This window comes from Amycolatopsis coloradensis, from assembly GCF_001953865.1.
GTDB lineage: Bacteria > Actinomycetota > Actinomycetes > Mycobacteriales > Pseudonocardiaceae > Amycolatopsis > Amycolatopsis coloradensis.
Window position 1 is genome coordinate 1 of record NZ_MQUQ01000022.1, and the last position, 57,671, is coordinate 57,671.

The 57,671-nt window shown below is 69.4% G+C and carries 48 protein-coding genes, 2 tRNA genes and 1 pseudogene (1 of these 51 running past the window's edge); 17 read left to right on the forward strand and 34 right to left on the reverse strand.

Annotated elements, in window-relative coordinates; translation table 11 throughout:
* The first annotated feature begins 240 nt into the window (after positions 1-240).
* Positions 241-1,065, forward strand: coding sequence for a class I SAM-dependent methyltransferase (locus tag BS329_RS35490; RefSeq protein ID WP_076167251.1), 825 nt, complete (start codon positions 241-243; stop codon positions 1,063-1,065).
* A 4-nt stretch (positions 1,066-1,069) separates the two neighbouring features.
* Here BS329_RS35490 and BS329_RS35495 read toward each other — a convergent pair whose 3' ends face one another.
* Positions 1,070-2,671 (reverse strand): ABC-F family ATP-binding cassette domain-containing protein, encoded by a 1,602-nt coding sequence (locus BS329_RS35495; RefSeq protein WP_076167187.1) that lies wholly within the window; start codon positions 2,669-2,671, stop codon positions 1,070-1,072.
* Between the two features lie 377 nt (positions 2,672-3,048).
* On the opposite strand from BS329_RS35495, the gene BS329_RS35500 reads away from it, so the two are divergent.
* Positions 3,049-3,843, forward strand: coding sequence for a DUF2382 domain-containing protein (locus BS329_RS35500; protein WP_076167189.1), 795 nt, complete (start codon positions 3,049-3,051; stop codon positions 3,841-3,843).
* A gap of 45 nt (positions 3,844-3,888) precedes the next feature.
* On the opposite strand, the gene BS329_RS44235 is transcribed toward BS329_RS35500, so the two are convergent.
* From BS329_RS44235 to BS329_RS35525, 5 genes and pseudogenes are all read right to left on the reverse strand, one after another.
* A complete protein-coding gene (locus BS329_RS44235; RefSeq protein ID WP_208619330.1) occupies positions 3,889-4,062 on the reverse strand; it encodes a hypothetical protein in 174 nt (57 codons plus the stop codon).
* A gap of 21 nt (positions 4,063-4,083) precedes the next feature.
* Complete coding sequence (locus BS329_RS35510; protein WP_076167190.1) at positions 4,084-4,521, reverse strand: response regulator; 438 nt, start codon at positions 4,519-4,521, stop codon at positions 4,084-4,086.
* Entirely contained in the window at positions 4,518-6,080 is a 1,563-nt protein-coding gene (locus BS329_RS35515) for a sensor histidine kinase (RefSeq protein ID WP_076167192.1), read from the reverse strand. Before BS329_RS35515 ends, BS329_RS35510 begins: the two co-directional genes overlap by 4 nt.
* A complete protein-coding gene (locus BS329_RS35520; RefSeq protein WP_084750599.1) occupies positions 6,077-7,303 on the reverse strand; it encodes a PP2C family protein-serine/threonine phosphatase in 1,227 nt (408 codons plus the stop codon). Before BS329_RS35520 ends, BS329_RS35515 begins: the two co-directional genes overlap by 4 nt.
* Positions 7,304-7,560: 257 nt before the next feature.
* Positions 7,561-7,875 (reverse strand): annotated as a pseudogene (locus BS329_RS35525) (TerC family protein); the annotation flags it as partial.
* Positions 7,876-8,182: 307 nt separating this feature from the next.
* Between BS329_RS35525 and BS329_RS35530 the strand changes: the two are divergent.
* Entirely contained in the window at positions 8,183-8,617 is a 435-nt protein-coding gene (locus BS329_RS35530) for an SRPBCC family protein (RefSeq protein ID WP_076167194.1), read from the forward strand.
* Here BS329_RS35530 and BS329_RS35535 read toward each other — a convergent pair.
* From BS329_RS35535 to BS329_RS35545, 3 genes are read right to left on the reverse strand one after another with little or no spacing between them, the layout of a single operon-like run.
* Positions 8,596-9,849, reverse strand: a complete 1,254-nt coding sequence (locus BS329_RS35535) for a glycosyltransferase (RefSeq protein ID WP_076167195.1) — start codon at positions 9,847-9,849, stop codon at positions 8,596-8,598. The genes BS329_RS35530 and BS329_RS35535 overlap by 22 nt on opposite strands.
* Positions 9,846-10,679 carry an SDR family NAD(P)-dependent oxidoreductase gene (locus BS329_RS35540; protein ID WP_076167254.1) on the reverse strand — a complete coding sequence of 278 codons (834 nt, stop codon included), beginning with the start codon at positions 10,677-10,679 and terminating at the stop codon, positions 9,846-9,848. Before BS329_RS35540 ends, BS329_RS35535 begins: the two co-directional genes overlap by 4 nt.
* On the reverse strand, positions 10,676-11,722 hold the full coding sequence (locus tag BS329_RS35545; RefSeq protein WP_076167197.1) for an alpha/beta hydrolase: 1,047 nt from the start codon (positions 11,720-11,722) through the stop codon (positions 10,676-10,678). The genes BS329_RS35540 and BS329_RS35545 overlap by 4 nt, the downstream gene beginning before the upstream one ends.
* Positions 11,723-12,170: 448 nt before the next feature.
* Between BS329_RS35545 and BS329_RS35550 the strand changes: the two genes are divergently transcribed.
* The 4 genes from BS329_RS35550 to BS329_RS35565 are packed head-to-tail and all read left to right on the forward strand — an operon-like array spanning position 12,171 to position 20,327.
* Positions 12,171-12,848 carry a hypothetical protein gene (locus BS329_RS35550; protein ID WP_076167198.1) on the forward strand — a complete coding sequence of 226 codons (678 nt, stop codon included), beginning with the start codon at positions 12,171-12,173 and terminating at the stop codon, positions 12,846-12,848.
* 56 nt (positions 12,849-12,904) lie between these two features.
* Positions 12,905-14,647, forward strand: coding sequence for a fatty acyl-AMP ligase (locus BS329_RS35555; protein WP_076167200.1), 1,743 nt, complete (start codon positions 12,905-12,907; stop codon positions 14,645-14,647).
* Positions 14,644-18,840 carry a type I polyketide synthase gene (locus BS329_RS35560; protein WP_076167202.1) on the forward strand — a complete coding sequence of 1,399 codons (4,197 nt, stop codon included), beginning with the start codon at positions 14,644-14,646 and terminating at the stop codon, positions 18,838-18,840. The genes BS329_RS35555 and BS329_RS35560 overlap by 4 nt, the downstream gene beginning before the upstream one ends.
* A complete protein-coding gene (locus BS329_RS35565; RefSeq protein ID WP_076167203.1) occupies positions 18,837-20,327 on the forward strand; it encodes an MFS transporter in 1,491 nt (496 codons plus the stop codon). The genes BS329_RS35560 and BS329_RS35565 overlap by 4 nt, the downstream gene beginning before the upstream one ends.
* On the opposite strand, the gene BS329_RS35570 is transcribed toward BS329_RS35565, so the two are convergent.
* Positions 20,302-20,721, reverse strand: a complete 420-nt coding sequence (locus BS329_RS35570; protein WP_076167205.1) for a VOC family protein — start codon at positions 20,719-20,721, stop codon at positions 20,302-20,304. The two genes, BS329_RS35565 and BS329_RS35570, sit on opposite strands and share 26 nt — an antisense overlap.
* An 87-nt stretch (positions 20,722-20,808) precedes the next feature.
* Here BS329_RS35570 and BS329_RS35575 point away from each other — a divergent pair, with 87 nt between their 5' ends.
* On the forward strand, positions 20,809-21,405 hold the full coding sequence (locus BS329_RS35575; protein ID WP_076167206.1) for a TetR/AcrR family transcriptional regulator: 597 nt from the start codon (positions 20,809-20,811) through the stop codon (positions 21,403-21,405).
* A 185-nt stretch (positions 21,406-21,590) separates the two neighbouring features.
* Here the strand turns inward: BS329_RS35575 and BS329_RS35580 are convergent.
* The 7 genes from BS329_RS35580 to BS329_RS35610 form a co-directional block, all read right to left on the reverse strand.
* Positions 21,591-21,662: transfer RNA gene (locus BS329_RS35580), tRNA-Val, on the reverse strand.
* A 35-nt stretch (positions 21,663-21,697) separates the two neighbouring features.
* Positions 21,698-21,772 (reverse strand) — tRNA-Val (locus BS329_RS35585).
* A 90-nt stretch (positions 21,773-21,862) separates the two neighbouring features.
* Positions 21,863-23,707 carry a serine/threonine-protein kinase gene (locus BS329_RS35590; RefSeq protein WP_076167208.1) on the reverse strand — a complete coding sequence of 615 codons (1,845 nt, stop codon included), beginning with the start codon at positions 23,705-23,707 and terminating at the stop codon, positions 21,863-21,865.
* A 9-nt stretch (positions 23,708-23,716) separates the two neighbouring features.
* Positions 23,717-25,600: a serine/threonine-protein kinase gene (locus BS329_RS35595; RefSeq protein WP_076167209.1), complete on the reverse strand. Its 1,884-nt coding sequence runs from the start codon at positions 25,598-25,600 to the stop codon at positions 23,717-23,719.
* A gap of 46 nt (positions 25,601-25,646) precedes the next feature.
* The gene (locus BS329_RS35600; RefSeq protein ID WP_076167211.1) at positions 25,647-27,881 is read right to left on the reverse strand and encodes a heavy metal translocating P-type ATPase; all 2,235 of its coding nucleotides are present in this window, start codon (positions 27,879-27,881) and stop codon (positions 25,647-25,649) included.
* A gap of 291 nt (positions 27,882-28,172) precedes the next feature.
* Positions 28,173-29,288, reverse strand: coding sequence for a DUF6801 domain-containing protein (locus BS329_RS35605; RefSeq protein ID WP_076167212.1), 1,116 nt, complete (start codon positions 29,286-29,288; stop codon positions 28,173-28,175).
* Between the two features lie 63 nt (positions 29,289-29,351).
* A complete protein-coding gene (locus BS329_RS35610) occupies positions 29,352-30,581 on the reverse strand; it encodes a DUF6801 domain-containing protein (RefSeq protein ID WP_076167214.1) in 1,230 nt (409 codons plus the stop codon).
* A gap of 497 nt (positions 30,582-31,078) precedes the next feature.
* Here BS329_RS35610 and BS329_RS35615 point away from each other — a divergent pair, with 497 nt between their 5' ends.
* The 3 genes from BS329_RS35615 to BS329_RS35625 all read left to right on the forward strand — a co-directional run bounded on the left by BS329_RS35615 (position 31,079) and on the right by BS329_RS35625 (position 33,543).
* On the forward strand, positions 31,079-31,648 hold the full coding sequence (locus BS329_RS35615) for a hypothetical protein (RefSeq protein WP_076167215.1): 570 nt from the start codon (positions 31,079-31,081) through the stop codon (positions 31,646-31,648).
* A gap of 124 nt (positions 31,649-31,772) precedes the next feature.
* Complete coding sequence (locus tag BS329_RS35620) at positions 31,773-32,984, forward strand: lipase family protein (RefSeq protein WP_076167216.1); 1,212 nt, start codon at positions 31,773-31,775, stop codon at positions 32,982-32,984.
* Positions 32,985-32,991: 7 nt separating this feature from the next.
* A complete protein-coding gene (locus tag BS329_RS35625) occupies positions 32,992-33,543 on the forward strand; it encodes a GtrA family protein (protein ID WP_244197420.1) in 552 nt (183 codons plus the stop codon).
* Here BS329_RS35625 and BS329_RS35630 read toward each other — a convergent pair.
* Positions 33,483-34,679: a PucR family transcriptional regulator gene (locus BS329_RS35630; RefSeq protein WP_076167217.1), complete on the reverse strand. Its 1,197-nt coding sequence runs from the start codon at positions 34,677-34,679 to the stop codon at positions 33,483-33,485. The two genes, BS329_RS35625 and BS329_RS35630, sit on opposite strands and share 61 nt — an antisense overlap.
* 307 nt (positions 34,680-34,986) lie before the next feature.
* Between BS329_RS35630 and BS329_RS35635 the strand changes: the two genes are divergently transcribed.
* From BS329_RS35635 to BS329_RS35650, 4 genes are all read left to right on the forward strand, one after another.
* Positions 34,987-36,207, forward strand: coding sequence for a PucR family transcriptional regulator (locus BS329_RS35635; protein ID WP_143253325.1), 1,221 nt, complete (start codon positions 34,987-34,989; stop codon positions 36,205-36,207).
* Positions 36,208-36,548: 341 nt separating this feature from the next.
* A complete protein-coding gene (locus tag BS329_RS35640; protein WP_076167218.1) occupies positions 36,549-37,547 on the forward strand; it encodes an alpha/beta fold hydrolase in 999 nt (332 codons plus the stop codon).
* Between the two features lie 339 nt (positions 37,548-37,886).
* The gene (locus BS329_RS35645; RefSeq protein WP_076167259.1) at positions 37,887-39,077 is read left to right on the forward strand and encodes a PucR-like N-terminal domain-containing protein; all 1,191 of its coding nucleotides are present in this window, start codon (positions 37,887-37,889) and stop codon (positions 39,075-39,077) included.
* Between the two features lie 32 nt (positions 39,078-39,109).
* Positions 39,110-40,354, forward strand: coding sequence for a PucR family transcriptional regulator (locus BS329_RS35650; protein WP_076167220.1), 1,245 nt, complete (start codon positions 39,110-39,112; stop codon positions 40,352-40,354).
* 434 nt (positions 40,355-40,788) lie between these two features.
* Here BS329_RS35650 and BS329_RS35655 read toward each other — a convergent pair whose 3' ends face one another.
* The 12 genes from BS329_RS35655 to BS329_RS35710 form a co-directional block, all read right to left on the reverse strand.
* A complete protein-coding gene (locus BS329_RS35655) occupies positions 40,789-41,439 on the reverse strand; it encodes a hypothetical protein (RefSeq protein WP_143253327.1) in 651 nt (216 codons plus the stop codon).
* An 11-nt stretch (positions 41,440-41,450) separates the two neighbouring features.
* Positions 41,451-41,954 (reverse strand): hypothetical protein, encoded by a 504-nt coding sequence (locus tag BS329_RS35660; protein ID WP_076167262.1) that lies wholly within the window; start codon positions 41,952-41,954, stop codon positions 41,451-41,453.
* Between the two features lie 5 nt (positions 41,955-41,959).
* The gene (locus BS329_RS35665) at positions 41,960-43,060 is read right to left on the reverse strand and encodes an MCE family protein (protein WP_076167222.1); all 1,101 of its coding nucleotides are present in this window, start codon (positions 43,058-43,060) and stop codon (positions 41,960-41,962) included.
* A complete protein-coding gene (locus BS329_RS35670; RefSeq protein ID WP_076167224.1) occupies positions 43,060-44,043 on the reverse strand; it encodes an MCE family protein in 984 nt (327 codons plus the stop codon). Before BS329_RS35670 ends, BS329_RS35665 begins: the two co-directional genes overlap by 1 nt.
* Positions 44,040-45,044: an MCE family protein gene (locus BS329_RS35675; protein WP_076167225.1), complete on the reverse strand. Its 1,005-nt coding sequence runs from the start codon at positions 45,042-45,044 to the stop codon at positions 44,040-44,042. Before BS329_RS35675 ends, BS329_RS35670 begins: the two co-directional genes overlap by 4 nt.
* On the reverse strand, positions 45,044-46,054 hold the full coding sequence (locus tag BS329_RS35680; RefSeq protein ID WP_244197421.1) for an MCE family protein: 1,011 nt from the start codon (positions 46,052-46,054) through the stop codon (positions 45,044-45,046). Before BS329_RS35680 ends, BS329_RS35675 begins: the two co-directional genes overlap by 1 nt.
* Positions 46,051-47,064, reverse strand: coding sequence for an MCE family protein (locus BS329_RS35685; protein ID WP_076167227.1), 1,014 nt, complete (start codon positions 47,062-47,064; stop codon positions 46,051-46,053). Before BS329_RS35685 ends, BS329_RS35680 begins: the two co-directional genes overlap by 4 nt.
* Positions 47,061-48,284 carry an MCE family protein gene (locus BS329_RS35690; RefSeq protein WP_076167228.1) on the reverse strand — a complete coding sequence of 408 codons (1,224 nt, stop codon included), beginning with the start codon at positions 48,282-48,284 and terminating at the stop codon, positions 47,061-47,063. The genes BS329_RS35685 and BS329_RS35690 overlap by 4 nt, the downstream gene beginning before the upstream one ends.
* Positions 48,281-49,120, reverse strand: a complete 840-nt coding sequence (locus BS329_RS35695; RefSeq protein WP_007033208.1) for an MlaE family ABC transporter permease — start codon at positions 49,118-49,120, stop codon at positions 48,281-48,283. Before BS329_RS35695 ends, BS329_RS35690 begins: the two co-directional genes overlap by 4 nt.
* Before the next feature lie 4 nt (positions 49,121-49,124).
* Positions 49,125-49,928, reverse strand: coding sequence for an MlaE family ABC transporter permease (locus BS329_RS35700; RefSeq protein ID WP_076167230.1), 804 nt, complete (start codon positions 49,926-49,928; stop codon positions 49,125-49,127).
* A 2-nt stretch (positions 49,929-49,930) separates the two neighbouring features.
* Positions 49,931-50,704, reverse strand: a complete 774-nt coding sequence (locus BS329_RS35705; protein WP_143253328.1) for a hypothetical protein — start codon at positions 50,702-50,704, stop codon at positions 49,931-49,933.
* 442 nt (positions 50,705-51,146) lie between these two features.
* A complete protein-coding gene (locus tag BS329_RS35710) occupies positions 51,147-52,763 on the reverse strand; it encodes a DUF6801 domain-containing protein (protein WP_076167233.1) in 1,617 nt (538 codons plus the stop codon).
* A gap of 336 nt (positions 52,764-53,099) precedes the next feature.
* Between BS329_RS35710 and BS329_RS35715 the strand changes: the two genes are divergently transcribed.
* Positions 53,100-54,044, forward strand: a complete 945-nt coding sequence (locus tag BS329_RS35715) for an ATP-binding cassette domain-containing protein (RefSeq protein WP_076167235.1) — start codon at positions 53,100-53,102, stop codon at positions 54,042-54,044.
* Entirely contained in the window at positions 54,041-54,892 is an 852-nt protein-coding gene (locus tag BS329_RS35720) for an ABC transporter permease (RefSeq protein ID WP_076167237.1), read from the forward strand. Before BS329_RS35715 ends, BS329_RS35720 begins: the two co-directional genes overlap by 4 nt.
* Positions 54,893-55,021: 129 nt before the next feature.
* On the opposite strand, the gene BS329_RS35725 is transcribed toward BS329_RS35720, so the two are convergent.
* The 4 genes in view from BS329_RS35725 to BS329_RS35740 are tightly spaced (at most 14 nt apart) and all read right to left on the reverse strand, a layout consistent with a single transcriptional unit that may run on beyond the window.
* Positions 55,022-56,155: a glycosyltransferase gene (locus BS329_RS35725; RefSeq protein WP_076167238.1), complete on the reverse strand. Its 1,134-nt coding sequence runs from the start codon at positions 56,153-56,155 to the stop codon at positions 55,022-55,024.
* Positions 56,152-56,937: an alpha/beta fold hydrolase gene (locus tag BS329_RS35730; RefSeq protein ID WP_076167240.1), complete on the reverse strand. Its 786-nt coding sequence runs from the start codon at positions 56,935-56,937 to the stop codon at positions 56,152-56,154. Before BS329_RS35730 ends, BS329_RS35725 begins: the two co-directional genes overlap by 4 nt.
* A gap of 4 nt (positions 56,938-56,941) precedes the next feature.
* Positions 56,942-57,241 (reverse strand): phosphopantetheine-binding protein, encoded by a 300-nt coding sequence (locus BS329_RS35735; RefSeq protein WP_076167241.1) that lies wholly within the window; start codon positions 57,239-57,241, stop codon positions 56,942-56,944.
* Between the two features lie 14 nt (positions 57,242-57,255).
* Positions 57,256-57,671 carry the 3' portion of a beta-ketoacyl synthase N-terminal-like domain-containing protein gene (locus BS329_RS35740; RefSeq protein WP_076167243.1) on the reverse strand. The gene runs 3,607 nt beyond the window's last position, so the window shows 416 of its 4,023 coding nt (coding positions 3,608-4,023); its start codon lies beyond the right edge, outside the window; it ends in the stop codon at positions 57,256-57,258.

Below are 57,671 nucleotides of genomic sequence, written 5' to 3' on the forward strand. Positions count from 1 at the left end.
CGCCGACCGGATTACCTACCCAACGTTGCTTGATACGGCACTAGACGGTTGATTCCGTGAAAATCATGTGAAGCTCAGTGAGCCGAATCGTCCTGTCAGCGTCAGCGGCTGCCTGATTTTTCAAGCGTGTGAGACGGATTCCCCTTCAGCTCAGCGTTCAAGTCGCCGCCGATCGAAGCGGGGTGACAAATCCCGCCCCTTCCTTTGACAACGGCAGTGCGCCGGGTCATCGTCCTGCGCATGAGCGCGTACACCCGGCAGGCGATGGCGCTGCTGTTCGACCGGACGGCGAACACCTACGACGCCCTCGGCGTCGACTTCTTCGGCGTGTTCGCCCGCGAACTGCTCGATCGTGCCGGGGTCGCCCCCGGCGAGCGGGTGCTGGACGTCGGCTGCGGACGTGGCGCGGTGCTGTTCCCCGCGGCCGCGCGGGTCGGCGCGGGCGGATCGGTGCTGGGAATCGACCTCTCCTCCGCGATGATCGAGCGCACCGCGAAGGACATCGAGGACCGCGGACTGGCCAATGTCTCGGTTTCCCTTATGGACGCCCAAGAACCGACGCTGCCCGACGCCGGCTTCGACGTGCTCCTCGCGTCCTTCGTGGTGTTCTTCCTGCCGGATCCGGTCGCCGGTCTGCGGTCGTGGCACCGCCTGGTCACCCCGGGCGGCCGGGCGGGTGTGACCACGTTCGGCGCGGACGATCCCCGGTGGGCGGCCGTGCGTGAGGTGTTCAAACCGTTCGTGCCGCCGGAGCTGGCCTGGACCCTCGCCGTCAGATCCGGTCTGTTCGCCACCGTCGAAGGCTTCGGCCAGGCCGTGGAGTCGGCGGGCTTCACCGGTGTCACGTCCGTGGAACGCGTCTATCCGGTGAAGTTCGCCGACCCCGGGCATTGGATCACCTGGTCGTGGTCGCACGGCCAGCGGCTGTTCTGGGAGCTGGTCCCGGAAGACCGCCTCGACGCCGTACGCCAGGCCGTGCTCGCGGAACTCGAGCCGCTGCGCGAGCCCGACGGGAGCGTGGTGCTGGCGCAGACCGTGCGCTACACCATCGCCCACCGCGGGTGACGGCTCACAACGCGAGCCTCGGCCAGGACGCCGTGTCCCGCGACAGCTGCCGGTCGTGCGTGGCGATCACCACCGCGGCCGGGGTGGTCCCGAGTGCGGCGGTCAGCTCGTCGACGAGCGTGGCGGACAGGTGGTTGGTCGGCTCGTCCAGCAGCACCACGTGTGGACGACGGGCCAGCATCAGTGCCAAGTCCAGCCGCCGCCGGGCGCCGACCGACAGTTCGGCCACCGGCCGTCGCCGGTCGTATCCGGCGAGCAGGCCGAGTTCACCCAGCCCCGGTCCCGAAGTCCCGGCCCTGGCGAGCTGTTCGTCGTAAAGCTCCGTCGCCGTACGCCTGCCCGGCAGGTCCGACTCCTGCCCCAGCCGCCCGATGCGTGCCGCTCGCGAGTGTGTGACGGTGCCCGTACTCGGCTCCAGATCACCGGCCAGCACGGCAAGGAGAGTCGACTTGCCCGCGCCGTTGGGCCCGGTGACCACCAGTCGGTCGCCACTTTCCAGTGCCAGCTCGACCGGACGCGCGAGCCGCCCGGTCACCGTGACCCCGGCGGCGCGGAGCAGGTTCGCCCCGCGACGCCCCGGTAGCTCGGGCATGGCGAACCGGGCGGGCGGCGGCGGGACGGCCACCACGTGCCCGGCCAGTTCCTCCTGCCGACGGTGGACCGCCCGGACCAGCCCCGGCGCGCGGGTCGCGCGGACGTGCCTGCCAGTGCCCTTGGGCGGCCGCCAGTTGTCCCGCAGCCGGTTCTGCGCCGACGAGAGGTCAACGGCGAGCCGCTGCCGCTCGGCGATCTGCTCGGCGTGCAGCGACTCCCAGCGAGCGCGTTCGGCTCGGCGAGCCTCGACGTAGGCGGCGTAGCCACCGCCGTAGACCCGCGGCCGGTCGTCGCTCGACGGATCGAGGTCGATCACCGTGGTGGCCACGTCCTTGAGCAACGCCCGGTCGTGACTGACCAGGACGACCACGCCCGGGTGAGCGCGCAGCCGTTCGGTCAGGTGATCGAGCCCGGCGGTGTCGAGATGGTTGGTCGGCTCGTCGAGCAGCAGGACGGCATGTCCGGCACCCAGCAGACAGGCCAGCCGGACCCGGTGACGCTGCCCGACCGACAGTGTCCCCAGTGGACGGTCACGGTCGTCGACGGCGTTCAACGCGGCCAGCGAGACCTCGACCCGCCTGTCGGCGTCCCACGCGTCGAGGGCCTCGGCCTCCGCGAGCGCGGCGGCGAAGACGTCGTCCGCGCCGGGACAACCATCGCTGAGCGCGACCGTTGCCGCCTCCAGACGAGCCAGCGCACCGCGTACGGCGGCCAGTTCGAGATCGATCAGCGCGCCGACGGTGTCGGTCGCCCCGAGCGGGATCCGCTGGTCGGCGACACCGGCCGAGCCCGCGCGATGCACCTCGCCGCGGTCTGCGGCCAGCTCACCGGCGAGTACCCGGAGCAAGGTGGTCTTGCCGCGGCCGTTCTCCCCGACGATGGCGACCCGATCACCGCAGGCGGCGGCGAGGTCGACCCCGGAGAGCACCGGCCGTCTCCCGAAGGACAGGTGGACGTCGGACAGGCGGACGTGCGCCGCGCGCAGTGGCGCGGGCGAAAGAGAGGATGACACGAACTGCCTCCAGCGAAAGTGATGAGCAGGAAGAACGAACTCCGGTACCGCGGCTCGCGGTACCGGTGGAGGCGTCGTTCCTCAGAGGAACAGCAGTTGCTGCATCACGATCACGAGGGTAGGGCAGGGCGCCGGCTCCACGCATCCGGTTTTCCGGCGAGCGGGAGATCCACACCTTCGCACCAACCCATGACCACCCCTCACCCCTAGTACCCCCCTTTCACCTGCGACGACACCCCGGACGTAGCCCGTCAACGCTGCTTCAAACCCTCACTTTCGGGGGTCACCCACAGGTACACCGCGACGGTTGCCATGATCACCGGCCCGGCCGACGGTGGGCTTCTCAGCAGCAACATCGTTCGGGAGGAGCAGAGCCGATGGCGAAGACCATGCAGCCGCAGGAACTCATCGACAGTGCCGTGGTCGATCCGACGGGCAACAAGCTCGGAAAGGTCGGCAACGTCTACCTCGCCGATGCGACGCACCAACCGGAATGGATCACCGTCAAGACGGGCCTGTTCGGCACCAAGGAGAGTTTCGTCCCGCTTTCGGGCGCGCACACGGACAACGACGGCGTGCACGTCCGCGTCGACAAGGAGGCCGTCTCCGACGCGCCCCGCATCGACGCCGACGGGCATCTGTCCATGGAGGAGAGCGCGCAGCTGTACAAGCACTACGGGCTGCCGATGCCGCGAACGTCGCCGGACGGCCGGATGGACGACGCGGCCGTGAGCAGGGGCGGCACCGGCCGCGGTAAGCCCGGCATGGACGCGGACGCCGGCCGGAAGGACCGGGACGCCGAGCGCAGCATGACGCGTTCCGAGGAGCGGCTGAAGGTCGGCACCGAACAGGTCGAGACCGGCCACGTCCGGTTGCGCAAGTACGTCGTCACCGAGGAGCAGCAGGTGACCGTCCCCGTCAGCCACGAAGAGGTGCGCATCGAACGGGAACCGATCACGAAGGGATCCGGCGGGAAGGCCGAGATCGCCGAGGACGAGACCGAGGTCGTGCTGCACGCCGAGAAACCGGTGGTGGGCAAGGAAACCGTCGAGGTGGAGCGGGCGAGGCTCAAGACGGAGACCGTCACCGAGGACCAGACGATCTCCGGCAAGGTCCGCAAGGAGCAGTTCGAGGTCACGGACGACGACGAGCGCAAGCACCGCAAGTCCTGATCCCGCGACAGGGGGCGGCCCGCGTGACGGGCCGCCCCTGAGTTGTCAGCGCGAACGTCGCTCGTGGGCGGCCGCGACGTCGAGTTCATCCGGATCGAGGCGGGTAAGCACACCGTCGTCGCCGACTGCGGTGTGCGGTTGACCGGCGTCGTCGAGCAGTTCGTCCGGCGAGCACAGCGGTACCTTGGTGGTGCTGTTCTTCGTGCCGGCCGGGATCACCGTGCTGCGCTTTCCCTGAGGTCAGCGGGGCAGTTTCACCACGGTCACGAAGAAGTTGTCGATCTGGCGTACCACTTCGATGAACCGATCGAAGTCGACAGGCTTGGTGACATAGGCGTTGGCGTGCAAGTCGTAGCTGCGGAGGATGTCCTCCTCGGCTTCGGACGTGGTGAGCACGACGACGGGAATGGTGCGCAGCTCCGGTGACGCCTTGACCTCGCTGAGCACCTGGCGGCCGTCCTTGCGGGGCAGGTTCAGGTCGAGCAGGATCAGCCCGGGACGCCGCGCGTCCTCGTACGGCGCCTCGCGGCGCAGGAACTGAAGCGCCTGTTCCCCGTCCGAGACGACCGACAGGGTGTTGCGGATCTTGTGGTGCTCGAACGCCTCCTGCGTCATGAGGACGTCGCCCGGGTCGTCCTCGACCAGCAGGATGTGGATCGGCTCCAAGGACTCGGTCATGCTTGTTCGTTTCCTTCGCTGGAGTTCTCGGCCGTCGCCGGTTCCGGCGCCGGTGGTGCGGGCAGGGTGAAGCAAAACCGGGTCCCGGCCGTGCCGGTGGTGTCCAGCCAGATCCGCCCGCCGTGGTGTTCGACGATCTTGCGGCACAGGGCCAGCCCGATCCCGGTGCCCGGGTAGTCGCCGCGGCCGTGCAGGCGCTGGAAGATCACGAAGATCCGCTCGGCGTACTCGGTGCTGATGCCGATCCCGTTGTCGGTGACGCGGAAACGCCACTCGTCGCCGTCACGCTCGGCGGCGATTTCGATCTCCGGCGGATCCTCCCCGCGGAACTTGAGGGCGTTGCCGACGAGGTTCTGGAAGACCGCCGTCAGCAAGGACTTCTCCCCCCGCACGGCGGGGAGTTCACCGCGGGTGATCCGGGCGCCGGACTCGGTGACGGCGTCGTCCAGATTGGCCAGTGCGGTGTCCAGCAGGTCCCCGGTCTCGAGTACCGCGTTCTCGTTCTCCTTGCGCCCGACCCGGGAGAACGCGAGCAGATCGTTGATCAGCGCCTGCATCCGTTTCGCGCCGTCGACGGCGAACCCGATGTACTGATCACCGCGCTCGTCCAGTTTCCCTTGGTAGCGCTTCTGGAGCAGCTGGCAGAAGCTGGCCACCTTGCGCAGTGGCTCCTGGAGATCGTGCGAGGCGACGTAGGCGAACTGCTCGAGATCCGAGTTCGACCGCTCCAGCTCGCGGGTCCGGACGGCGATCGTCTCCTGCGCGCGCTCCAGAAGGGTGACCTCGTCGAGGATCCGTGACCGCAGTGATTCCACATCGGACGCCAGCACCCGCATTTCCCGCGGGCCGGAGCCGCGGACCGGGCGGTGGATGTCGTTCTGCGCGACGTCGCTCACCTCGGCGGCCAGCTGCCGGATCGGTTTGATCAGTTTCCGGTGCAGCAGGAAGAACACCAGCGCCACCGCCGCGCAGAGCAGGACCGCGATCACGATGAGCATGGCCCGCAGGACATCGGCGGAGGACGACAGGTCCTCCCGCGCGTCCAGCCGTTCGGCTTCCAGCCGGCTTTGCAGCACACTCAAGGAACCGCGGACGTCGTCGAACAGCGGCTTGCTCGCGTCCATCTGCGCGCCGGTGATGGGAGCGCCTGCCAGTACCGGCTCGATGATCTTCTGCCGCCAGTTCGTGGCGGCGCCGAGCACGCGGTCCAGATCGTCACCGGCGGGAGTGCCGGGGGTGGCGCCAAGGTGTCGCAACTGGCCGACCGCCGCGTCCTGTGCCCGCAATCCGTCCCGGTAGGGCTCGAGGAATTCGGCACGCCCGGCCAGGATGTAGCCGCGGACACCGGTCTCCTGGTTCAGCAGCGCCGTCGAGAGCGAGGTGGCCTGCAGTACCTGCGGTCCGGTCACGTCCAGCAACCTGGCCCGGGAGTCGGTGAGGCTCGCCAGCGCCAGTGAGCCCGCCACGATCGCGACGCCGAGCAGCAGCGACGCGATCACGCCGGACAGCACCGACCAGCGGCTGATCGACCAGACGCCGGGTGCGGGATCGAATTTCATCGAGGCGTCTCCTCGGCGTCGAACGTGAGCAGGGCCAGCGCGACGTCGTCGTCCAGCGGTCCGCCGTGGAGGACGTCCATCTCGCTGATCAGGTTGTCCAGCGCCGCGGCGGAACCCCCCTCGATGGTCAGGCTGTTCAGCGCGGCCGCGGCCATCCGTTCGAGCCCGACCCGTTCCCCGCTGCCCTCGACGCGGCCTTCGAACAGGCCGTCGGTGTAGAGCAGCAGCGACCATCGCGGCCCCATCGGCACCGTCAGCTCCCGCCACCCGGCGCCGGGCGCGACGCCCAGCGGCGGGCCGAGCGCCTCCCTGGACAGCAGCCTGCCGCCGGACTCGTCGACCAGCAGCGGCTGCGGATGACCGGCGAGGGTCATCCGCAGGGACCGGCGGTCCGGGGCGACCGTGATCATGCAGACGGTGGCGAACAGCGGTCCCAGCGCCTCGTGCTGGAGCATCTTTTCCACCATCGCCAGCGTTTCCGCCATCGGCAGCCCGGCGAGCACGACCGAACGCCAGGCGATCCGCAGCGCGACACCGAGCGCCGCCTCGTCCGGGCCGTGCCCGCAGACGTCACCGATGACCAGCTGGAGGGTGCCGTCGGGAAGTTCGACGGCGTCGTAGAAGTCCCCGCCCAGCAGCGCGCCGTTCCGGCCGGGCCGGTACCGGACGGCGAGGCCGAGCCGGGGGTCGGTCACCAGCGGGGTCGGCAGCAGCCCGCGTTCGAGGCGCGCGTTCTCCCTGGCCAGTAACTGGTGCTGCAGCAGTTGCTGCTCGACACGTTCGGCGCGGCTGCGTTCCCAGGAGTACCGCAGTGTCCGCGCCAGTAACTGACCGTCCACCTGGTTCTTGACCAGATAGTCCTGAGCGCCCGCGCCCAGCGCGGACACCCCGAGCGCCTCGTCCTCGCGGCCGGTCAGCACGATCACGGCGGTGGACGGCGCGTGCTGCCGCAACCGCGTCAGGCCGGCCAGCCCGGTCGCGTCCGGCAGCTGGAGGTCGAGGAGCACACAGTCGGCGGTGATCGGCCGCGCGAGAACCTGTTCGAGCGTCGTGGCCCTGTCGAGAATGACCCGTTCGAGGCTTTCGGCCGCGTCCGCGAGCATCTCTTCGACCAGGAGCGCGTCGCCGTCGTCGTCCTCGACGAGCAGGACGTGCAACCGGTCCAGCTGCGGCGAAGGTCTACGAGGTGGGACCTGCTCGCCGTGACGCACGGCGTTGGACACGGACAGCCACCTTTCCTCACCGGTATTTCCGGCGTGCGGACAGAAGACGGCTGTCTTCTCAACCACCGGGAGCGTAGCGGCCGTACCGGAGCTGCCGCCGGTTCGGCCGCCCGACACGCCACCATGCGATCACGGTCACGGTCCGCGTGGCGGACGGCGCGGCCGCATCGCCGCGAAGACCAGGAGCAACGCGGCGAGGAAGAGTGCGGCGGCCGCCAGATCGATCAGGACGCCGACGACGAGTCCGGTGATCATGCTCACTCCTGGGTCACCCGCGCGGCTTCGCGACGGCGCGCGTACAGGCTGGTGAACGAAACCGTGACGAGGACGGCGATGATCACCCCCAGTGAGACGGGCGTCGGCACCTGCGGCACTCCCGGCCAGATCCCGTGTGCCCAGTGCAGCACCAGTTTCACCCCGATGAAGGCGAGAATGATCGCGAGGCCGTGGTTCAGGTGGACCAGTTTCGCCAGCGCCGAACGAAGCACGAAGTAGAGGGCACGCAGGCCAAGCAAGGCGAAGGCGTTGGTCGCGAACACGAGATAGGGCTCCTCGGTGATGTCCCTCGCAGCACCAGCGTGCCAACGATGCCGTACAGCAGCACGCGTTGCTGCACGGTGGACGGGACCGCGAAGGTGGCGCGGCCGCCCCCACCAACGTTGCGAGTGAGCTGTCGGGCATGTCGCGAAAGCCACTTTCGCGACGTCTGATGTCCCGAAAGTGGCTTTCGCGACACGAGCACGGGGCCCGGCTGACTTAGCCCACCAGTCAGACCGGCGGCGACTCCGCAACCAGCCGACTACTTGCGCCTTGACACCACCCCCCAACCCACTACAGTTCAACCCCTTGGTTGAATACCCTCGTCGTGGAAGAGAATCGATGACCGACCTGACGATCACCCGCCTTCTCGACGCGCCCCGCGAGCTCACCTTCCGGGTGTGGACCGATCCGGACCATCTCGCCCGCTGGTGGGGCCCGGCCGGGTTCAGCACCAAGTCCTGCACGGTCAACCTCGCCGAGGGCGGCCGCTGGCGGCTCTGCGTCAGCGACGGCGAGACCGACCTGTGGGCCTCGGGGGTCTACCACGAGATCGTCCCGCCGGAGCGGCTCGTCTTCAGCTTCGCCTGGGAAGAGCCGGAAGGCGCGCGGGGCCACGACACCCTCGTCACGATCGTCCTCTCCGACCGGGGCGGCAAAACCGAAATGGCCTTCCACCAAGCGATCTTCGAAACCGTGACGGAGCGCGACGAGCACGTCGACGGCTGGCAGTCCTGTTTCGACTGCCTCACCACCTACCTCGCGGAGACACGCTGACCGACGTCCCGCAGCACCTCGCGGGCCCGCGCCACCCCGTCCTCCTCGCGCAGCCGCGCGGCGACGTACTGCGCCCCGCGGCGGAACAGGAGGTTGCCGGACAGTTCCAGCAGTCGCGTGGTCAAGGCGTCCGCGGTGACGTCCCGTAACGGCAGTGGGCGCGGGCCCGCACCGAGACGGGACACCCGGTCTCCCCAGTAGGGCTGGTCGGAGAAGACCGGGCAGACCAGCGCCGGGACACCCGCCCGCAACGCCGCCGCGGTCGTGCCCGCGCCGCCGTGATGCACCACCGCCGCGGTGCGCGGGAACAGCCACGCGTGCGGGACGTCCTGGACCGTCAGCAGATCGTCGTCGGCGTACTCGGCGTCGGTACCGAGAAGACCTCGGAGCCCGACTCGGCGCAACGCCGTGCGGACGGCGGCGAAGGTCCGCTCCGCCTCCGACGGCCGCATGCTGCCGAAACCGACGTATACCGGCGGCGGCCCCGAAGCGAGGAAGTCGCGCAGGCGCGGGTCCGGCCTCCACGCGGCGGGAGTCTCGAGGAACCAGTATCCGGTGACGTGGACCCTGGTGGGCCAATCTTTCGGCCGGGGCACGACGGCGTCGGAAAAGCCGCACAGCACCGGCGTTTCCTTCCGCCGTGGTCCGCGCACCCCGGCCGCGGGCAGTCCGAGTGAGTGCTCGCGCCAGCGGTCCACTTCGGGACGCAGCACTTGCCAGGCGACGCTGTCGACGGCGTGGAAACTCAGCCGCCTGCCGCACGGGCCGAGCTTGGCAGACCACGGCAGCAACGGATGCGCGAACGCCCGGGTCGGCGCGCTCGGCTGGTAGTGCAGTTCGACATCGGGCACGCCGAGCGAGGCACCCAGGTGCGCGCCGAGGAAACCCAGCGTCGGGGCGAGCACGAGATCCGCCCCGCACGCTCCTTTGTGGACATCCGCCAGCAGGCGCTCCATCACGGGGGCCAACGCGCCCCGCAGCCCGCGCAGGAACGTCGCGGGATTACGCCCGCCTTCGGTCCATTCGCGTCCGCCGTCCGAACCGAGGACTTCACCGGGGTCGGCCGAAAGCGGCGCGAAGTCCAGGCCGTGGCCGGTCACCAGCGGCCGGAACCGCTCCGCCGCCAGCACCCGCACACGATCGCCGTCGGCGGCCAGACCACGGCCCAAGGCGACACACGGCTGGACGTCGCCGCGCGAACCGGGTGCGACGATCACGACGAGCCTGCTCATCGCTTCGCCGCGGTCAGCCGATAACGGAGCCGGAACGGCAGGTTCGCCAGCACCGCCGCGATCCGCGCGTCCCGGCCCAGAAGATACCGCGGTGCCGGACGACGGGCGGTCAGCGCGTGGACGACGACCCGCGCGGCCCGTTCCGGCGGGACACCGTCGCGCGCGGAACGCTCCGCACTGCGCTCCGCCTCGTCCAATTGCGCCGCGTACCTTTCCCTCGCGACCTCCGGCAACGCGGCGCGAACCTCCTCGGCGGCGGCGCGGGCGCGTGGCCAGATCGAAGTGGCGACCGCGCCGGGCTCGACCAGGACGACGCCGATCCCGGACGGCGCCAGCTCGGCGCGCAGGCTGTCGGTCAAGCCGACCAGGGCGAACTTCGACGTGTGATACGGCCCGACCATCGGCCCGGCGATACGCCCGCCCATCGACCCGACCGTCACCACGCGGGCGGCCGGCGCGGCGCGCAACGCGGGCAACATCGCCTGCGTGACGGCGAGCTGACCGGTGACGTTGACCTCCAGCTGCTGCCGGAAGTCCTCGAGCGGGACATGTTCCAGCGGTCCCGGGCGCGCCATCCCCGCGTTGTTCACCAAGCCCCGCAACGGTCCCGCCGCCGCGACCTTCTCCCCGCACGCCGCGACGGACGCCGCGTCCCGGAGGTCCATCCGCAACACGGAGACCGCTTCGCCGTACACGCGGGCGAGTTCGGTCTCGTCCGCGTCGGTGCGCACACTGGCCCAGACATGGGCGCCCCGCCGGACGAGTTCGGTCACGCAGGCCCGGCCGATCCCGCTCGATGCCCCGGTGACCACAAAGGACGGACGAGTCACGACGCCTCCCCCGTCTTCACCGGCGCCGACAGCGCGCGCAGCATCCGCGGCCACGTCTTGTGCAACTGGTCCTGCCAGTAGGCCCAGTGGTGCGTGCCCGGCCCGTAGAAGTCGGTCATGACCGGGACACCGAGGCGGTTCAGCCGGTCCGCCATCGCGGTGGTCTGGCCGGAGCACAGGAACTCGAGCAGCATCGCGCCGGGGAGCACGTCGATCGGGAGCTTGCCGTCGTATGGTCCCGGCAGGCCGTTGCCCGTCGACAGGTACAGCTCGGTGCCGCGCAGGCGCTCGGCGTTCACCAGCGGATCATGCGCGTCCCAGCGGGACGCCTGGCGCCTCCGGTCGCCCCAGAGCGCCTCGGGATCCTGCCGGGCCGAGGCGACGATCGCGCTGGTCAGCAACTCGCCGAACGGGCCGGTGGGGTTGAGGTTGCCGCTGAACGACCCGGCGAACCGGAACACCCCCGGCCGCCGGGCGGCGAGTTCCACCGCGCCGTATCCGCCGAGCGAGAGCCCCGCCGCCACCCGCCTGCCGTCTCCGCGATAGCCACGGTCGATCAGCTGAGGGATCTCGACCGCGGTGAACGTCTCCCACTGATTGAGGACGACGTCCTTGCCGTGATTCCACCAGTCGGAGAAGAACCCCGCGGAACCGGAACCCGGCATCACCACCAGCGCGCCGGAATCGTCGGCGAGCTTCCGGATGTCGGTGTTGGCCGTCCAGCCGCGGTAGTCCTGTAAGCGTGTCTCCCCGGCGAGCAGGTACACCGACGGCCACTTCCGCTCCGGTTCGGCGTCCCATCCCGACGGCAGGATCACCCGGACCATCGCGTAGCTCCCGACACCGACCGAGCGCACGGTGAGGTCCAGCATCCGCGGATCACCGTCCACAGTGGTCTGGGCCACGACGTGTGAGCCGTCGTCGGCTCGGGCGTCCGGGACACCGCTTCCGGCCAGTGCCGGGGCGGCGGCGACGCTCGGCAGCGAGCACGTCACGGCCGCCAGCAGCGCGACGGCCCGCAGCCGCCTCGAAGTATTGCGCATACGTAATCCTTTGTCCCGGTCGTTCGACAGAATCCGAAAATGTGACGGCGATTACCCGCAAAAGCAATCCGGAGGTGCCGACACGTTAAACGGAAGCGTCCCCTCCGAGCAATTGTCCTGCCCACATTCCGGGAGGACAATGTGAATGCCAGGGAAACAAGAAATGTGTCCACCTCCCCCATCAGGGTGACCCGGCGCTCACGCACGGTGAGCAACACTGGCACAGGGGTACCAAACAGGCTCGCGCACCTGCGAGAAGCTCGGAAGACGCAGGTCACACCCAGTACACGAAGGACATTTACGTTCTCTTGACACCTTCCGGTATTCGATTTCCCGCCGTAGCCTTCGTCGTGCCGCCCAGGTTCGGCGTCCACTGACGCGACCCTGGCGCCTGCGTCCCACCGAAGGGACCCGCGACCCCATCAGGACCCTTCCGAAAGGGCTATTCATGGCTGCCCGAATTCGCGCGCTCGTCGTCTCCGCCGCTGCGGCGGCGACCATTTCCAGCCTGCCGGGAGAATCGATTCAGGCGGCCGCGGCGCCGCCTCCTCCGGCTGTTCCGGCTGTTCCGGCTGTTCCGCCCGCCGCCCTTCTGCCGCCGGAGACCGTGCCGAAGGCGTCCGCGCGCGACGGTTTCGACCTGGGCACGGCACTGTCCACCGCGGACCGCGCGGAGAGCCGGATCGACGTCGGCGGCTGCGAAGACGTCGTCCACGGCAGGCTGATCGGTTCCACCGCCACCGGTCAGGGTTTCCAGTCCGCCGTACCCGGCGGGCAGGTCTCCGAACTCGTGACGCGTACGACGAACCCGCCCGACCTGACGGCGTGGGCCGCGCAGGCCGCGCGGTGCTCGAAGGTGACGGTCGACGACGCGGCCGGTACCACGGTGTCGACCGTCACCGTCCAACCCGCGCCCGCCATTCCGAGCGCGAAGACCCTTTCGTACCAACAACTCCTGACGCTACCCGGGCAGCCCCCCGAGCTGCCGGGGCTGCGCCTGCGCACCGTCGCCATCGCCGCCGACGACGTACTGGTCGTACTTCGTGACGCCGGAACCACCGGCCTCGATCTCGACGCCCTCGCCGTCGCCGCCTGGCAGCACGCCGCCGGACCGCTCGGCCGCTGAACCCCGAATCGACCCCGCCGAACCCGGGTTCACCACCAGACACTGAGGAGACCGCCATGTCCCTGGCCCCCGAAAACCTGCCCGCCACGGCCGGCACCACCCTCCCCGCCTGCCTCCGGCATTGGGCGGACGTCGACGGCGATCGGCCCGCGCTGACCTTCGCCGACTTCGCGACCGATCGTGCCGGGCGGCGGAAGACCCTGACCTGGCGGCAACTCCAGGAGCGCGTCGACGGCGTCGCGGGGGCACTCCCCGTCCGGCCGGGTGACCGGGTGGCCGTGCTGTGCCCGCAGAGCGCGGACTACGTCGTCGGTTTCCTCGGCGCGATCACCGCGGGCGCGATCGCCGTGCCGCTGTTCGACCCCGGACTGCCGGGGCACGCCGGACGGCTCGCCGCGGTGCTGACCGACTGCTCCCCCGCCGCCGTGGTCACCACCGCCGCGGCCGAAGACGCGGTCCGCGAGTTCCTCGCCGGACTGCCCGGCGGCGAACACGTCGCCGTCGTCGCGGTCGACCAGCCCGCCGAAGGCCCGGTCCGCGCGTGGCCCGCCCCGGCCACGGCGCCGGACGACGTGGCCTATCTCCAGTACACCTCCGGTTCGACCCGCACCCCGGCCGGCGTGGTGCTGACCCACGAGAACGTGCTGGCCAACGTCAGGCAGGCCGTGCAGGGGCTCGGCATCGACCCGGCGGGAAGCACCGTGTCGTGGCTGCCGCTGTTCCACGACATGGGTCTCGTGCTCGGCCTGATCACCCCGCTGGCGATGGGCATGCGGTCGGTGCTGATGGATCCGCTGGCCTTCATCGAACGGCCGGTCCGCTGGCTGGAATTGCTGAGCGACCACAAGGGAAGCTGGAGTGCCGCGCCGAACTTCGCCTTCCACTACAGCGCGACCCGGGTGCGCGAGGAAGACCGGGCCCGGCTCCGCCTCGACCGCGTCGCCGCGATCGTCAACGGCGCCGAACCGATCAACCCCGGGGTGCTGGACCGGTTCCACGCCGCGTTCGCCGAGTCCGGGTACACGCCGGACAAGACCCGGCCCGCCTACGGTCTCGCCGAGGCGACCGTCTTCGTCACGACCGGCCCCGGCGTGCCCCCGCGGGTCACCACCTTCGACCGCGCCGCCCTCGGGGCGGGCGTCGCGCGGCAGGCCGACGACGGCCTCAAGCTCGTCGCCTGCGGTGTCCCCGTCGGCCAGCACGTCGCGCTGGTCGACCCGGAAACCGGGGTCGCGCTGGAAGACGGTGCGGTCGGCGAGATCTGGGTCCACGGCCCCAACGTCGGCACCGGATACTGGCAGAAACCCTTGGAGAGCACCGAGACCTTCGGCGCCCGGCTGACCGGCGACCACCCGGGGATCCCCGAGTGGCCCTGGCTCCGCACCGGCGACCTCGGCGTCCGGTACGACGGCGAGGTCTACATCGCCGGCCGGATCAAGGACCTGCTCATCGTCGACGGCCGCAACCACTACCCGCAGGACGTCGAAGCGACCGCCGCCTCGGCCGACCGCGACATCCGCCCCGGCAGTGTCGCCTCGTTCGCCGTCGAAGGCACCGACACCGAAGCCGCGGTCATCGTCGCCGAACACCGCGGCCACAGTGCACTGACCACCGACGACGAACGAGCCCTCGCCGCCTCGATCCGGCGGCTCGTCTCCGACGCGCACGGCCTTTCCCTGCGTGACGTCGTGCTCGTCCCGGCGGGACTGGTCCCGCGCACCTCCAGCGGCAAGATCGCGCGCGGCGCCTGCCGCGACCGTTACCTCGCAGGCGACTACGGAAAGGCCCTGGTGCGATGAGAAACCCGACGCTCGACACCCCCGCACTGCGCCGCTGGCTGCTCGACACCGTCGCCGAGCACATCGGCGTGGACCCCGCCCGGCTCGAACCCGACCGTCCGCTCAGCGACTACGGCCTGTCCTCCCGTCAGGCCGTCGGCATCGCCGCGGATCTCGAAGACCTGCTCGGCACGCCCCTCCCGGCCACCCTGCTGTGGGAGAGCCCGACCCTCGACCACCTCGCCCGCTCCCTCACCGGCGGCGCCGAACCGGAACCGGAGGTGACCGGCACGGACCGTCGCCGGACCGATCCGATCGCCGTCGTCGGCCTCGGCTGCCGCTGGCCGGGCGCGAACGGTCTCGAAGAGTTCTGGGACCTGCTGAGCAGCGGACGGGACGCCGTCCGGACCGCGCCACCCGGACGGTGGACCGCGGCCGCGGCGCCGATCGTCGGCGGATTCCTCGACGACGTCGCCGGTTTCGACGCCGACCACTTCGGCATCACCCCGCGCGAGGCGTCCACAATGGACCCACAGCAGCGGATGCTCCTGGAGGTCGCCTGGGCGGCACTGGAACACGCCGGGATCGCCCCGGTTTCCCTGCGCGGCAGCCGGACCGGCGTGTTCACCGGGATCTCCACCCACGACTACGGGCACCTCACGATGGCGGGTGGCGGGGTGGACCTGTGGACGGCCACCGGCGCGGCCGGGAGCATCTCGGCCAACCGGCTGTCCTACATCTACGACCTGCGCGGGCCGAGCATGGCGGTGGACACCGCCTGCTCCTCGTCGCTGGTCGCGGTGCACCACGCGGTACGCGCGCTGCGCGACGGCGAGGCCGATCTCGCACTGGCGGGCGGGGTGAACCTCATGCTGCTGCCCGGACCGACGGCCGCGTTCGCGGCGGCGGGACTGCTCGCCGAGGACGGTCGCTGCAAGACGTTCGCCGCGGGCGCCGACGGCATCGCGCGTGCGGAAGGCTGCGGCGTCGTCGTGCTCAAGCGGCTGGCGGACGCCGAGTACGACGGCGACCGGGTGCTCGCGGTGATCCGTGCCACCGCGGTCAACTCCGACGGCCGGTCCCAGGGCCTGGCGGCCCCGAATCCCGTCGCCCAGCAGGACATGCTGCGCACGGCCTACCACGGCGCCCGGCTCGATCCGTCCACTGTGGACTACGTCGAGGCGCACGGCACCGGCACCTTGCTCGGCGACCCGATCGAGGCCCGTTCGCTCGGCGCCGTCCTCGGCAAGGACCGCCCGGCCGACGCGCCGTTGCTGATCGGTTCGGTGAAGACGAACATCGCGCACGCGGAGGCGGCCGCCGGGATCGCCGGGCTGATCAAGGTCGTGCTCGCGATGACCCACGACGAACTACCGCCCCAGTTGCATTTCGCCGCGCCGAACCCGCACATCCCGTTCGACGACCTGCGACTGAAGGTGGTGACCGAACCGACGTCTTGGCCGCGCCGGTCCGGCCGCGCCACGGCCGGAGTGTCCGCTTTCGGGTTCGGCGGGACCAACGCGCACGTCGTCCTCGAACAGGCCCCGGTACCGGAACCGGCGCCGGACCGCGCGGACGTCCGGATCGGGCTGCTGTCGGCCCGCACCCGCGACCGCCTCACCGAACGGGCGACGCAACTCGCGAACTGGCTTGAATCCACGTCACCGCTTTCTCTCGCCGACGTCACCCACACCCTGTTCCGGCGGGACAACGGCGGACCGCATCGCGCCGCCGTCGTCGCCGGGGACGCCGCGGAACTGGCGGTGCTGCTGCGCGCCGTCGGCTCCGGTGCCGATCCGCTGCCCGCCGGCGCGGCCGTCGGAACCACCCGGACCACCGACGGCCCGGTGTTCGTGTTCTCCGGCCACGGCTCCCAGTGGCCTGGCATGGGCCTCGGCTTGCTGGCCGCCGAGCCCGCCTTCGCCGCACAGGTCGACAAACTCGGTGACCTGTTCACCGAGCACACCGGCCGTTCGCTGCGTTCCCTGCTCACCACCGGGGACCCGTTGCCCTTGCCCGAAACCCAGGCGGCGATCTTCGGGACGCAGATCGCGCTGGCCGCGCAGTGGGAGGCGCTCGGGGTACGGCCGTCGGCCGTCATCGGGCATTCACTCGGCTCCGCGGCCGCCGCCGTGGTGAGCGGCGTGCTCACCCCCGACGAGGCCGTCCACCTGGTCGCGACCCGTGCCCGGCTCCTCGGTACGATCGGTCCGGGAGGCGCGATGGCGGCGGTGGAACTGGCGCCGGAGGAACTCGAGCTGTACCCCGACATCGAACTCGCCGTCGAATCCGCACCGGGTCAGCTGACCGTGGCAGGCGACGCCACCGTCCTCGACCTGCTCGTCGCGGAACTCGAGGCGGCCGGGCTGACCGCGCGACGGCTGCCGGTCGAGGTCGCCGGGCATTCCGCTCGTGTCGATCCCGTCCTGCCCGCGCTCCGGGAGGCGCTCGCCGAACTGGGCGGACGGCGTCCGGCGGTGCCTTGGTACGACACGGTTTCGGCTGATCCGACGGATCCGCCGGACTTCGACGCCGGATACTGGGCAGCGCATCTGCGCCGTCCGGTGCGGTTCCGGCAGGCCGTGGCGGCCGCCGCCGCGGACGGGCACCGCGTCTTCGTCGAGGTGTCGCCGCATCCGATCCTGCGCGGATCGGTGGCGCGAACCCTCGAAGCCGAAGGGATCCACGACGCGATCGTCACCGGAACCCTGCGCCGGGGCCAGGACGAGGTCCGCGCGCTGGGCGCCGCGGCGGCCGAACTCTACTGCGCGGGAACGCGGATCACCCCCGCCGATCCGGACGACGGTGCCCGCCTGGTCGACGTCCCGCCGATGCCGTGGCGGCACGAGCGGCACTGGTACACCTCCGCCGAGGAACCGCCGTCGTTCGCCGCGCGTACGACCGAGCCCGAGCCGGCTCGGAGCACCGGCGGGAACCGGCTGACCGAGATCGTCGCCGCGGTCATGGGCCTGCGTGCCGACCGCATCGACGCCGACGTCCCCCTCGTCGAACTCGGACTCGATTCCCTGATGGCGAACCGGATCCGGGAGGCCGTCCGCCGGGAGTTCGGCACCGAACCCGACGCCGCCAGCGTGCTCCGGGGCGCCACGCTGGCCGACCTCAGCCGTGATCTCGCGCCGCGCGGAGACGAGGACCCGCTTCCGCCCCGGGGTCGTGCCTGGGACGCGGCCGACCGCCTGGTGCTGCGGCTGTGGCACGAGCACACCGGGGCCGACGCGGGTGGCACGCACGTCCGGCTGACCGAGACCGGCACCCCGGATCGGCTGGCCGAACTGCTCGCCGAAGGGCTCAGCACCGAACTCGCCACGCCGGTCGACGCCGTCGAACTCCGGCGTCACGACTCGCTCGCGGCCATCGCCGACGTCGCCCGCGCCATCCTGGACACGCGGGAGGAACAGGGACCGGTACACGTCCTGACGTCCGGTGAGGACGGGGTCGCGCCGCTGCTGCTGTTCCATCCCGGCGGCAGCACGTGCACCGTCTACCGGCCGCTGCTGGACCGGCTGCCCGCGTCGGTGCCGTGCATCGGCTTCGAACGCGTTCCCGGTATCGGCATCGAGGAACGTGTCGAACACCTGCTGCCGCTGGTGCGGGCGCACCGTCGTGACCGGCCGTACCGGCTGGCGGGCTGGTCGTTCGGCGGGGCGCTGGCCTACGGCGTCGCCGCACGGCTCGCGGAGGAAGGTGAGGAGGTCGAGTTCGTCGCTCTGATCGACACCATGCTTCCACTGCCGGAGCCGGACCTCGATCCGCGGGCGTCGTCCGCCCGGCGATTCCTGCGGTTCACCGGCTACGTCGAAGGGACCTATGGCCGCGAAGTCCGATTAGGACATGAGGAACTCGCACCGCTGCCCGAAGAGGAACAGATCGAGCTGACCATGCGGCGGGTCGCCGAAGCGGGGTTGCTCAGTCCCGGTGTGCTCCGGCACCAGCGTCAGTCCTTTTTGGACACTTTGGCGGCCGAACGCGGCACTCCCCGCCGCTACGACGGCCGGGTCGTGCTGTACCGGGCTGTCGAGCAGTACGCGGCCGGACTGGCGATGGAACCGCGTTATTCCCGCACGGATCTCGCGGCGGGCTGGGCGGACCTGTGCCCCGGTCTGGAGATCGTGCCGGTCGAGGCCCATCACCTGTCGGTCGTCGACCCGCCGCACGTCGACGTCGTGGCGAGGCATCTGGCGGGACTCCTGTGACCACGGCCCGGGCCGAGCGAGCGGTCGACCGCGCCTGGCCGCTCTTGGCGGTACTCGGCGCCGGGCTCTTCCTCGTGGCTGTCGACGCGACCGTGCTGCATGTCGCGTTGCCCGACCTCGTCCGCGATCTGCGGCCCGGCGCGGTGGCGCAGGTGTGGATCGTGGCGATCTACCCGCTGACCGCCGCGCCGCTGCTGCTGCCGTTCGGCACCCTCGGCGACCGGTACGGACGGCGACGGGTGCTGGTCACCGGATACGTCGTGTTCGGGATCGCGTCACTCGGCTGCGCGTTCGCGCCGAACGCCCCGATGCTGCTGGGCTTCCGCGCGGTGCTCGGGGCGGGTGGCGCGATGATCATGCCGGTGACGATGTCGCTGCTCCGGGAGCTGTTCCCGGAGCAGCGGCGCCGCCGCACGGCGATCGCGGTGTGCAGTGGGATCGCGGGCACCGGCTCGGTCTTCGGGCCGATCCTCGGCGGGGTGCTCGTCGAAACATGGGGCTGGCGTGCCACGTTCCTGCTGAATCCGCCGGTGATCCTGGCCGCGGTGGTGCTCGCGCTGCGGTGGCTGCCCAGGAATCCGCCGGGGCGGCGGCCGTGGGACGCGCTCAGCGCGGGTCTCGCGGCGGGCGGTGTCCTCGGCATCGCGTTCGCCGTCGGCCAGCCGGGCTCCTGGCTTCCGGCCGTCGCTTCGGGCGTGACGGGCGGTGTCCTCATCGGACTCTTCCTGCGCCGCCAGCGCCGGACCGATCCGCCGTTGCTCGATCTCACGCTGTTCCGGTTGCCTGGCGTGCGGGCCGCTGTCGGCGGGGTGCTGCTGGTGATGAGCACTCTGGTCGGCCTCGGCCTGCTGTTCGCCCAGTACCTGCAAGTGGTCCTCGGCCTCTCCCCGACAGCGGCCGCCGCCCGGCTGCTCCTGGTGCTCGGCGCGTCGGCCGTCGGCAGCGTCGTGACGCCTTCGCTGCTGGAGCGGTTCGGCAACGCTCGCGTCCGGACGGCCGGATTCGCCGTCGCGGCGGTGTCGCTGCTGGTCCCGGCGTCGGGTTCGGCCGCGCTGACGTCACCGGTGGTGCTCGGGCTGGGGCTGGCGGGATTGGGACTGGGCATGGCGCTCGCGCTCACTTCGAGCACCGACACCCTGCTTTCGGCGACGTCCGCGGACCAGGCCGGAGGCGCCGCGGCGGTGGAAAAGACCGGCTACGAACTGGGTGCGGGTTTCGGGACGACCGTGTTCGGATCACTGGCGGCCGCCGTGTACGCGGGCCACCTGGCCGTTCCGTCCGGCGTTTCCGAACCGGCACGGCGACTCGCCGTGTCCGGGCCGGCGCAAGCGGAAACCGCCGCCTCGGGCCTCACACCGCGATTGGCCGAGGAGTTACTCGAAGCCGCGCGGGCCGCGTGCACCACCGGACTCCAGGTGTCCGCGGCCGTCGCTTGTGGACTGTTCGTCCTGGCCGTGCTCGTCAGCGCGGGCGTGCCTCGTCGGTGAACTGCTCGGCGTACTCGCCGGTCGGCGGGATCTGCTGGATCACGTCGATCAGCACGCCGCTGGGGTCGGCGACGATGAAATGCCGCTGCCCGAACTCCTCGCTGCGCAAGGAAAGCGTCTCGGGCAGGCCCGCATCGACGACCAGCCGCCGGTGCTCGGCGTCGACGTCGTCGACCTCGAAGTTCAGCAGCAGCCCCTGCACCGGTTTGCCGAACCCGGCGGGGATGGTGCCGTGGCCCGGGGCGAGGATCGCCAGCTCCCACTCGCCGCGCTTGAGGCTGACGTACCAGTCGGCCTCGAAGGTGAGCTCGAAGCCGAAGTGATCGCGGTAGAAGTCGCGCGTCTCGGTGAGGCGCTCGGTCATCAGGACGGGATAAAAGCTGGTCAGTCGCATGGTGCCACCTCTGTTTACTAAAAATACCGACCGTCGGTTTGTTTCATGAAGTTAGCCAACCGACGGTCGGTATGTCAAGATTCGGGTATGGCCCGCACGAAACAGCAACAGCGCGAAGAGACGATGGAAGCGTTGACCGCCACCGCACGCCGTCTGTTCGCCGAGCACGGCTACGGCAACGTCGGCCTGGAGACCATCGCCCAGTCCGCAGGCGTGAGCAAAGGCGCGCTGTACCACCACTTCAGCAGCAAAGCGGACCTGTTCCGGTACGTCCTCTCCACCGTGCAACACGACGTCGGCGAGCAGGTCGCGCGGGCCGCGGATTCCGCACCGGACTCGTGGGCGGGACTACTGGCCGGCTGTCGTGCCTTCCTCGCCGCGGCGACCGATCCGGAGATCCAGCAGATCATGCTGCTGGACGGCCCGTCCGTCCTCGGCTGGGAGGACTGGCGCGAACTCGACGACGAGTCCTCCGCCCGGCACCTCGCCGAAGCCCTGACCGGGCTGATGACCGACGGCCTCCTGGCGACGCGACCGGTGGAACCGTTGGTACGCCTGCTTTCCGGCGCGATGAACGAGGCCGCCGTCTGGCTCGCCCACTCCCCCGACCCGAAGTCCGACCTCGCCGCGACGATGGACACGCTCACGCCGATGATCGAGTCCCTGCGCCAACCCACCTCGTGAGCGGAACGACGGTTCTGGCGGACTCGAATCTGCCTGCGGCGGGGCCGAGCGGGGAGTTTCGCGTGATTGACGGGACGACACCCGTGATCCGGCGGACGACACGCGTGACTGGATGGACAACACACGCGTTGTCCATCCAGTCACGCGACGCAAAAGGCCCCGTCTCAAAAGACGGGGCCTTGCTGTGGGCGATACTGGGATCGAACCAGTGACCTCTTCGGTGTGAACGAAGCGCTCTCCCCCTGAGCTAATCGCCCGCGGTACGAACTCCGGTTCACCGGGGAAGTGAACCTGGTGCGCGATACTGGGATTGAACCAGTGACCTCTTCCGTGTCAGGGAAGCGCTCTCCCGCTGAGCTAAACGCGCGTGGTGAAGTTGTTCGTACGGGAGCTAGTTTAGCGGACCGGTTTCCGGGCCCGCACAGGGGTTCCCCTTCTCGAGCGAAGCCCAGGCGGGTCAGGGTTTCGGCAGCCGTGAAGCGACCGAGCCCGCGATCGCCTTGGCCCGGTCGCAGGGGCTCCCGCTCTCTTGCCGGGCGAGCAGCCGGACGGCGACGTGTTCGGCCTCGCGGTCGGTCAGTGGGCGGTGCTGCCAGGTCACGACGCAGTTCGAGTCCCCGAACTCCCGGATGTCGCCGGTGACGCCGTTGCCGAGGTCGACCGGTGACCCTTCGGGCGCGTAGGCGCCCCGTTGCAACTCGACGGTCAGCATGTCCCCGCCGCCCTGCCACTCGCAGATCCGCAGCGTCCGCGAAAGGGGCTGCGTGTTGGGCATGTTCTCGCCGAGCACCGCCGGATCGGCGACCGCGCACGGGTCGAGCGGGAGCAGGCTCGCCGGGTCACCGGCGCGGTCGACCTCGTGCGTGCGCAGCCGGGTGAGAGCGGCGGTCAGCAGGTCGTCGGCGGCCTTGCAGGGGTCACCGTCCCGGCTCGGATGGGAGATGATCACGCCGAGCCGCCGATCCGCCGGAAGCTGGACCACGGAGTCGCATCCACCGCTGATCGTGCTGCGCAGCAACGGAAGCCCTTCGGCGGTCCGGTCGGTCCGCTCAAGACTGCTGGTGGTCACGCCTTCGCCGAGTTGGACTTCGAAGGAGACGTCGTCGAGACCGGTGTACTTGCACCGCGCCGGGTAGACCGGATCCGTTTCCGGTTTCAGGGTGCCGAATTCCGGCACGAACCGGCCGGCGAGCACCTTGCACGGGTCGGCGAGGCGCAACCGGTCCGGGCTGAGCGCCTCGGCGGCCGCCAGAGACGTCACGCCGGGATCCTGGGGTTTGGCGTGCTCGGCGATGGAGAGGCTGAGCGCGACGATTCCCGAGACGACGAGCAGGACGACCCCGGCGAGTGCACCGAAGAGGATCTTCTTCGTCCGCGGCGCCATCCTCTTCGGCGGCGGCCGCCAGATCGGCAGCGGCAGCGCCAGCACTGAGCGCACCTCGGCGTCCTGCTGCTGGATCCGGGCGTGCACGGCGGGCGGCCAGGGAGCCGCTGCCGGTGGCACCGAGCCGATGAAGTCGAGAATCTGTTCCGGGCTCGGCCTCCGGGCGGGGTCTTTGGTCAGGCACGGCTCAGCGAATTGCCGGATCCCTGCTGGGACATCGGCGAAGTCCGCGGCGGCGTGAACGACGTTATACAGCGTTTGAGGTGCGGTCGGGCCGGTGAAGGGGCCGCGTCCGGTCGCGGCCATGACCAGGATCGCGCCGAGGGAGAACACGTCACTCGCCCCGGTGACCTGCCCGCTGCCCGCCTGTTCCGGCGACATGAACGCGGGCGACCCGATGATCGCACCCGTTCCGGTGAGGTCCTGCGCCTCCTCCGCCACCCGTGCGATGCCGAAGTCGATCACCCTGGGTCCGTCACTCGTCAGGATGATGTTGCTGGGCTTGAGATCCCGGTGGATCAGCCCGGCGCGGTGGATCTCGGTCAGCGCGGCGGCGAGCCCGGACGCCAGCACGCGCACCGACTCGACGGGCAGCGGTCCGATGGCGTCCACCGCCTCCTTCAAGGACGGTCCGGTGACGAAGACCGACGCGAGCCACGGGGTTTCCGCCTCTGCGTCGGCGTCCATGACCGCGGCGGTGTACGCGCCGGACACCAGGCGTGAGGTGGCGACCTCGCGCCGGAACCGTTCGCGGAAACGCGGATCGTGCGCGAACCGGGCGTGCAGCTGTTTGACCGCGACGAGCCTGCCGTCCGGTGCGAGCCCCAGTACGACCCGGCCCATGCCGCCTTCGCCGATCTCGGCGATGATCCGGTACGGGCCGATCTGCCGGGGTTCGCCGGGGTTCAACGGTTTCACTGGTCTGCCCTAGGGTTTCGGAAGTTTCGGCAGCAGTGCCCCGGCGAAGCCCTTGGCCTTCTCACACGCTTCGTCGGCGGTCATCTTCGTCCCGCTGGTGCCGACGGTCAGCTCGACGTTCTCCCCGTCACGGTCGCTGACGGACCGGTGCTGCCAGGTCAGCGAGCAGCTGGAGCGAGCGATGCCGTCGTCCTTCTTCGCCAGGTACACCTTGGTACCGCCGAGATCCAGGGTGGCGGAACCCGTGTAGTACGAGTCCTTCGTCTGCACCGGCGGGTAGGCGCGCACGAAGCTCACCCGGACGCTGCCCGCCGCGTCGTACCGGCATTGGCGCAGATGCTCGCGGATCGTTTCGATCACCGGTCCGATCAGCCGGTCCGCGGTCGCCGGGCCGACCAGCGCGCACGGGTCCAGCGGCGCGAGGGTGCCGGCCGGAAGCTCGCGATCGTGGCCACCGGCCCGGATCCGCTGCACAGCGTCGGTGAGGGCGGCCTTCACGACCGAGCATGCCTCGTCCTTTGTGGACATCGAGTTCACGTCGACGCCGAGTTTCGTGTTCGGCAGCCCGGCGACCGGGACAGCGACCGCGCACGAGTCACTGGATCCCTTGATGCGCAACGGAAGTCCCTCCAGCTCCCCGCCCTCTTCGCCGCCGACAAGGTCGCCGCCGACCCCCAGCTCCAGCCACTTGCCCGCGGGCGAGGAGTACGTGCACGAATCGAAATGGATGTCGATCTCCGTGCTCAGCTTGCCGAACCCGGGCACGTCCCGCCCTTCGAGCACCTCGCACAGATTCACCCGGCGCAGGTTGTCCGGGCCGAGCGGATCCTGGTTGACCGGGGTGGCGACCGGTTCGTCCGGCGGCTGCGGCGAACTCGGCGCGGCGACGGCCGGAGGCGGATCCTCCTTGTTCAGCGAGACCGCGGTGACGACGCCACCGGCCAGCAGCACGACGGCGGCCGCGGCGAGACCCGCGTACAGGCCACGCCGGGACCGCTTCGGCGGAGGCGGGTTCAGCAGCCGCCGGACCTCGGCCTGCTGTGCCTCGATGAGGTGCGGCACCACCGGTGGCCACGGGCTGGTCGTCGGCGGGATCGGGCCCAGCCGCTCCAGCACCCAGGCCGGGGACGGCCGGTCCGCCGGGTTCTTCGCCAGGCACGGCTCGACGATCTGCCGGAGTTCCGGAGCCAGGTGCCGCAGGTCAGGCTGGATGTGCACGACGTTGTACAGCGTGTGCGGAGTGGACGTCCCGGTGAACGGATTCGTCCCGGTCGCGGCCATCACCAAGAGCGCGCCGAAGGAGAACATGTCGCTCGCCGGGGTCAACGGCTTGCCCTCGGCCTGCTCCGGCGACATGAACCCGGGCGAGCCGATGATCGCGCCGGTGTGCGTGAGCTCCGAGTCGCCTTCGACGGCGCGGGCGATCCCGAAGTCGATCACCCGGGGGCCGTCGCCGGTGAGGATGACGTTGCCCGGCTTCAGGTCCCGGTGGATCAGCCCGGCGCGGTGGATGTCACCCAGCGCCAGCGCGAGCCCCGCGGCGAGATACCGGACCGCCATCGGCGGCAGCGGCCCGCCCGCGGTGACAGCCTCGGACAGCGACGGGCCCGGCACGAACACCGAAGCCAGCCATGGAGTCGGCGCGTTCGGATCCGCGTCCATGACCGGGGCGGTGTACGCGCCGGACACCAGGCGCGACGTCTCGACCTCGCGGCGGAACCGCTCGCGGAAGCCGGGGTCGTGCGCGAATCCCGGGTGGACCTGCTTGATCGCGACCAGGCGCCCGTCGGCGGAGATCCCGAGCAGCACCCGGCCCATCCCGCCCTCTCCGAGCGCGGCGAACACCCGGTAGCGCCCCACGCCGGTGGGTTCGCCGGTGTTCAACGGCTTCACGAAGGCCCCCTTGTCCGGGGTGATGGTACAAAACCACCCGGAAGTGTCACGCAGCGCGTCGGTCGGCCCCGCCGAAGTCCTTGAGCCGGAGACTGTTGGACACGACGAGCACGGACGACAGCGACATCGCCGCCCCGGCGATCAGCGGGTTCAGCAGTCCCAGCGCGGCCAGCGGGATCGCGGCGACGTTGTAGCCGAACGCCCAGGCCAGGTTCCCCCTGATGATGCGCAGGGTGCGATCGGCGAGCCGGATGGCGTCGGGGACCACCCGCAGGTCTTCGCGGACCAGCACGAGGTCGGCCGAGCGCAGCGCGATGTCGCTGCCCCGTGCCATCGCCATCCCGAGATCCGCGGTGGCCAGCGCCGGGCCCTCGTTGATCCCGTCGCCGACCATCGCGACCCGCGCTCCCCCTGCCCGCAGTTCCTCGATGACCGCGGCTTTCTCCGCGGGCAGGACGCCGGCGCGGACGTCGGAGACGCCGATCTCGTCCGCGACCAGCCGGGCGGCGGCCTCGTTGTCGCCGGTCAGGAGCACGGTCCGAAGTCCGAGCGCGTGGAGAGCTTCCACCGCGGCCCTCGCCGACGGCTTCACGACGTCCCGGACCACCAGATGCCCGGCGACCCGGCCGTCCACCGCGACGAGGATCGCCGTCGCACCGTCTCGTTCGGCATCGGCGAAGTCGGCCGGGACGTCGATGTCCCGATCGCCGAACAGCCGCGCGTTGCCGACGAGGACCTCTTGTCCCTCGACCTCGCCCCTCGCGCCGAGCCCTGGCAGCGCGCCGAATCCCTCGACCGGGGGCAGATCCGGCAGTTCGGCGTGTGCCGCGGTCACTACGGCGGCCGCGATGGCGTGTTCCGAACCGGCCTCGACGGCCCCGGCGAACCGCAAGACTTCCGGAACGGTGAAGCCGTCGGCGGGACGGCATGCGGTGACGGTCATCTTCCCCGTCGTGACGGTGCCGGTCTTGTCCAGCACGACGGTGTCCACCGTGCGGCTCGCCTCGAGCGCGTCCGGTCCCTTGATGAGAATGCCCAGCTGAGCGCCGCGGCCGACGCCTGCCATGAGCGCGGTCGGCGTCGCCAGCCCGAGCGCGCACGGGCAAGCGATGATGAGGACGGCGACGGCCGCCGCGAAACCCTCGCGAGCGGGCGCGCCGCTGAGCAGCCATACCGACAGCGTCAGCACGGCCACACCGAGCACGGCAGGGACGAACACCGCGCAGATCCGGTCCACCAGGCGTTGCACCGCGGCCTTGCGGGCCTGCGCGCGTTCCGCCAGCGCGGTCATCTGGGCCAGCTGGGTGTGCGCGCCGACCGCGGTCGCCCGCACGACCAGCCTGCCGTCCTGGTTCACCGAGGCGCCGATGACCCGGTCACCTTCGCCGACCTCCACGGGAACCGGCTCACCGGTCACCGCGCTGACATCCACAGTGGACAGTCCACTTTCGACGACGCCGTCCGCGGCGATCGACTCCCCCGGTTTGACCACGAACAGGCCACCGGCGGCCAGTTCGCCGATCGGGACCATTCGCTCGGCTCCGTCGCGCAACACCCGGACGTCCTTGGCCGCCAAGGCGTCCAGCGCCGAGAGCAACCCGGCGGCGCTACGCCGGGACCGGCTTTCGAAGTACCGGCCCGCCAGCAGGAAGGTGGTCACGCCCGCGGCGACATCGAGGTAGATCGCGTCCGCCCCGGCCGCCGTCGGGCCGAACCCGACCCAGTACCCGGGTTCGGCGCCACCGGCGAAGGTGGACCACGCCGACCACACGAACGACGAGAGCACCCCCAGCGACACCAGCGTGTCCATACTGGACGAACGATGCCGGAGATTCCGTAACGTGGCGCGATGGAACGGCAACGCGGACCAGAACACCACGGGAACGGCCAGTACGAGGCACAGCAGTTCCCAGCCGGGGAACCGCAGTCGCGGCACCAGGGCGAGGGTGATCGAGAGATTTCCCAACGGGATCGCCAGCAGAGCGGCGACGACCAGCCGCCGCCGGAGATCGCGGACCCGCGCGAAGCCGGTGTCCGGATCCTCTTCCCCGCGGATCTCCGCCGTGTAGCCGGATCTGCGGACCCGCTCGAGGAGGACGTCGTCGGCCAGCGCTTCGGGCACCTGCACGGTGGCGCGCTCGGTCGCGTAGTTCACCGACGCGCGGACACCGTCCACTTTGTTCAGCGCGCGTTCCACCCGCGCCGAACAAGCGGCGCAGGTCATCCCCGACACGGTCAGTTCCACCGTGCGGACGGCGGCCTCCGGCGCGGAAATCGTCATTTCGTGGCACTCCCAGGGATTCACCAGTGGTTCCTTGGTGGTGGAACAGGTGTCCCGAGGTGTCGCGAGGCAGATTACCGCCGCCGGGAACCAGGCCCGCCTCCGGCCCGACTACTGCGATGGTGGTGAGAACAGGTGTCCGCAACAGCGATCTCGCGTGATTGGAGACGCATCTCGCGTGTTTGGAGATGTATCTCGCGTGACCAGATGGCGCACTCGCGTGTGCGCCATCTGATCACGCGAGATACATCTCCAATCACGTGAGTGCGCCGTCCAATCACGCGAGTGCGCCTAGCGTGGTGTCAGCACGAGATCGAACGTGTTGCCCTCGCCCTGCACGAACGTGCCCAGGGCCGAGGTGAACGCGCCGCAGCCGGTCAGCGGCGCCAGCGCATAGGTGCCGGTGAGTTCGCCGCCCGCGGCCAGGGTGAAACCGTCCCCGGTCCGCAGTTCCGCCGTGGACGGGGCCGACGTCTTGCAGCCCGGCCCGCTGCTGACCGGCATGCCGATCAGCGTGACGAGCGGGAGGACGGTGGTGAACCGCGGACGGGCGACGAAACCCGTCCCGGCGAAGTCGCCGCCTTGTGGTCCGTCGGCGACGAACTCGAGATCGGCCGTGCCCGGCAGGAAGCCGAACAGCCGGAAGTCGGTGTGTGCCTTGTCGAACACCGGGCCACCGGTGAAGACCGTGGCCGACGTGGCGCTCAGGTCGAACCCGCCGGTCAGCGGCGCGGTCGCGCCCAGTGCCTTGACGCCGGTCTTCCCGGCGACCGAGTACTGGCGCCCGGTCGGCGTCGAACCGAGGTCGAAGGAGAGCAGGACCGCGTCCTGGCCGGGGTCGAGCACGCAGTCCGAGGTGAACGCACCGATCCCGGTGAACGTCCCGTCGGCCTTCTTCGGGGTCAGACGGGTGGTGAAGTCACCGACGGTCAGAGTCGTTTTGCCCGGCTTCGCCAGGGTCACCGTTGGCACGGAGCCGGTCGCCACCGTGCTGAACGAGCCGGACGGCGGAAGGTCGGTTTTCGCGACGGTCAACGGAATGCGGACCGGGAAGGGTTTCGCGTCGCCGTTGACCAGCGTCACGCCCGCCGCCGCGGTGCCTTCGATGGTGCCGGCGCCGACGAGGTTGAGCCCGCGTGCCGCTTTGTCCGGCACGGTCACGGTGATCGTCAGCCCGGACGTGCTGAGCGTGCCGCCGGGCGCTGTCGGCACCTCGAAGTCGGCCTTGATGTGCACGTCGAGCTTCTGCAACCCGATCAGCGGGAAGGGGCAGGTGAACGACAGTTTCTTGTCGACGGGGGTGTTCGCCGCCGCGCCTCGGACGGCGACGAACAGCAGGCCGCCGGCGGTGAGCAGGACGATGAGGCCCGCCGCGAGCAGCATCCGGACGTTGATGCGTAGGGGCATGGTCGCCTTCCCGGAAACGGCACCGGCCCCCGTCGCGGGAGGCGACGGGGACCGGCTACCTGACTACTTCTTGGTGAGGTCCAGATCGAGGGTGTTGCCCTCGCTCTTGGTGAACATGCTGATCATGTCGTTGAACGAGCCACAGTTCTGCAGACCCGCCAGCGAGTAGGTACCGGTCAGCTTCCCGCCCTTGAGCAGGTTGAAGTCCGGTGCCGTGGTCATCTCGCTCGTCGACGGGCTGACCGTCCCGCACTTCGGGTCGTTGCTGATCGGGAACCCGAACACCTGCACCTTCGGCAGGAACACGTTGAACTTGACGTTCGCCTTGAACCCGGTGCCGATGAGCTCACCGGACTGCTTGCCGACCTGCTCGACGACGATGTCCGAGCTGCCCTGCACGAACCCGAAGAGCTTGAAGTCGGTCTTCGACGGGTCGAGCTTGAGGTCACCGGTGAACTTCTTCGACGCGAGGTCCACGTCCGCGTCGAAACCACCGCTGATCGGCGCGGTGCTGCCGAGTGCCTTCAGCTCGGTTTTCCCCTTGATGCCGAACGCGTACTTGATCCCGCCACCACCAGGGGTGGTCGTGGTGGTCGGCGGGGTCGTGGTGGAACTCGGCGGGGTGGTGGTGGAGCTCGGCGGCGTGGTGGTGGTCGTCCCGGTGGGGGTGGGACCATCGCCGATCTTGATCGTGGCCAGGACGTTGTTCTGCCCCGGGTCCTGCTTGCACGGAGCGTCGATCGTGCCGTCCGGGGTGATCTCCGTGACGGAGCCGTCGGCCTTGCGTGGGGTGACCTTCAGCTGCAGGTCGCCCACGGTGATCTTGGCTTCGCCGGGCGTGTTGAAGGTCAGCGACGGCGTCTTGCCCGCCGCGTTGACGACCATCTCGCCCGAGGGCGGGATGTTCGTCTTGGTCAGCTCGTTCGGCACCTTGACCGGGAGGTTCATCCCGGGGGCGGCCACGGTCGCCGAGGCGACCGCCTGGCCTTCCAGCGTCGTCGCGCTGATCAGGTTGAGCCCGCTGACCGTCTCCGCGTTGATCGTCGAGATCGCCTTGATGTCGAACGCGCCGGTCGGCTGACCGGTCTTGACCGACAGCGGGAGATCGGTGTTGATCACCACCTTCAGCGCTTGGGAGCCCACGAGTGGGTAGTCGCAGTGGTAGTTGAGCGAGAGCGAAATCGGTTCGGCGACACTGGCCTGTGCCCCGACCACGAGTACCGCGGTGGCAAGCCCCACGGCACCGGCAGCGGCGATGGCGACCGCCTTCTTGGTTCCTCTACGGTGACTCACGATCGTCCTTCCGTGGTATCAACGATGATACGAAACGGCGTACAATTCCCCAGAGCAATGAAAATCGGCCCGAGAGAATTCTCCGGGTAGCGACGATGTCTGACGGATCGCAACCGAACAGTAAACTAACGAGGCGGCGGCACTGCTATCAAGGGCCAGTCGGGAAAAGTTGACGAACCACCGGTAAATTGTCACGCTGGCACGGTGCGACTGTCCGTTTCCTAGTAACGGCACATGGGTTTCCCCAGCACAGAGCCACCAGCGGCGACCTGCGGAACCACTGACGCGGGTGACAACCACACCATGCGGAATTATCTCGTACGTGCCAATCTCCTTTTTCTCACTTTCCTGCCGCACCGATCCGCTTGCCCGGGGGAATCTTTCGTGAGTAACCTCGCGGTTCAGCAAGCCGGTCAGCGCCGACCACCGCGGATTCCCGCGCGTCGTGCCGAGACCGGCCCTCTTTCGCCGAATTCGACGGGGAAACCATGAAGAGAATGCGCCGCACGGCAGCGCGAATCGCGTTCGCCACCCTCGCCGCGTCCGCCGCGACGGTCCTGCTGACCGCCTGCGGGTCCGACGAACCCGCCGACTCCGGCAGGCACGCCGACCCCGCCGCGCTCGCCTGGGTGGACAAGGTGTGCTCCGGGGTGGCGGCCGGTTCGGCGAAACTGGCCCAGCCGCCCGCGTTCGACCCCGGCGATCCGCAGGGCGCGAAGTCCGCGATGGTGGGCTTCCTGAATTCGCTCACCGTGGCGCTCGACGACATGGCCGGCGGGATTCGCAACGCCGGCGTGCCGCCGGTCCCGGATGGACAGTCCGCTGTGGACAAGGCGACCACCACGCTTGACGAGACCAAGTCGAAGGTGACCGCCACCCTGACGAAGATGCAGGACGCGAAGGTCACCGACAAGACGAGTCTCGACAAGGTGATCGCCGACGCCGACAGCACGATGAGCGGGCTGAGCGAGCCGGAGGGGCCGATCAAACCCCTCCGCGCCAACCCGGAACTGGACCTCGCCTTCACCGAATCCCAGACCTGCCGTCAGGTCTACGGCAACGTCTGAACCGGCGCCGGTTCGCGCGATGTCGCGAAAGCCACTTTCGGGACATCAGGTGTCCTGAAAGTGGCTTTCGCGACGCTCGACGCCGCTTTCTCAGCTAGCCCATCCCTACTCTGGAGGCCCGGCCGTGCCGAACTCGTTCCCCCGCCCGTCCCGCCGGACACTCGCCGCCGCGCTGGCGATCGTCCTGTCCGCCGGTGTGCTGAGCGCGCTGAGCGTGAGCCCGGCGAGTTCCGCCGCTCCCGCGTCCGACGACTCGTTCTACACCCCGCCGTCCCCGCTCCCCGCGGGCAAGCCGGGTGACATCATCCGCTCGCGTGTCTCGAAAGCCGGTCCACGTAAGGATTCCGTCAACGCGTGGCAGGTCATGTACCTGTCGACCGACGCCCTTGGGCGGCCGGACGCGGTGACCGGGACGGTGCTGGTGCCGAAGAACGCCGACCCGGTGAAAGCACCGATCGTCTCCTTCGGCGCCGGTACGCACGGTCCGGCCTTCGACTGCACGCCGTCGAAGATGATCGACATCGGCGCGTTCTACGAGCAGTCCGCTCTCGACGACCTGCTCGACGCCGGATACGCCGTCGCGCTCACCGATTACGAGGGCTACCGCCAGGATCCGAAGACGACGTACGTGGTCGGGCGTTCGGAAGGCCCGGCGATGATCGACGCGGTCCGGGCCGCGCAACGCCTGCCGGAGGCGAAACTGTCCACCGACGCCAAGGTGCTCTTCCGCGGATACTCACAGGGCGGCGGGGCGGCGGCCTGGGCCGGTGAACTGCAGCCCTCGTACGCCCCGGAACTGAACCTCGTCGGCGTCGCGGCGGGCGGCGTGCCCGCCGACCTCGTCCGGGTCACCCTGCAACTCGATGGGAAGCAGGGCTTCGGCGTCTTCGCCTACGCCCTCGTCGGTCTGGACAACGCCTACCCCGAGCTGAAACTGGACTCTTTCCTCAGTGACAACGGCCGCGCGAAGCTGGCGGAGATGCAGAAGAGCGCGTGCACGTTCGAACTGCTGACCACCTACGCGAACCAGAGGATCGCCGACTACACGACCAGCGCCGGCTACGTGCGGCCGGAATGGGTGAAGCGGCTCAACGAGAACAAGCTCGGTGGCACACCCCCGAAGGTCCCGGTGCTGCTCTATCACGCCACCAAGGACCAGCTCGTGCAGTTCGCCCAGGCCGACACGTTGCACAAGGCCTACTGCGCCGCCGGGGTCAAGACGACATGGAAGACCTTCGAGACCGATCACATCACGGCGGTCTACACCGGCAACGCCGACGTGCTCGCCTTCCTCAAGGACCGGGTCGCGGGCACCCCGGCGACGCCGAACTGCTGAGCCCGCTGTGCTCAGAACCGCCCCGGCGTCCTTTGTGGACAAAGCGGCGCCCGGCGGTGCGCGGACCGGCAAGCGGCGTGAGCTGCTTCGGTTCGCCACCGTCGGCCTCGCCGCGTTCGTCCTCACCCTCGGGACCAACTACGGGCTCAAACTCACCGTCCTGCAAGCCAAACCGGTCACGGCGCTGGCGATCGCGACCGTCGTGGCGACGGCTTTCGCGTACCTGCTTTCCCGGCGCTGGGCGTTCCACACCCGCGGCGGCAGGCGCCGTCTCCACGAAGCGGCGTTGTTCTTCACCGTCAACGCGATCGCCGTGACGATCAACCTGTGCCCGCCGCTGATCTCGCGTTACGTCCTGCGTCTCGAGGTCCCCGAGGTCAGCTTTCCGGCACAGGAGATCGCCGACTTCGTCAGCGGGATGCTGCTCGGCACCGCGGCGGGTTCGGCGTTCCGCTGGTGGGGCTACCGCCGCTGGGTGTTCCCGGTGGCAGGCGCCCGTCAGACGTCGGCGGGCCGCAGCCGTGCCGCCCGCAGCGCCAGTTCGATCCGCAGCCGCTGATCCGGATCCTCCAGCTGCTCGCCGAACAACTCCGCGAGCCGCCGCAGGCGGGCCCGCACCGTCTGCGGATGCACGGCGAGCTGCCGCGCGATCTCGGGCGCGCTCCCCCTCGTCTGCACCTGCGTGAGCAGAGTCGCCGCCAGTTCGTCGTGCTGTCGCGGCGCCAGCCCCGACAAGGGTTCCAGCGCCTCCCCGGCCAGCCGGTCCAGCAGGAATTCGTCCGCGAGCAACAGCAACGTGGTGATGTGCTCCTCGCACCACAGCACCGGGCCGACCGTGGTGATCATCCCCCGCCGTGCCAGCTCGGACGCGCGGCGAGCGATCCGGAACGACTCGGCGGCCTGTGCCACCGGGACGGACACCCCGACCGTCGCCGACCAGCCGGAAGGCAGTTCCCGCAGGCCGCCGAGGTCGGTTTCGGGGCAGGCCACCAGCACACCTGGCGCGTCGGAGACCAGATCCACCGGCACCGCCGAGGGCAACAGGCCCGCCGGGAAAGCGGGCGCCCCGGGCGCCGAGCCGAAGACGACAGCGGTGATCCGCCGCGGGATCCGCCAGCCGATCGCGACGGCGAGCGCGCCGGCGTCGGCCTGGGAGTACCCCGTGCCACCGGTCAGCAGGCGGAACAACCTGGCCCGCTGCGCCGCGGGCCCGGTGGCCTCGGCCTGTGCCGCGTTGTAGCCCTCGCTCAACGCCATCGTCACCTCGACGACGTCGCCGAACAGGCATTCCGCCGCGCCGTAGAGGACGTCACCCGACAGCTGGAGCTGGCGGCCGGCGGCGGCGATCGAACGCCACAGCACCCGGCTCGAGACCCGGAACGCCGCCTGCGCGGCCTCACGGCTGAGTCCTTGGTGGAACGCGATCCGGCCCTGCGCGCGGAAGTCCGCCAGCAGGTCGTTCTGCAACAGTTCGGGGACGCCGACCCTGTCGATGGCGCGTTCGATGCCGCGCCTGGTCAGCTCGACGGCCGCGGCACGGGCGTCACTGTCACTGAACACTTCGGCGCATTCGCCGATTTCGGACACCACGCCTTCGACGCAGTGCCGGGCGATCGCCGGGATCCGCGGCCGGACGGCGTCACCGAGCTCCCTCGGCAGGCGTGCCCACAGCGAACCAACGGGCTGCCAGCTCACGTGTGGGATCCCCCGATGTGAAGTAGGCCGACGATTACGGGCACCAATTCCCTTTCGTCCGCGCGCCATCGACGCACTCGAATGCACGGAGCGTAGAACCGGCGCCACATCCGTGTCAAAAGCCGCCACACCGAAACGCCCGTCCGTGTCACCGGCACGGAGCATCGCGACTTTCCGTCGCCAATTCAACGTCACATTCGTGGTACACGCCGTCGGCCGATCCAGTAGAAACACTCCCGGCGCCCGATCCGACGCGGTTGCGCAAAGGGATTCACGTTTCCCGTCCCGGTTCGAGAAAAATCAAAGGGTGGTCTTCGTGGTCGAGTACCGCAGTTTCCGCATGCTGGCGACGTTGCCGCGTTCGCTCGGCGAAGAACTGCGTCCGCATACCGGCCACGCCGCGGCGGCCATGATCAGGCAGGTGCAGCGATCGGTCGCCGCGTACTCGCTGCCGTTGCGCGGCGTCTTCGGCCGCGCCCTCGTCGTCTCCTGCGAACGGGCGGTGCGCCACTACGTCGACTGCATCGGCGATCCGGACGTGTCCCACGCGCGCTGGATCGACTTCTACCGCCTGCGCGGGCGGACCGAGTTCACCGAGGGACGCAACCTGGAACCGTTGCACGACAGCGTGACGATCGGCGCGCGGACGGCATGGCGCTCGATGCGGCCCATCGTGCGCGGCCTCGGCGTCGGACCCGGCATCGTCGCGCTCGCCGCGGAATCGGTCTTCGTCTACGTCGACGAACTGTGCGCCACGACGATCGAGGGATACCAGGAGGCGGAGGCCAGAGCGGCGGGCGCGATCCCGCTGCGGCGCCGTCGCCTGCTCGAACTGATCTCACAGGCTCCGGAGGGGTCCGCGTGCAGCATCGCGAGCCTGGCCGACGGCGCCGGATGGCGGGTTCCGGGGGCCGCGGCCATGGTCGCGCTTCAGCGCGCCCCTGGCGCGCCCGAGTTCCCCGCCCATCTCTTGGACGACACCGTGCTGCTCGATCTCGACACGGCCGAGCCGTATCTGCTCACCGCGGACCCCGACGCCGATCTCGCGCCGTTGAAGGACGCGCTGGACGGCTGGCGCGCGGCGGTCTCCCCCGTCGTGCCACTCGCCGACGCCCCGGCCGCACTCCGCACCGCCCGCCGTGCGTTACTGCTGACCAGCGAAGACGCGCCCGGCCCCGTCATCTGGTGCCGGGATCACCTCGCCACGCTGTGGCTGCTCGCCGAGGACTTCCTCGGCGCCGAGCTGGCGAAGCAGAGCCTCGACCCGTTCAGTTCGCTGGGCGGGAAGCAACAGGAGCGGCTCAGCGAAACCCTGCTGGCGTGGCTGGAATCCCGCGGCGGGGCACCGGAGATCGCACAACGGCTGGGAGTGCATCCCCAGACCGTGCGGAACCGCCTGCGGCAGCTGGAAGAACTGTTCGGTGACCGCCTCAAGGACGCCGACGACCGGCTGGACATGCACCTCGCGTTGCGCGCCCAGCGGCTCATGCGGGCCCACCACCGCGACGACGGGACATCAGGGAACTGACGCGCCGCACCCGTCGTTCCGGCGGCCGCACGGTGGGCAGCACCCAGCGCAAGCCGCGGCGGGCACGCTCCGCCCTCGGCTGATCGACGTGGAAGTCCGCCCGGCAGGCCATCGCATTTCTCCCCGTGGTGACGGGTGTTTACCGACGCTTTCCTGAATACCGGGACGGCGGGGAAAAGTCGATGCGAAACCGCCTCGCCCTCACGGTTTTAGCATCCCGATCGGGGTCCGCCCCGGAATTCTTGTCACCCGGGTCGCCATTACCGGACGTGTCCGGCGACACGCTGACAGAGCAAGCGTTCTACCCGTTATTTTGACGCCTGACAACGGAAAGGCGGGACATGGTCCTCCAAACGCGCACACTGACCCTGCACGGGCAGGAAATCCGGTTGCGGGAACACCTTCCGTCCACAAAGGACGCCACAGGCGAGCCGCTCGTGCTGCTGCACGGGATCTCCGGCAGCGGCGAGACCTGGGTACCGTTGCTCGACCACTTCGAGCGGACCGGGTTCGACCGCCGCGTTCTCGTCCCTGACCTTCCCGGGCACGGCGATTCGGGCTCGCCGCGGGCCGACTACGGCCTCGGCGCGATGGCCAGCGTGGTCCGTGACGTCCTCGCGCTCACCGGGAACCGGCACGCGACCGTCGCCGGGCACTCCCTCGGCGGCGGGATCGCGATGCAGTTCGCGTACCAGTTCCCGGAGATGTGTGCCCGGCTGATCCTCGTGGGCAGCGCGGGACTCGGGCCGCAGGTGACCCCCGTCCTGCGGGCGACGGCGCTGCCAGGGGCCAACGCGACGCTCTGGGCCGTGGTCAACCCGGCCACCGTCGCGATCGCCCGCGGCATCGCCGCCGCCTGCCGCGGTCTCGGCGGAAAGCTCTCGCCCGAGACGCGTGAGCTGACACGGCATCTGTCGTCGCTCGCCGACCCCGGGCGGCGGCGGGCGTTCCTGTTCATCGCGCGCAGCCTGATCGACCTCCGCGGCCAGCGCGCGAGCGCTGTCGACAAGCTTTACCTCGCCAGGGAGGTGCCGACACTCGTCGTCTGGGGCGCGCACGACCCGCTCATCCCGGTCGACCACGGCCGGAAGACCGCCGAACTGCTGCCGGACAGCCGCTTGACGGTGTTCGAAAATGCGAAACACTTTCCACATGTGGCCGATCCGGCCCGGTTCGGCGGCGAGATCGAACGCTTCCTCGCCGAGACCGCGCCCGCCCGGCTGAGCCTGGACGAGGTCGTCGCGGTCCTCGTTCGAGCGAGCGAGGCCGCGGACCGGCCGGAGGCGCCTCGAAAGGCCCCGGAAAAGTTGTCACCCGGACCCCATCTCAGGCGTGCCTAAATGTCACTTGCCGCCGGATCGGACCACCCGTTCGGGTGTAGTCCATCCAGGTGGCCGATCAAGGCCCCGCCAGCCGTTGACAGTCCTCTCGGCCGGATTTTATGTTGCGTGAGCCACAAAATCTGGATCGGCTTCACCGTTGAAGAGGCTGATTTTGTTGCTAACAAGGATAAAAACATGACCGACTTGGATACCGGGTTCTCGCGGCACGATCTGCGGACCGCACGGCCTGACCCCGACGTGCGTCATCCCGCCACCCCGCACCGCCAGCCACCGGGTCCGGTCCAGCGACCGCGCGCCTTCACGCCGGCACCGAGAACCCCAGTGGAGAACCGACCCGTGCGCAGCACCGGCGCGAATGGACTGTGGGCGTCACTGCCCCGGGAGCTGGGCGAAAGGTTCCGGCCCCGGGCCGACCCGTTGGCGCGAGCCATCCTTCAGGAGGTGCAACGAGCTGTCCCCGCGTACGCGCAGCCCTTGGAAGGCGCGTTCGGGCAGATCATCACGCAGGGTATCCGACAGGCCATCCTGCATTGCCTCGATACCATCGGTCAGGGGACGGCTCCCCTCGACAAATGGACCGCGGTCTTCCGCAATCTCGGGAAGGTCGAGTTCAGTGAGGGGCGCAGTCTCGACTGCTTGCAGACGGCCTACCGCGTCGGCGGTCGCGTCGCTTGGCGGCACGTCTCGGAATTCGGGCAGGCGATCGGAGCGGACGCCGATCTCCTGTGCACCGCGGCCGAGGCGATCTTCGCCTACGTGGACGAGATTTCCGCGTTGTCCATCGAGGGCTACACGGCCGCGCAGGAACGGGCCGCGGGCACCAGAGCGAGACGCAGGCGCAGACTGCTCGAACTGATGCTTTCCGATCCGCCGCCCTCACCGCAGTCGATCGCGTCCCACGCCGCCAACGCCCAGTGGGCGCTGCCCGCCGAGGTCACGGTCGTCGCGCTGGAACGACGGCTCGGCCCGCTGGACCCCGACAGCGCCGACCTGGACTCCGACGTCCTGGTCGACTTCGAGGGGCCCAAACCCTGCCTGGTCACCGGCGACCCCGACAAGCACCTGAAGGACCTCGCCGAACGGCTTCCCGGCTGGCGGGCGGTGATCGGCCCGGCCGTGCGGCTCACCGAAGCGCCGCGCTCCCTGCTGTGGGCCCGCCGCACACTGCGGCTCGTCCAGCGCGGGGTGCTGCCGGACAATCCGGTCACGAGGTACAGCGACCACCTGTCCACCCTGTGGTTGCTCGCCGACGAGTTCCTGGTCCGCGAACTGTGCACACGCAGCCTCGCCCCGTTCAACGACCTCACCCCCAAGCAGCGGACGCGGCTCGGGGAGACGTTGCTGATCTGGTTGCAGTCGCGGGGCAGCGCTCCGGAGATCGCGAAGAAACTCAAGGTCCACCCCCAGACCGTCCGGTACCGCATGCACCAGCTCATCGATCTCTTCGGCGACCGGTTGAACAACGCCGACGACCGGCTCGACATGGAGATCGCCCTGCGCGCGGAGGCCTTGCTCGCCGAGGACTGATCAGCGTTTCCCACTCACAACGAGGTGACGAGGTGACCCGACCGCAGGATGGCCGCAGCGGGGTCGAAGCGACGTACGGCCCGCTCCTCACGCCCGCTCGACCGGGCGGGACGAGCGGGCGCCCCGTCCAGCTCTGGGCGCTGCTGCCGAGAGAGCTGGCGACCGTGTTCCGGCCGGTGCTGGCCGACGTGGCCGGGGAGGTGGTCCGCGAGATCCAGCGGACCATCCCCGACTACGCGCGGCCACTGGACGGCGCGTTCGGGAAGTCGCTCAAAACCGGCGTCCAGATGGCGTTCCTGCAATTCCTGGAGCGGATCGGGAACCCGGAGGCGCCTTCGGAAGACCGCCGGAACGTATTCCTGAGCCTGGGTGTCCAGGAGTTCCACCAGGGCCGCAACGTCGACGTCCTTCAGGCCGCGTACCGCGTCGGGGCCAGGGTGACCTGGCGCCGGGTGGCCGACGCCGGCCGACGCGCGGGCGTACCTTCGGCGACGCTGTGCCTGCTCGCGGAAGCCATCTTCGCCTACATCGACGAGCTGTCGGCGCTGTCGGTCGAGGGCCACGCGGAGGCGCGGGAAAAGGCCGCGGGCGCGCTGGAACGCCGTCGGCACCGGCTCATGGAACTCCTGCTCGCCGACCCGCCATCCCCACCCGAACTGGTCAAGAACGCCGCCGATCTCGCCCGATGGCAGTTGCCGGACCTCTTGGTGGCCGTCGCACTCGACCAGCCGTCGGACGAAGTTCCAGCGGCTGCTTCGAACGCGCTGGCCGACTTCGAGAGCACCTCCCCTTGTCTGCTGCTGCCCGCTCCGGAACCGGACAAGCGAGAACAATTCGCCGAAGACCTGGCAGGCTGGCGGGCCGCGATCGGCCCCGCCGTCCCACCCGCCTTCGCGGCCCGTTCCCTGCGGGCCGCGCGAGAGGCCCTGCGACTCGTCGAGTCCGGCGGACTCGCCGACGAACCCGTGACATGGTGCGTCGACCATCTTTCGCGCCTCTGGCTGCTCAAGGAACCCTTCTTGGCCACCGAGCTGGTCCGGGAACGCCTCGGGCCGCTGGCCGCGCTGACCGGGAAGCAGCATTCGAGGCTGGCCGGGACCCTGCTGGCGTGGCTGGAGACGTGTGGGAACGTCCGCGAGGTGGCGGAACGCCTCGCGGTGCACCCGCAGACGGTGCGGTCCCGCGCTCAGGAACTGGAGGCGCTGTTCTCGGACGGACTCCGGGATCCCGAGCGGCGGTTCGAGATGATCCTGGCTTTGCGGGCCGCCCCCTCTTGAGGACCGCTTTCGTGCGTGGGCTTCCCTCGGCTCAGCCGCCGGGGGGTTGGCGCAAGTAGGCGACTACTTGCGTGAGCCGGGGCCGGTCACCCGAGCACGCCAGGTTTCCCCAATGTCGCATTGGGGTCGCTCAGTGCCTCCAATGTGGCATTGGGGACACTCGGCTCAGGGCTGGGAGTGTCTTGGGGAACAAGGCACAACGGCGCCGCGTGAAGGTCCCCTTCACGCGGCTCAGCCGCGGAAACTCGACCTTCACACCTTCGCCAGCCTGACGTCCTGAAGGGACCCTTTGAGACGTTGAGCATCTAAAGGTGGCCTTCAGAACGCTTAGCGAGCGGCCCAAGCGGCGAAGGCCTCCTTCCCTACCTTGAGAGCAGGAAGGAGGCCTTCACGGAACGACAGCACCAGCAAGTAGGCGACTACTTGCGGAAGCGCTAAGCGGCGGCCAGGGTGGTCACCCGCCACCGTCCCTCGGCCCGCTCCGCGGTCACGCTCAGCTGGGCCGCACCGGTGCTCCGCTGCCCGTCCCCTCGCACCCCGGTCTGGTCAAGGAACACCAGCAGCGACGCCCGATCCCCGTCGAGGATCTTGACACCCGACACCACCGGAGTCGAGGTCACCACCAGCTTCTGTTCCGCGGCCAGGCTCCGGACCTGCGCGAACAGCTGGTCGTACTGCCCCAGTGCCTGCCCGGTCAGCACCTCTTTCGCGGCCTGTTCGCTCTTGGCGGGATCGTCGTGGCGGTAGGAGAAGACCGTGCCGAGCGCCTTGCCGACCTGGTCGCTCACCTCGGCGGTCGTGGCGACGTCGGTCAGGGCGGTGTTGTGCGTCAGTACCGCCGTGGCATCCCGCGCCTCGATCGCGAACCACCCCGCCAGGCCCGCCATCACCACCGCGACCGCGCCGAACACCAAGAGCGCCCGCCGACGCACAGGCTCGACAGCTTCGTCGGCAGCCTCTTCAGCGGGCTCCGCGACCTCTTCCTCGGCTTCAGGAGACGGCTCGAGGACACGGACGCTCCCGCCCATTTTCCCGGCCACCTTCACACCGCGCCGTACGGGTTTGACGGCTCGTTTCGTGGTCATTCCGTCCTCCGTCAGGGCTTTCCGGTGTCGGTCACCGGCACCTGGCCGAGCGACGTCACGCGCCACCCGTCCGGCGTCCGGTTCAGGCCGGCGCGGAACCGGTTGTGCTTGGTCACGGCTTCCCCGCCGTCGGGCCGGACCTCGAGTTCGACCGAGGCGATCACCTCGGCGGTCCCGCCGCCGCTGTCCACTTCGGTCACCGCGGCATCGACGACCCGGCCGGTGGTGACGGTTTTCGCCTGGCCGATCCGGCCGAGGCCGCCGTCCCGGTCTCGTGCCAGCTCGTCGTGGAGCGCGCCGCCGGTGAGGTTCAGCCAGTTCTGGTAGCCCTGTTCGGCCTGTCGATAGTCCAAAGTGGTCAGAGCGGCGACCGCTTGCCTGCCCACCTGCAACGCGTCTTCGCGGACCGTGGCCCGCGCGACGGCGTCGTCTCTCCCGGCGTCCCACCAGGAGTAGCCGAACCAGGCCGCCAGGGCCGTGGCCACCGCCGCGAGCAGGGCAGCGATACGAGTCATGACCTTCACCTTCCCGGCACGTTCTGCGAGCCGCGCACGTTCGTCGGGTTGCCCTTCGGCAAGGCGCAGCGCGCCGCGGTGTTCAACGGACGTGCCGAAGTGTCGAGGCCGTCGCGATATCCGGTTCCGTAGCCGGTGACGCACGGCGGCGGGTCGAAGAACGTCAGCGACAGGCCGACGTGCGCGCCGTCCGGGCCCATGATCGCGTGGCCGGCGGCGACCGCCTTCGGCGCGGTGACCAGCAGTTGTTCGAGGCCGTCCTGCCGTGCTTCCAGGACGTCCGCGGTGGTCAGCAGGTTCGCCAGCAGGATGCCGAGGCTCGGGCCGGTCTCCCGCAGCAGTGTGCTGACCTCGTTCGCCGCCGCCGGCACGGCCGGGATCAGCCGTCGCAGATCCCCGTCCGAACTCTTCAGTGTCGCGGCGAGCAGTTTCGCGTTCGCGCCGAACGAGCGGATCGCGTCCGCCTGTGAGACCTGGGTGTCGAGCACGGTCTGGGCGTCGGTCACGAACCTGGTCAGCGGGCCGACGTGCGCGCTGGCCTCCCGCACGAATTCGATCCCCCGCCCGACGAGCTGGTCCAGCGCCGGGCCCGCGTCGGACGTCGCGTTGTACAGCTCGTCGACCACGGTTCGCAGGGCGGGTTTCGGCACCGAGTTGGCGAACGAGTCCACACTGGACAGCACGACGTCCACCGGCAGCGGGATCTTCGTGTCCGCCTGGCTGATCACCGAACCGTCCCGCAACATGGCGCCGTCGCCGCGACGCGGCCGCAGATCCACGAACTGCTCGCCCACGGCGGACCGGTTGGCGACGACCGCTTCGGTGTCCGCGGGCACTTGCGGGCTGTCCGGCTCGATGTCGAGATCCACCTCCATCCCGGAGGCGGTGAGCCGCAGTTCACCGACCCGGCCGATCGGCACGCCGCGATAGGTGACCTCGGCGTTGCTGAAGATGCCGCCACCGGTCGCGAGCCGCACTTTGACGGTGTAACCGCGGTCGAGTACCAGCTTGTCCAGCCCCGCGTACGTCGCGCCGACGTACGCGACACCGAGGACGGCGATGACCACGAAGACCACCAACTGGCCGCGGACGAACTTGGTCAGCATCAGCGACCACCACTGTTCTTGAAGGTCAGGAAAGTGTTCAGGTAGTCGCCGCGGATGGCCTCCAGCGCGGCGTCGGGGAATGGGAAGGTGAAGATCATCTCCATCGCCTTCGGCAGCTTGTCCCCGGAGTCGGCCAGCTTGCGCAAGAAGGGTTCGAGCGCTTTCAGATCCGCGACGAGGTCGTCCTTGCTGCGGTTCACCGTGTCGACCGCGACCGAGGTGAGCCCGTCCAACGACTTCAGCATCCCGACGAGCGCCTGACGCTGCTGGTTCAGTACCTCGATGCCGGGCGTGAGCCCGTTCAGCGTCGCCTTGATCTCCTCGGTGTTCGCGTTCAGCGTCGCCGCGAGCTTGTTGACGCTCTCGATGGCCCGGGTGATCTCGGCCTTGTGCTCGTCGAGCCCTCGTACGAATGTGTCCAAATTGGACAAGAGACTGCGTGCCGCGCTTTCCTTGCCGCCGAGCGCGTCGTTGAGTTCGCGGGTGATGTTCTGCACCTGCGCGACGCCTCCACCGTTGAGCAGCAGGGAAAGCGCGCCGAAGACCTCCTCTATCTCCGGGGTCAGCGACGAACTGGCCAGCGGGATGACCGCGCCGTCGGTGAGCCGCCCGCTCGGGGTCCCGTCGTCCGGCGGTGCGAGTTCGACGAACTTCTCGCCGAGGATGCTCGCCTGCCGCAGTCGCGCGACCGCGTTGGCTGGCAGGTCCACGTCCCCGTTGAGCAGCAGCCCGACCACCGCGCTGCGCCCGTCCGGCGCCAGGTCGACCGTCCGTACCTGGCCGACCGGGACGTCGTTGACCTTCACCCCGGACTGCGGCACGAGGTCCAGCACGTTGGTGAAACTCGCCGTGACGTGGATCGGCCGGTCGCCCAGCGCGGCGCCACCCGGCAACGGGATGTCGTAGACGTCGACGCCGCCGCTACAGCCGGTGGCCGCCAGCGTCAGGGCCAGCATCGCCGCGCATTTGTGCCGGGACTTCATTTCGCCCCCGAGAATTCGGTGAGGTTTCCTCGGCCGTCCAACGTTCCCGCGTCCTGGTTGTACGCGCCGAGCACGTTCGCCAGCGCGTTCGGCGCGGCGTCGAGTGCCTCGCTCAGAGACGCCTTCTGCTGGCTCAGCACCTTGGTGATCTCCGCGAGTTTGTCCACATCGGACTTCACCTTGCCCCGGTTGTCCTTGATGAAGCCCTGCACGACGCTGAGCGCCTCGGTGAGTTCGGTCATCGCGCCGGAGAACTGGTCGCGCTGATCGGCCAGGATCTTGCTGATCGAGGAAATCTGCTGGATCGCCTCCTTCACCCGGCCGTCGTTCGACGCGAGCATCGCGGTGAACTTGCTGATGTTGTCGACGGAGTTGAACAGATCGTCCTTGGAATCGCTGGCCGTCCTGGCGAACTCGCCGAGGTTCTTGATCGCCTCGCCGAGTTTGCCGCCGTTGCCGTCGAGGTAGGTCGCGGCCTTGGTCAGCACGTCGCTGACGGCGCCGTCCTTGTTGGCGCCCTTCGGACCCAGCGCGGTCATCAGCTGGTTGAGGCTGCCCAGGAGTTCGTCGACCTCGACCGGGGTCACCGTGCGCTCGGGCGGGATCCGGGCGTCGCCGCCCAGCTCCGGCCCGCCGACGTACACCGGCGTGAGCTGCACGTACCGGTCGGCGACCAGGCTCGGCGTGATCACGACGGCGCCGACGTCGGCGGGCAGCTTGACGTCCGGCCGGACCGTCATGGTCACCTCGACGTTCGTACCCCGCGGCTCGACCTTGGTCACCGAACCGATCGGGACACCGAGCACGCGCACCTCGGTGTTCGGGTAGACCCCGACGGTCGCGGTGAAGTAGCCGGTCAGGAGGCGGTCGGCCTGCCGGGTCAGCAGTGGCCAGGCCGCCGTCACGAGCAGCCCCGCGACGACGGCGACCGCGAGCCGCCGCACCCAGGCCCGGCGCCGGGCGTGCGCCCCGAGATCGGACAACGTGAAGTGGCGCCCCATCAGCGTCCCCCGTTCCTCGAAGGCATACAGCTACCCGGAGTGCTTCCGGTCGGGACGAGCCCGCAGATATAGGTGTCGATCCAGCGGCCGTTGCCGACCGCGTTGCCGAGCAGCCGGTAGAAGGGTCCGGCGAGCCGCAGGCTTTCGCTGAGCTTGTCCTGGTTGCGTTGCAGCACGGTGGCGACGCGGTCGAGCTGGTCGAGCGCGGGACCGAGCGTCTTCTGGTTGTCCGCCACGAGTCCCTTGAGTTGCACCGACAGGTTCTTCACGCCGCTGAACAGCTTCGCGATGGCGTCCTTGCGGGCGTTCAGCTCCGTGAGCAGGGTGTTGCCGTCGCGGATCAGCGCCTCGATCTGCTGCGACCGGTCGCCGAGCGTCTGGGACACCTTGTTCGTGTTCTCGAACAGTTTCACCAGCTCCTGGTCGCGGGACGCGAGCGTCTTGGACAGGGCGGTGATGCCGTCGAAGGCGGTCCGGACGTCCTGTGGTGTGGAGGCGCCGAGCGTTTCCGACATCGTCCCGAAAGCCTTCGCCAGCTGATCTGTGTCGATCGCGCCGACGGTGTTCGCGAGGTCGTTGAACACCGTGGTGACGTCGTACGGGGAACTCGTGCGCTGCACCGGGATCGGCTCGTCCGGGTCAAGTTCCGCGTTGCCGACCGGGTCGATGACCAGGTTCTTCTGCCCCAGCAACGTCTTGATCTTGATCGCGGCGGTGGTGCGGTTGCCGACCCAGGTGTCCTTGACCCGGAACAGGACCTTGACGCGGCCGCCGTCCAGCAGGACCTCGGAGACCTCGCCGACTTTCACCCCGGCGACCCGGACTTCGTCGTTGCGCTTGAGCCCGGCGGCTTCGGTGAACTCGGCCGCATACGTGACACCGCCGCCGACCAGCGGGAGATCGTCGGAGAAGAACACCGCCGAGCCGGCCGCGGCCATCAGCACCGCCGTGACGGTGCCGACGACGATCGGGTTGCGGCTGCGGAAGGGCTTGATCCTTGGCGCTTTCACCGGCACCGTCCTTGGGTCAGCGGGATGCCGACCGGCGGGCCGCCGGGGGCGGGCCGCGCGTCCGATTTCACCGAGCACAGGTAGAAGTTGAACCACGAGCCGTACGAGACCATCGCGCCCATGCGGTCCAGCTTCTTCGGCAGGTTCGTCAGGAACTGTTCGAACACCGGGGTGTTGTCGGCGAGGTTCTTGGACAGGTCGCCGAGGGTGGTGATGCTGGTCTTCAGCGGCGCCCGGCCGTCCTGGAGCAGATCCGCGGTGGCGGTGGTCAATTCGCCGAGGCCGCCGATCGCCTGCCCGATGGGTTTCGCGTCCCCGGCGAGCCCGGAGACCAGTTGCGCGGTGACGTCGACGAGTTTGTCGAACTGGTCGCCCTGGGAGTTGAGCGTGTCGAGCACCGTGTTGAGGTTCCCGACCACCTCGCCGATCACCTTGTCCTTGCCCGCCAACGTGCTCGTCAGTGACGCGGTGTGCCCGAGCAGGCTGTCGATGGTGCTCCCTTCCCCCTGCAGCACCTGGACGATCTCGAAGGACAACTGGTTGACGTCGTTCGGCGACAGCGCCTGGAACAGCGGTTTGAACCCGTTGAACAACGCCGTGAGATCCAGTGCGGGCCGTGTCCGCTCGGGCGGGATCAGCGCGCCCTCGCCGAGGACGGCCGGGCCGTCCGGGCCGGGGTCGATCGAGAGATACCGCTGGCCGACGAGGTTGCGGTACCGGATGGTGACCGTGGCTCCCGAGGTGAGACGGCGCTTGTTCTCGATCGAGAACCGCACGTCCGCCCATCGCCGTTCGACCACCCCGATCGAGTCCACCTGGCCGATCCGGACACCGGACATCCGGACCTCGTCGCCGGGGTTCACCGACGTCGCGTCGGTGAACCTGGCCGTGTAGCCGACCGTCGTGCCGACCCCGGAGTTGGCGATGGTGATGGCCAGGATCCCGGTCGCCACCGCGGTGATCACGAAGAAGATCAGGCCCTTGATCGCCGGGCTCGCGACACCCCTCATCGGACGGTCACCTCCGTTCCACGCAACGCCGGGCCCACGAGCACGCTGCTCCAGTCCGGGACCTCGGCCGGTTTCATTCCGAGCGACGGCGCCATGATCTCGGCGACCAGCCCTCGCTCCCCCTTCGAATTGGCCGGGCCGAGGTCCCCATCGGCGGCGAAAGCGACCGTCGCCGAAGTCGTGCCCCCGCCGTAGCAGCGCGGCCCGCCCTTCTGGTCGAACCGCGGATCGTCCCGGCCCGGCACGTACTTGTCCCGGGGATCGTGGACCGACAGCGTCACATGCAGCCCCGGTTCACCGGTTCCCTTGCCCAAGGCCTTCTCCATCACCGGTTTGAGCCGGTTCACCGCGTCGAAGAGGCACGGGAACTCGGGCGAATAGCGAGACAGCAGTTCCAGTGTCGGCCTGCTCTTCACGCTGACGCCGATGATGTTGTCCTTGTTCTGCACCAGGAACTTGTTCAGGTCGCCACTCGCGGCGGTGACACTGGAGTACAGCTTGTCGAGATCCGCACGAGTGTCCACAATGGTCTTCGCGGTGGTGGAGAGATCCGAGAGGGCCTTGAGGATGTCCGGCGCGGCACCGGTGTAGAGGTCGGCCACGTCGGCGAGACCACTGATGTCCGCCTTGAACTGCGGCATCAGCGGGTTCACCTGACCGAGGAGGTCGTTCAGCTGGACGATGCTGTCCCCCAAGGACTTCCCGCGATTGTCGAGCGCGAGCGAGATCGCGCCGAGCGAACTGTTGAGCTTCTGCGGCTGCACCGCCCGCAGCAGCGGCAGCAGATCGCCGAGGACCCGTTCCAGTTCGATCGCGTTGGCCGATCGGTCCTGGGTGATGACGTCGCCGTCCCGCAGCGAGCCGCCCTCGGGCCGCTCCGGGAGCACGAGGTTGACGTAGCGCTCGCCGAACACCGTCTTCGGCAGCAGCCGGGCCGAGATGTTGCGCGGTAACTGATCGATCTTCGCCGGGTCGATGGCGAGATCGACCTCGACGCCTTCCGCGCTCCCCCGCACCGCCCTGACCTCGCCGAACGGGACGCCGCGGACCTTGACCTCGGCGGGCGGGGCCAGCTGGTTGCCGACGCGGTCGGTCTTGAGCGTGACCAGTTCCGCGCGGTCGAAGTCCTTGTTGAAGATGGCGACGGCGAGCCAGCCCAGCAGCACCAGGATGACGAGGAAGATCACCCCGGCCGCCTGCGTCCGTGCCCGCGCGGTCATCCGGAGACCTTCACCGTCGTGGTGGCGCCCCAGATCGCGAGGCTGAGGAACAGGTCGAGCACGCTGATCAGCACGATCGACGTCCGCACGGCGCGGCCGACCGCGACCCCGACGCCCGCCGGGCCGCCCGCGGCGCGATAGCCGTAGAAGCAGTGCGTGAGGATGACGCCGACGCTGAACACCAGGACCTTGCCGAACGACCACAGGACGTCTTCAGGCGGTAAGAACAAGGAGAAGTAGTGGTCGTAGGTTCCGCCGGATTGTCCGAAGAAGACCACCGTCGTCACCCGCGAGCCGAGGTAGGAGATCAGCAGTCCGATCACGTAGAGCGGGATGATCGCGATGAACCCGGCCACGATCCGGGTGGTGACGAGGTACGGCATGCTGCGCACGGCCATCACTTCGAGCGCGTCGATCTCTTCGGAGATCCGCATGGCGCCCAGTTGCGCGGTGAATCCGGCGCCGACAGTCGCGGACAGCGCGAGACCCGCCGAGAGCGGCGCGATCTCGCGGGTGTTGAAGTACGCGGTGAGGAAGCCGGTCATCGCGGAGATGTTGATCTGGTTGAGCGCGCTGAAACCCTGTAGTCCCACCGTGATCCCGGTGAACACGCACAGACCGACCATCACGCCGACGGTGCCGCCGATCACCGCCAGCGCCCCGCTGCCGAAGGTCACCTCGGCGAGCAGGCGCACCACTTCGCGGAAATAGCGGGTGACGGCCATCGGGATCGCCGCGAGCGCGCGGATGTAGAACAGCAACTGGTCGCCCAGCTCGAAAAGACTGTTGCCGGGGCGTTTGAACGCTTCGCGGGCCCGTTCGGGGACGCTGGTCACGGGATCAGGTTCCCTTCGCCGGGACGAGTTGCAGGTACAGCGCGGTCAGGATGGTGTTGACGAAGAACAGGAGCAGGAACGTGATCACCACCGACTGGTTGACGACATCGCCGACGCCCTTGGGGCCACCTCTCGGGTTCAGCCCCCGGTAGGCCGCGACGACACCGGCGAGAAAACCGAAGATGAACGCCTTGATCGAGCTGACGACGAGGTCGGGAAGCTGGGCCAGCGCGTTGAAGCTCGCGAGGTACGCACCCGGCGTGCCGCCCTGCACGATGACGTTGAAGAAGTAGCCGCCGAGAACACCGACGACACTGACCAAACCGTTGAGCAGCACCGAAACCCCGATGGCGGCCTGCACCCGCGGCACGATCAGCCGATGAATCGGCGACACGCCGAGCACCTCCATCGCGTCGATCTCCTCGCGGATGGTGCGGGCGCCGAGATCCGCGCAGATCGCCGAACCACCCGCGCCCGCGATGATCAGCGTCGTCACGATCGGGCTGGCCTGTTGCACGACGGCGAGGACACTCGCGGCGCCGTTGAACTGCTGCGCGCCGATCTGGCTCGTGAGCGAACCGAGTTGCAGCGAGATGACCGCGCCGAACGGGATCGACACGAGGATCGCCGGCGTGATCGACACACTGGCGATGAACCAGAACTGCTGGATGAACTCGCGGACCTGCACCGGGCGGCGGAACATCGCGAGGACGACGTCGAGCCCCATGGCGCACATGCGCCCGAATTCGCGCAACCCCGCGGCGGCCTTCTCCGGGGCGCGGACGAGCAAGGTGACGGGATTGGCCATCGTCAGGCTCCGCATCCGTTGGGAGGCCCGCCCGAGCCGACACACCGCAGCTTGAGGTTGGTGACCAGGGTGTTGCCCGGTCCGGCCACCAGACCGGTGAGCAGCGGGCTCAGCTCCTCACGGACCCCGCAACCGGTGAATCCAGGAGTGGAGAAGGTGCTGGTGACCTTCACCGGCGGGGCGGGGAACGCGAGCGGCACCAGCGCCTTGATGTTCACCGCGGCCGACTGCGCGGTGCGGCAGTTCGGGCCGACGTCGAGCACCTTGCCGTCCACTTTGACGTTGGAAAGCTTGATGAACACCTTGTTCGTGACGTCGGTGTCCGCGCAGATGGAGGTACCGACCGCTTTGCAGTCGCCCTTGGCGCCGGTCTTCACGAGGACGGTCCCGGTGGCGTCGCCGTCCGGGATGAGTTCGACGTCGCCGGTGGCGGGCATGAACCGGAACGACACGAAATAGCTCGACGTCGGCGGGATGGCGAGCTTACCGGTGATCGGCACCCTGCCGGTGAAGCCGAGGATCGTGCCGTCGAACCGGCCCTGCGGGAACGTGATGTCCGAACCGAGTTTCGCGACCCGGCTCGTCGTGGGCTGTTGTTCGTCGCCGACGTAGAACCCGAACTTCAGCCCGGCTTGCGCGGCGGACGGCGACTGTTCGGGTTCGGCCTGCCGTGCCGGCGCGGGAGCGGCCGAGGCGGAAGCCAGCGAAAGCGCCCCCAGCCCCAGCATCGCCGGGAGCAGGAAGGCGCGTAGAACGCGCCCGGTCATCACTGACATTCGGGCTTCCTCACTTCGACTTCTCCGGCCGAACGGCCAACTCGTGCAGCACGCTACTGGCGGAAGATCGGGGAAACAAGCAATGGGGGATTTTAGGTTTCAGGGGGCGTAATTCTTGTTACGGGCGTAACTGTTCCGATGTACTGAGGAGGGGCGGCAAGTGATAGTTTTCTTCGCCACTCGCGGGCCGTGAGTGGCGATTCGGGTTAAAGCCGACCGTGCCTTAGGTACCTACTGGATTTTGGACGCGGTTGATCGCAGGCTCGGCCCGTGATGCCCAGCGGCTGTGTCGCGAAAGCCACTTTCGGGACATCTGATGTCCCGAAAGTGGCTTTCGCGACACCCGGAAGGGCTGGTGCGGCCCTCGCGACGGCCCGGACCAGTGGGGCCCGAGTGGCGATTCGGGCCGTAACCCGAATCGCCACTCACGATCTTGGTGGGCCTACTTCTTGGTGAGGTTCACTTCCAGGCTGTTCCCGTCACCCGACGCCAGCGCGCTGATCATCGGGGTGAGCAGGCCGCAGCCGCGGAACTGCGGCAGCCTGTACTCCGCCGTCAGCTTGCCGCCCTTCATCGGGTTGAACCCGTGCGACGAAACCAGCGGGATGTCGGCGGGCTGAGCCGTCTTGCACGTCGAACTCGCCAGGATCGGGAATCCGAACAGCCGCACCGTGAGCAGTTTGACGTCAGCCATCGCGGCGGCCTTGACCGCGCCGGCGTTGACGATGCCCGTCACGTCGCCGACCTGGTTGATCTTCACCGTCGCCGAGGCGGGGAAGAAGCCGAGGAAGCGGAACTGCACCGAAGACGGCGGCAGCGACAGCTGACCGGTGAACTTGCCCGACTGGGCGTTCAGTTTCGCGGTGAACTCACCCGGTCCCAGCGGCAGCTTGGCGTTCAGCCCCGCGATGGTGGTCTTGCCCTTGACACCGTAGACGATGGTGGTGTCACCCGGCGGCTGCGTCGTGGTCGGCGCGGTGGTCGGGCTCGTCGGCTGGGTCGTCGGGGTCGGTTCCGTGGTGGGTGTCGTCGGCGTGGTCGTCGGCGTCGGCTCCGTGGTCGGAGTGGTCGGCGTCGTTGTCGGCGTCGGCTCCGTTGTGGGCGTGGTGGGCGTTGTGGGCGTCGTCGTCGGAGTCGGCTCGGTCGTCGGGGTGGTCGGCGTGGTCGTCGGCGTCGGCTCCGTGGTCGGCGTCGTGGGAGTGGTCGGCGTCGTCGGAGTTGGCTCAGTGGTCGGCGTGGTGGGCGTCGTCGGGGTGGTCGGAGTCGGCTCCGTGGTCGGAGTGGTCGGAGTGGTCGGAGTGGTCGGAGTGGTCGGCGTCGTTGTCGGCGTCGGCTCCGTGGTGGGCGTCGTCGGCGTGGTGGGGGTGGTCGGCGTAGTGGGTGTGGTCGGAGTCGTGGGCGTGGTCGGGGTGGTCGGCGTCGTCGTGCCACCGCCGGCGGGCTTGATCTCGAACGTCCCCAGCTGCTGATTCTGTCCCGGCTGGACGACGCAGTCCGACGTGAACGTGCCGAGGTCGGTCGGCTGCCCCTGCGCGTTCTTCGGGGTCATCGTGGTGCTGAAGTTCCCCACCGTCACCGAAGCGGTGCCAGGGCTCGGGAACGTGACGGCGGGCGCCTTACCGCTGGTCTTGACATGGAAGTCGCCCGACTCCGGTACCGGCGTGACCGGGATGACCAGCGGCAGCCCGAGGTTCAGCGTCTTGTCGACCGGATACTTCAGCACCGCGGCGGCCTTCGCGCTGCCCTCGATGGTGGTGGCGCCGACGAGGGTGAGTCCCGCGGTCGCGTCCGCCGGAACGGTGACGTCGACGTCGAACGTGATCGGGGTGGAGGTCTTCCCGGCCACGGCGTCGTCCGGCAGGACGGTGTCGATCTTCACGACCAGGGTCTGGTCGCCGATCAGCGGGAACGGGCAGGTGTACTTCAACGTCAGCGACGCCGGCGCCGCCTCGCTCATACCCGCGCCGGCGATACCCAGGGTGGCCGCGACGGCGGCCACCGTACCGGCGGCCAAGGCCTGCACGGATCTCTTCGACTTCAGTTTCTGTGGGAACTTCACAACGGTCACTCCCGGGGAATCGGAGAAATTGCGTGACACGGCCGAAACGGCGCCGTCACGAAAGCGGTAAATTACCTCTGCCCACCCGCACCGGCAAGGACACCGAATCCGTCACCTTTTCTTTGTCATCCGCATGCGGTCACGGGTGGAATTCACTGGCATCGGGGCCCGCGCGAAACCACTTCTGTCACCTTCGTCAGCGAAAGGGAACGACAAACTGTCACCTGCGCGTTCTTGTGACGCGTATGAGGAGGACGGCGCCCGGAATTGTCACGCGCGTCCGAAGTCCGTGCCCGTTCATTGCGGCCGTGCCGAAATCCCCGCTACGTTCGGCCAATGGAGCAGGCTGCCATCGAGGTGACCGGCCTCGCCAAGCACTACGGTGAGGTGACCGCACTCGCCGGCGTCAGTCTCCGTGTCGGCCGTGGCACCGTGCTCGCGGTGCTCGGCCACAACGGCGCCGGGAAGACGACGCTCATCGACATCCTCAGCACGCGGGTGAAACCGAGCGGCGGCAGCGCCAAGGTCTGCGGTTTCGACGTCGTCCGCGCCGGGCATCACGTCCGGCGGCGGATCGGGGTCACCGGCCAGTTCGCGGCGGTCGACGACGCGCTCTCCGGCCGCGGCAACCTCGAACTCGTCGCACGGCTGCTGGGCGCGAACCGCCGCCAGGCCAGGGCCCGCGCGGCCGAACTGCTCGCCATGTTCGGCCTCGACGACGCGGCGGACCGGCCCGCGCGCACGTACTCCGGCGGGATGCGGCGGCGGCTCGATCTCGCCGCCGGTCTCGTCGGCTCCCCCGACGTCCTTTTCCTGGACGAGCCGACGACCGGCCTCGACCCGGTCAGCCGCGCGGGGCTCTGGGACGGCGTCGAACGGCTCGCCGCCCAGGGCACCACGGTCGTGCTCACCACGCAGTACCTCGAGGAGGCGGACAGGCTGGCCGATCACGTCATCGTGCTGGGACTGGGGCACGTCACGGTTTCCGGGCGGCCGTCGGAACTGAAGGCCCGGCTCGGGGAACGGACCGCCACGCTGACCTTCGGCACCGACCTCGCCGCCCACCGGGCACTGGCCGCACTGCACCGGCTCGGCATGACCTGCACGACGTCGGCCTCCGGGCTGGTGCTCGGTGTCGCGCTGTCCGGGCCCTCCGACATCACGGTGCTGGTCCGCGCACTCGACACGGCGGGCGCGCCGGTGAAGGACCTCACCGTCGCCGAGCCGACGCTCGACGACGTCTACCTTTCCCTGCACCGGAATCCGGTGGTCTCATCATGACCGAAGCACGGCACCGCGCGCCTTCACCGGTTCTCCTGACCGATCCGGCTTCGTGGCCGCCGAGTACTTTCGCCACCCAGGTCCGCGTCCTCGCCGGGCGCTCGCTGAAAACCGCGTTCGGCGACCGGCGGCTGGTGTTCTTCGGTCTCCTGCAACCGATCGTGCTGCTTCTGTTGTTCAGCCAGGTCTTCAACGGCGTCAGCACGCTGCCCGGTGTCGCGGCCTACCAGGGATACGTGAACTTCCTCGTCCCGGCGACACTGGTGAACATCGCGATGACCACGGCGATGAGTTCGGGCGCCGGTCTGCTCGCGGAGATCTACAGTGGCTTCACCGGCCGCCTTCGCTGCATGCCCATCAGCCTTTCGGCCGTCCTGGTGGCCCGCACCATCTCCGACTCCGCCCGGCTCGCGGTGCAACTGCTGGTGACGGCGCTCGCCAGCGTGCTGCTGCTCGGTTTCCGGCCGACCGGCGGGATTTTCGGTGTCACCGCGGCACTTCTGCTCACTCTCGTCGTGGGCTGGTGCCTGAGCTGGATCTTCGTCGCCATCACGACCTGGCTGCGCAAGGCCGAGACCTTGCAGATGGCGTCCTTCGTGGTCATGTTCCCGCTGATGTTCTCCTCCAGCGCCTACATGCCGCTCGAGACCATGCCGACCTGGCTGCGGGTGGTCTCGGCGATCAACCCGCTGACCTACGCGATCGACGCGACCAGGGCGCTCGCGCTGGGACGGCCGTCGGGCTGGTCGATCCCCGTGTCGCTCGGGATCGCGGCCGTGGCGGCGCTGGCGGGCGGGTGGATCTCGGCGAGGACGTTCCGGTCGCCGCGGGAAGCCCCGCCACGGTGAGATGCCGCACGCATCCAGGCAGCGATCACATCGACGATGTGCGCCTTTAGTCGTGGGGCAGCGCGTGAAGGCCTCCTTCCCTCGGCTGAGCCGAGGGAAGGAGGCCTTCACGCGCTGCCCGGGACGGTCCTAGCGTGGCAGGGACTCCAGGTGGTCCGCGGCGGCCACCACTCCCCCGGCCGCCTCGAACGAAGCCCGCACCCGCGCGGCCGCCGCGGCGTAGGCGGGCTCGGTGAGGACTTCGGTGACCGTGCCGCGGATGTCCGCCGCCTTCACTCGGTCGAAGCGCAGCCGCAATCCGGCCCCGGCGGCCTCGACCTGCTGAGCCAGCATCGACTGGTCGTCCCGGATCGGCGCGATCACCAGCGGCAGCCCGGACGCGAGGGTCTCGCTGACGGTGTTGTGCCCGCCGTGGCAGATCACCGCCGCCGCCTTCCGCACCACTTCCACCTGCGGGATCCGCCTGACAATGAGCACTTCCTCGCTGAGCAGTTCGCCGCATGCGTCGACGACCAGGCCTTGGACCTCGGGCATCCCGGCGAGGGCGTCGACGCATTCGGCCAGGAAGCGGCGGCCGAGAGCGGCGTTGGCGGTGCCGAGGGTGGCGAGGACGAGCGGGCGGCCGTCGAGCCGGTCCCACGAGAAACCCACCGGGGGCGCGGGAGCCAGCGCCGGGCCGACGAACCGGACAGCACCGGCGTCGGCGATCGGTCCGGTCAGCGACACGGTGGTGAAAGCGAGGACGAGGTCCGGGGAAAACCGCAGGTCGCCGCAGGACACCTTGTGCCGTGTCCGGAGGTCTTCCTGCAGCCGGCCGACCCAGGCGGCGATCTTCGGCATGGCGCCGAGCGGATCGCCGAGTTCGGTCGACGTCGACGCCGAGGTCGCCCACGGCAGACCGCGGCGGCTCGCCACCAGGGCGCCCGCGAAGGCCTGTTGGTCGGCGACGACGACGTCGGGCCGGAAGGCGGCCGCCGCTCTCTCGACCCCGGGGACCATCGCGTCCGCGAGTGGCACCAGATACCGTTCCCACAGGAACTTCAGCGCCGCGAAGCCGCGCAGGCCCTCGGGGCGACGCTCCACGGCGAACTCCAGCGCGTCTCCCGCCGCGTACACCCGGCCCGCCCTCGTCAGCTCCGACGTCGTGGGTTCCGGACCGCACCAGGCGACGTCGTGACCGCGGCGCAGGAGTTCGGCGGCCACCGCGCGCAGCGGCGCCACATGCCCGGTGAGCGGCGGGACGACCAGCAGGAACCGGCTCATCCGCGCGGCCTCCCGTGCCGGGAGATCCAGTTCAGCAGCAGCTCCCGCACTTCCCGGTGCTGCTCGACGAGCACCGAATGCCCCTGGCCTTCGAACACGTGCAACTCGCCGCGCGGCAACAAGGAAGTCAGCGCGTCGAGATCGTCGGCCTGGTAGCCGTGACTGCCCAAAATGGACAATACGGGGCAGTCGATCCCCGCCACCTGGTCCAGGGTCAGCAACGGGCCGAGCGGGACCTCCTCGGCCATCGTCGTGGACATGATCCGCTCGGCCGCCATTCTCGCCAGCCGCCGGTGATGGGCGCTGTAGTTGGCCTCGATCCAGTCGAAGCTCTCCTCGACCTTCAAAAACCGCACGGTGTGCTCGAGGATCTGCGCCATCTTGTCCGCCCACAGTTCGGTGGCGGGCTCCGACTCGATGCACACGATGCTGCGCACGCGCTCCGGTTTCGCCACCGCGTAGCTGTACGCGAGGGTGCCGCCGAAACTGTTGCCCACCAGGTGCACCGGCCGATCGAGGTCGAGCTGGGCCAGCAGGTCGTCAAGGTCGGCGATGAAGTCCGCGATCGTGTACCCGCGCTCGGGACGTTCGGTCTTGCCGTGCCCGCGCAGGTCGTAGCTGACCACGTCCACGCCGGCGGCGGCGACCGGCGGGGCCAGCGTGAGGTAGAAGCTCGCCAGGCTGTCCGTGCCCATGCCGTGCAGGAACACCACGGTCTCGGTACCCCCGCCGGGCACGAGGTGCACGTTCGTGCGCAGCCCGTTGACGGTCATCGTCGGCACCGCCTCAGCCCCGTTCGCCGAGGCGGGCGGCCACGTAGTCGGCGATGTCGCCGACCCGCAGTTCGATCACGTCGTCGAGATCCTTCTCCGCCAGGAACTCCGCGAGGTTGACGTGCGCGCCGAAGAACTCGGCGAGGATGCTCGCGAACGTCACCAGGTCGATGCTCTCCAGCTGGAGATCCTCGTGGAAGGTGGTCCGCGGGGTGATCTCGATGCCGAGGACGTCGACGTCCCCCACCAGTTCTCTCAGCAATTCGGCCACGGTGCCGAAGACCGACGCCGGGCTCTGCTGTTCGATCGTCATGCCTGCTCCTTTTCCTACCCGCGGTTCCAGGCCACCACGTGCCCCGGTATCCCGGCGAACTCCACCCCGGTGCCGACCTCCTCGGTCAGCCCCGCCAAATCGCCCTCGGCCCGGACCGCGATCCGAGGCGGCGTCGCGCCCTGTTCCCGGACGAGGGACACAGCCACCTCTCCGGTGGACGCGACGGCCACCGCCAGCGGCGGCAGTTCCCGGCCGTGGACCCCGGTCACCGTCGTACCGTCGGCGCTGACCCGGATCTCCGCCGGGTAAACGCCATCCAGCCCGAGTCGCGCGCGCACGGCGTCCTTGATCGCGATCCGTTCCAGCAGCCAGCCGCGTTGCCGCCGGGGCGCGCAGGCGGCGAATTCGGCGCGTTCCGCCGAACCGAGGTGGACGCCGGCGTAGATGTCACGCGCGGCCGGGCTCGGCC

Excerpts from the sequence above, each read along its gene's own strand:
- BS329_RS35490 (WP_076167251.1), top strand. The coding sequence starts at position 241 with ATGAGCGCGTACACCCGGCAGGCGATGGCGCTGCTGTTCGACCGGACG.
- BS329_RS35500 (WP_076167189.1), top strand. The coding sequence starts at position 3,049 with ATGGCGAAGACCATGCAGCCGCAGGAACTCATCGACAGTGCCGTGGTC.
- BS329_RS35510 (WP_076167190.1), bottom strand. The coding sequence starts at position 4,521 with ATGACCGAGTCCTTGGAGCCGATCCACATCCTGCTGGTCGAGGACGAC.
- BS329_RS35515 (WP_076167192.1), bottom strand. The coding sequence starts at position 6,080 with ATGAAATTCGATCCCGCACCCGGCGTCTGGTCGATCAGCCGCTGGTCG.
- BS329_RS35530 (WP_076167194.1), top strand. The coding sequence starts at position 8,183 with ATGACCGACCTGACGATCACCCGCCTTCTCGACGCGCCCCGCGAGCTC.
- BS329_RS35535 (WP_076167195.1), bottom strand. The coding sequence starts at position 9,849 with ATGAGCAGGCTCGTCGTGATCGTCGCACCCGGTTCGCGCGGCGACGTC.
- BS329_RS35545 (WP_076167197.1), bottom strand. The coding sequence starts at position 11,722 with ATGCGCAATACTTCGAGGCGGCTGCGGGCCGTCGCGCTGCTGGCGGCC.
- BS329_RS35550 (WP_076167198.1), top strand. The coding sequence starts at position 12,171 with ATGGCTGCCCGAATTCGCGCGCTCGTCGTCTCCGCCGCTGCGGCGGCG.
- BS329_RS35555 (WP_076167200.1), top strand. The coding sequence starts at position 12,905 with ATGTCCCTGGCCCCCGAAAACCTGCCCGCCACGGCCGGCACCACCCTC.
- BS329_RS35560 (WP_076167202.1), top strand. The coding sequence starts at position 14,644 with ATGAGAAACCCGACGCTCGACACCCCCGCACTGCGCCGCTGGCTGCTC.
- BS329_RS35570 (WP_076167205.1), bottom strand. The coding sequence starts at position 20,721 with ATGCGACTGACCAGCTTTTATCCCGTCCTGATGACCGAGCGCCTCACC.
- BS329_RS35575 (WP_076167206.1), top strand. The coding sequence starts at position 20,809 with ATGGCCCGCACGAAACAGCAACAGCGCGAAGAGACGATGGAAGCGTTG.
- BS329_RS35600 (WP_076167211.1), bottom strand. The coding sequence starts at position 27,881 with ATGACGATTTCCGCGCCGGAGGCCGCCGTCCGCACGGTGGAACTGACC.
- BS329_RS35605 (WP_076167212.1), bottom strand. The coding sequence starts at position 29,288 with ATGCCCCTACGCATCAACGTCCGGATGCTGCTCGCGGCGGGCCTCATC.
- BS329_RS35615 (WP_076167215.1), top strand. The coding sequence starts at position 31,079 with ATGCGCCGCACGGCAGCGCGAATCGCGTTCGCCACCCTCGCCGCGTCC.
- BS329_RS35640 (WP_076167218.1), top strand. The coding sequence starts at position 36,549 with ATGGTCCTCCAAACGCGCACACTGACCCTGCACGGGCAGGAAATCCGG.
- BS329_RS35655 (WP_143253327.1), bottom strand. The coding sequence starts at position 41,439 with ATGACCACGAAACGAGCCGTCAAACCCGTACGGCGCGGTGTGAAGGTG.
- BS329_RS35660 (WP_076167262.1), bottom strand. The coding sequence starts at position 41,954 with ATGACTCGTATCGCTGCCCTGCTCGCGGCGGTGGCCACGGCCCTGGCG.
- BS329_RS35665 (WP_076167222.1), bottom strand. The coding sequence starts at position 43,060 with ATGCTGACCAAGTTCGTCCGCGGCCAGTTGGTGGTCTTCGTGGTCATC.
- BS329_RS35670 (WP_076167224.1), bottom strand. The coding sequence starts at position 44,043 with ATGAAGTCCCGGCACAAATGCGCGGCGATGCTGGCCCTGACGCTGGCG.
- BS329_RS35675 (WP_076167225.1), bottom strand. The coding sequence starts at position 45,044 with ATGGGGCGCCACTTCACGTTGTCCGATCTCGGGGCGCACGCCCGGCGC.
- BS329_RS35685 (WP_076167227.1), bottom strand. The coding sequence starts at position 47,064 with ATGAGGGGTGTCGCGAGCCCGGCGATCAAGGGCCTGATCTTCTTCGTG.
- BS329_RS35690 (WP_076167228.1), bottom strand. The coding sequence starts at position 48,284 with ATGACCGCGCGGGCACGGACGCAGGCGGCCGGGGTGATCTTCCTCGTC.
- BS329_RS35700 (WP_076167230.1), bottom strand. The coding sequence starts at position 49,928 with ATGGCCAATCCCGTCACCTTGCTCGTCCGCGCCCCGGAGAAGGCCGCC.
- BS329_RS35705 (WP_143253328.1), bottom strand. The coding sequence starts at position 50,704 with ATGTCAGTGATGACCGGGCGCGTTCTACGCGCCTTCCTGCTCCCGGCG.
- BS329_RS35715 (WP_076167235.1), top strand. The coding sequence starts at position 53,100 with ATGGAGCAGGCTGCCATCGAGGTGACCGGCCTCGCCAAGCACTACGGT.
- BS329_RS35720 (WP_076167237.1), top strand. The coding sequence starts at position 54,041 with ATGACCGAAGCACGGCACCGCGCGCCTTCACCGGTTCTCCTGACCGAT.
- BS329_RS35725 (WP_076167238.1), bottom strand. The coding sequence starts at position 56,155 with ATGAGCCGGTTCCTGCTGGTCGTCCCGCCGCTCACCGGGCATGTGGCG.
- BS329_RS35735 (WP_076167241.1), bottom strand. The coding sequence starts at position 57,241 with ATGACGATCGAACAGCAGAGCCCGGCGTCGGTCTTCGGCACCGTGGCC.